The organism is Natrinema limicola JCM 13563, from assembly GCF_000337475.1.
In the GTDB taxonomy this organism is placed as follows: Archaea; Halobacteriota; Halobacteria; order Halobacteriales; family Natrialbaceae; genus Natrinema; species Natrinema limicola.
In genome coordinates this window covers 111,227-168,006 of sequence record NZ_AOIT01000029.1, presented here as the reverse complement: position 1 = coordinate 168,006, position 56,780 = coordinate 111,227, and the positions used below count along the sequence as shown (strand labels likewise).

Genomic DNA, 56,780 nt, shown 5'->3' with positions numbered 1-56,780 from the left:
CGTCAAAGGCGGGATACTCGGGGTCGCGGTCGCCGGAGGCGATCCCGAGGACGAGCCGCCCGTCCGAGAGCTGGTCGACCGTCGCCGCGGATTTGGCAACGTGGAGCGGATGGCGAAGCGTGAGGACGACACTCGAGGTGCCGAGCGCGATCTCATCAGTGTGGGCCGCGACGTGTGAGAGCCACGGCCAGGTGTCGAACGTCTGGCCGGCGTCGCCGAACTTCGGCCAGTAGGTCGGGACGTCCCGCGCCCAGAGGCCGTCGAAGCCGACCGCTTCGGCGTGTTCGGCGAGTCGCAGTTCGGCGTCGATGTTCGGTTGCGAGCGGTTCGTGCCCGTCAGCGGGAAGCCGGCACCGAAGGTCAACCCATCGTGGTCGAATAGGCGTCGGTAGCCAGCGTTTGCGTGTCCTCCGGGGTGCATTCGCTCGTGCTATCGGGCGAAGCGGTATGACGATGGCGTTGTCCGGCGGCCGTTGCTGGACGGCGACGGTCACAGCTATAGTAACACCTGAAACGATTCACACACCGATCGCACAGTCATCGTGCGATCGGGTGTGCAGTGACTTTCAGTGGCTACTATAGTCCACCACTCACGCGCTACTGACCGCGTTGCCACTCGAGCGACGCGAAAAAGGTGAAAATTCGAGTCGACAGCCGAGTTGTCAGTCGAGTCGATCAGTCGTCGGCGGGTGCAGCGCCGGAGCCGTCCTGAGCCTGCTCTTTGGTCCAGGAGAGCTTGCCGCCGGCTGCGAGGATTGCGCGCTCGCGCTCGGAGGCGTCGAGCGTCGCCGTGTACTCCTCGTCGTTGACGCGGACGGTGAACTCTTCCTGACCGGAGGTGACGGCGTCGTAGACGTCGTCGACGATTTCGACGTCGTCGCCCTGCTCGATGTTCTCGTAGGTGTCCTCGTCGATCGTCAGCGGGACGATCCCGAAGTTGAAGAGGTTCGCACGGTGGATGCGTGCGAAGCTCTGTGCAAGGACGCCCTCGATACCGAGGTACATCGGGCACATGGCGGCGTGCTCACGCGAGGAGCCCTGACCGTAGTTTTCGCCGGCGACGAGGAAGCCGCCGTCGGCGTCAGCGGCGCGCTGGGCGAAGGTCTCGTCGACACGCGAGAGAGTGAACTCCGAGAGCTTGTCGATGTTCGACCGGTACATCAGGATGTCCTGCGTTGCAGGGATGATGTGGTCGGTCGTGATGTTGTCCTCCATCTTGAGGAGGGCTTCGCCCTCGATGTCCGACCCCAGCTGGTCTTTCAGCGGGACGTCGCCGATGTTCGGGCCCTTGACGAGCTCGTCGTCGGGAGCCTCGTCGGGTGTGATGAGGTCGGTCTTCGAGCCGTCGTACTCGTCGGGCAGCTCGATACCGGGTGCCTCGAGGTCGCCGAGTTCGTCGGCGAGGTCGCGCGGGTCGATGATCTCGCCTTTGATCGCCGCGGCGGCAGCGACCTCCGGCGAACAGAGGAAAACGTTGTCGTCTTCGATCCCCGAGCGGCCCTCGAAGTTGCGGTTGAACGTCCGCAGCGAGACCGAATCGGAGGCGGGGACGTGGCCGATGCCGATACAGGCACCACACGTCGCTTCCGAGAAGTTGACGCCGGCGGCCATCATCTCCGCGACCCAGCCCTCACGGGCGAGCATCTCGGAGGCCTGCTTGGAACCGGGCGCGACGATCATCTCGGTCGTCGGGTTGACCTCGCGGTCCTCGAGCATCTTCGCGGCCGGGAGAACGTCCTCGTAGCCGCCGTTCGTACAGGAGCCGACGATGACCTGCTCGACGGACTCGCCAGCGACCTCGCTGACGGGGACGACCTTGTCCGGCATCGAGGGCTGGGCGATCAGCGGCTCGAGGTCGGAGAGGTCGACGACGATCTCGTCGTCGTACTCGGCGTCGTCGTCGGGCTGGAGTTCGACGTACTCGTCGCCGCGGTTGAGACGCTCGAGGTAGTCTTTGGTCTGCTCGTCGGTCGGGAAGATCGACGTGGTCGCACCGAGCTCGGTGCCCATGTTGGTGATGGTCATCCGCTCGGGTGCGGTGAGCGACTCGACACCGGGGCCGGTGTACTCGAGAATCTTGCCGACGCCGCCCTTGACGGTCAGCCGTCGCAGGAGCTCGAGGATGACGTCTTTCGCGGTGGCCCACTCGGGGAGTTCGCCCTCGAGGCGGACGTTGACGACTTCGGGCATCTCGATGTAGTAGGGAGCGCCACCCATGGCGACGGTGACGTCGATCCCGCCAGCACCGATGGCGAGTTCGCCGAGACCACCGGGCGTTGGCGTGTGGCTGTCCGAGCCCAGCAGGGTCTTGCCGGGGGCCGCGAAGTTTTCGCGGTGGACGTTGTGACAGATGCCGTTACCGGGGCGAGAGAAATACGCGCCGTAGGTACCGGCTGCAGAGCGGAGGAAACGGTGGTCGTCAGTGTTCTTAAAGTCGAACTGATAGGTCTGGTGGTCACAATACTGTGCGGCGATTTCGGTCTGGACCTCGTCCAGCCCCATTGCTTCGAACTGGAGCCAGACCATGGTCCCGGTCGTGTCCTGTGTGAGAACCTGGTCGATCTCGATACCGATCTCCTCGCCGGTCTCGAGTTCGCCCTCGACGAGGTGGTCGTCGAGAATCTTCTCGGTGAGCGTCTGTCCCATAGCACACCGAAATGGGCCGTCTATCATGATAAAACCAGCGTGTTTCTACGAAGCGTAACCGTCATGAGAGTATCTCAATTGGTAGTCTGAACGTATCTCGTGTGCTACGTGTACGTCCACCAGCGGTTTGGTCAGCCTCGGGACTAGTGGGTCGTCACGCCTGCCGTTGCGGGTCGAACCGATCGCGGTTCTCTGGTTCGACTCGCACGTCGACGCGTGACGGAGTACTAGCGTGTCAGGTGGTACCGACTCCTCGAGAGGTCGCGAACGGACATGCTTTTCTCGTCGCCGCGGCGTTAGCACAGGTATGTTCCGTTCCGGTGCCTTCGTCGCTGACCACGTCTCGCCGACGACCGACGCGCAGATTCAGCCCAACGGCGTGGACCTCACTGCCGATGTCGTCTTCGAGCAGCTGGAACCGGGTCGCATCGGCACGGACGATAAAGAGATCGGCGACCGCGTTGCCCGCCCCCTTGAGGAACTCAAGGAGGCCGACCCCGACACCTACTACCTGCCGAAAGGAGCCTACGTGGTCCGCTACGGCGAGCGGATCGCGATCCCCGAGGGCCACGTCGGCTTCGTCTACCCACGGTCGTCGCTCATGCGCAACTCCTGTATGCTCAACACGGCGGTGTGGGACGCCGGCTACGAGGGCCGCGGCGAAGGGCTATTGCAGGTCCACCACGACATCGAACTCGAGCGCGGTGCCAGAATTGCCCAACTCGTCTTCGCCGAGGCCGGCCACGAAGACGTCTACAACGGCAGTTACCAGGGCGAGAACCTCGAGTGACCGGCGACTGGCGCTGACCGACGTCATCCCCTGGCCTACCGGTTCGCATACCGTTTTGGCGGTTCCCGACCTACGAGCGAGCGAGCCCCGATGATGGCGACCACCCACGCGTTTACCGGCCTCGTGATCGTCGCGCCGCTCGCTTACGCCCTCCCCGAGTTCGCGACCGCGCTCGCCGTCGGCGCGATCCTCGGCGGTATCGCTCCCGATTTCGATCTCGTCTTCGCTCATCGACGAACGCTGCACTTTCCCGTGACCGGGCTCGCCGTCGCCGTTCCCGCGGTTGCTGTCGCAGCGAGTACCCCCTCGAGCCTGACCGTCGCGGTCGCCGCGTTTGCCGTTACGGCCTGGCTCCACGCCGCAAGCGACGCGATCGGTGGCGGCCTAGAGATGGACCCCTGGAACGACCGTACCGAGCGAGCCGTCTACGATCACGTCCGCAGCCGGTGGATTCGTCCGCGGCGCTGGATCCGCTACGACGGCGCACCGGAAGACGCCGCGGTCGCCGTCGCGCTCGCGATCCCAGCGCTGGTCGTCTTCGACGGCTGGCTCACACCCGTCATCGCCGGCGGCGTGGCCATCTCGCTGTGCTATGCGCTGGTTCGGCGGCGACTCGTCGCGTGGACGCCCGACTGGCTCGAGTGACCGGCCGCGGAAGGATCGATCAGGTGCGACGACTGTCTCGCGAGCCGAAGTCGGAACGCTGATACGCGCGCTCGCCGAGCGGCCCAATATGGTCGACGAGCTTGCCGCCAGAACGACACACTTGGTTTTTGCCGCCCTCTGGGCCGGCAGCGTCTGTTTCGTCGCCGCCGTCGTCTTGCCGCTGGCACGCGACGGCGCGTTCAACACGACCCGCCCGCTCGAGGTCATCTCGAGCCGGCTCACCACCGTCTCGCGAGTGAGTTCGCTTGTCCTGTTTCTCTCTGGAAGCCACCTGGCAGGGACCACCTACAACGTCGAGAGTCTCTTCGGCTCGGTCAACGGGTGGCTGGTGCTCGCGATGGTCGCACTTTGGCTGGTCCTGACGGCACTCGTCGAGATCGCAGCGAAGCGATTCGAGGCCGGCCTCACCGGAAAGAAGATCCGCGAACCGGCACGCGAGGCGCTGCCGATGTTCTGGGCTGCTGCCGTCGCCGCCGTCGGACTACTGGTCGTCGCGGGGCTGCTCTCGGCTAACGTCGCACGGCTGCTGTAGTATTCGCGGCACTGACACTTGTATACGGACGTTCTTACGAAAGATACTTAGTCAGTTACTGTAAGATACTGGCTAATGATCAGGGGTAAAGAGATGGTCTTCTCGCTTCTCGCGGTGGGAACGGCCGCCGTGGCCGGCTACGTCCTCCGTTCCGAGCGCTCACGGACCGCCGCGTCGCGATCGAAGGCCGACCTCGGTGCCCGTCTCGTCAGCCCGGCTGACGTGCCAACCGACGCGACGGTCGTCGACGCGTCCGCACGACGGCTCGGCGAAATCCCCGGTGCGCGACGCGCACTGGATCGGGCAGTCCGCAACGGCGCGCGCGACGAATGGGAACACATCACGCTCGAGCGCGACGGTGCCTGGTCGGTCGTCGACCGGATTCGCGAGTCGCTACCCTACTACGAGTCCGAGACCGACTCCTACAACGGCGTCTACGTCAGGTACAACGACCGCATCGTCGTCCTCGATGCGATCGGCTGGGCCCGGCTCGAGGAACCGCTTCAGTAACCGACGCCGACACGCTTAGGGTATCTTTTCCGACAGTCGTCGATCGTCACGCACCGATACACCGTTTCTGAAACCGCCGACCCCTACCCCGGCGGCCGCCACCGAATCGCAACCACTACCACCGCGGCCACCCGACGCCTATCCATGCAACTGGGCCTGATCGGACTCGGACGGATGGGACAGATCGTTGTCGACCGAACCCTTGCGGCGGGCCACGAAGTCGTCGCCTTCGACCTCGATGACGACGCCGTCGCGACGGCGGCCGACGCCGGTGCCGACCCCGCTAACTCGCTTACAGACTTCGTCGATCAGCTCGGGTCGGACAAACGGATCTGGCTGATGGTTCCCGCCGGCGAGGCAGTCGACGTCACGCTCGAGGAGCTCGAATCCCATCTCGACGCGGACGACGTCGTCGTCGACGGTGGGAACTCCTACTTCGAGGATTCGGTGCGCCGCGCCGAGTCCTGTCCTGCAGCGTATCTCGACTGTGGCACCTCCGGTGGCCCCGCCGGTGCCGAACTCGGCTTCTCGCTGATGGTCGGCGGTCCCCAGTGGGCTTACGACGAACTCGAGCCGATCTTTGACGCCGTCGCGACCGGCCCTGACGGCCACGAGCGAATGGGCCCCTCGGGATCGGGTCACTACGTCAAGATGGTCCACAACGGCGTCGAATACGCCCTGATGCAGGCCTACGGCGAGGGTTTCGAGTTGCTCCACGAGGGCCGGTTCGATCTCGACCTCGAGAACGTCGCCTCCGTCTGGAACAACGGCGCGGTGATCCGGTCGTGGCTGCTCGAACTCTGTGAGGAGGCCTTCCGCGAGGAGGGTACCGATCTCGGAACGGTGGCCGACCGCGTCGAGGGTGGCTCGACCGGCACTTGGACCGTCCAGGAAGGCCTCGAGCAGGAAGTGCCCCTGCCGCTGATCTACACGGCGCTGTCCGAACGGTTCGGGTCTCGGGCCGACGACGGCCGGTTCTCGCGACGGCTCGCGAACCGCCTCCGCTATGGCTTCGGCCGTCACGAGGTTCCACGCCGAGAGTAATCGCAACGGGCCCGCCATGCATTGGCTGGTGTGTCTCGATTCAGGTGGATACTGTCGGCCGACGGGTTGACGATTACGCTCGTCGACGGAGTACTCGAGGCCGGAACTGTCGCAGAAAGGGGAACCGTTATGTCTCCGCTGTGGCTAGAGCCGCTCGAGGGCGCGTAGCTCAGTGGACAGAGTCCTTGGTTCCGGACCAAGATGTCGGGGGTTCAAATCCCTCCGCGCCCGTGCAGCGAGGAACGCAGTGACGAGCGAACCGGCACGGGGGGATTTGAACCAGAGAACGGCGACGAATGAGCCGTTCGCGTGGTTCAAATCCCTCTCGCGTCAGTCGGTTGAGAGTTCTTTTCCAACGCTCTCGAGAGTGACACCACGTACGTCGAAGCTGCAGGGATACTACTGGTTTCCCCGAACGCTTATTTTCACATAATCAGACATATTCACACCATGGCCGAATGTGCACGGTGTAGTGCGTTCACCGACAATCCTGCAGAGGGGGACTATCCATACTGCAATGACTGTCATAGTTATTTTGAAAACATTCGAGAAAGCGGCATAATCGTACAACAAATGCCCGACTCTGAAGGGTACCGAATCTACGTGACTGCCAATAAGGGACGAAATCAGGGTGGAACGGAGAAAACACAAGTCGATGCACTTGCGCGCGGGAAGCACTTAGCCGACAAATATGGCCTCGAGGCACTGTTCGAGTACCAGCGAAGCGGCTCACGATGGGTTCTCGAAGAATATCTGCAAGAACATCCCGAGATTAGACAGGACGTCCGAGAGCGACTGCGTCGCACGCCGGAGAAGACAGACGGTGGATTCGTGAAACGACTTCGAAACCTGTTCTGAAATCCGCCTCGACGACCGGCAGTGACCGATCGCGAGCGACGGTCAGGGCCGACATCGACAGAGACACACCACCGTTGCAAGTGAAGCTGCCGAACATGGGAAGGGGGTGGCCGCCGGTCGTCGCTGCCTCGAGCCGACAGCCCCAACGAAACGCCGTGAGCGGCCGACGACTGGAACAAACGCGGGTACGCCCAACCGAGCCGTGTAATCGATCTGCCACAATATGTCAGCGCTTTAGACGAAACCGTGGACTGTTCACTCTAGCACTCCCACTAGACTAGTCTTCACATGAAATAGTGGTGTGTGTGAGTTCACTTGCATCAGATGAACAAGTGGCTTTAAGTAGTGTATGTTGCTTGGTACGGATATGCCTCGGTTCGAGCGGAAGCAGAATATCTTCCGGAACAAGGACGCCCTCGGGGAGTCGTACCAGCCCGAACGGATCGAAGAGCGCGACGACGAGATCGAGGCGTATATGGACGCGCTCCAGCCGATTATCGACGGCTGGGAGCCGAACAATATCTTTCTCTATGGGAATACGGGGGTCGGCAAGACCGCCGTCACGGACTACCTCCTCGATGTCCTCCAAGAAGACGTCACCAGATACGATGACGTCGACCTCTCCGTGCTCAGCGTCAACTGCAAGACGCTCAACTCGTCGTATCAGGTCGCTGTCGAACTGGTCAACACGCTCCGACCCGCAGGTGCCGAGATCAGCACGACTGGCTACCCCCAACAGACCGTGTTCAAGAAACTCTACAGCGAACTCGAGGCACTCGGCGGCACGGTCGTCATCGTCCTCGACGAAATCGACTCGATCGGCGACCGCGACGAACTGCTGTACGAACTCCCGCGGGCGCGCTCGAACGGTTATCTCGAGGCGACGAAGGTCGGGCTCATCGGCATCAGTAACGACTTCAAGTTCCGCGAACAGCTCGATCCCCGCGTCCAGGACACGCTCTGTGAGCGCGAACTCCAGTTTCCACCCTACGAGGCGTCCGAACTCACGAACATCCTCGAGTCACGAGCCGAGGTCGCGATCGCAGACGACAGCTGTGACGACGGCGTCTTGAATCTCTGTGCAGCGCTCGCCGCCCGCGACAGCGGGAGCGCCCGACAGGCACTGGATCTTCTCCGGCTGGCCGGGGAAGTCGCGGAGAACAACGACGACGAGGAGATTCAGGAGCGCCACGTCGATCAGGCACGCTCGAAACTCGAGCAGGAACGCGTCGAAGAGGGAATGCGGGAACTGACGACCCACGGTCGGCTCGCCCTGCTGGCGGTGGTCTCGAAAGCCGCCAAAGAGTCGACGCCCTGCCGGACGCGAGAGCTCTATCAAGAGTACGAGGCGCTGTGTGAGTCAGCAGGCACCGACTCGCTTGCCCAGCGGTCGGTCCACAATCACCTCTCCGATCTCCGGATGCTCGGGATCCTCTCGGCGAAGGAAAACCGCAGCGGCTCTCGCGGCAACTACTACAGTTACGAACTCGACGTGCCCTTTACGAGTGCCGTCGACGCGATGGCTGACGTGCTCTATCTCGATGCGGAAATCGAGACGATCCGTGACATCGCCCGGATGAACGACATCGTTTGAGGTCGCCGAGTCGGTGGTGGACAGATTGTGCCTCCCCCACCACCCTTGCGAGTGAACGGCGGTCGGTCCGACGCGAGTCGTGATGAGACGACGCTGGCGCTCCGTTTCACTTGCACCGGCGGTGTCTCACGGACTTCGTTGATAGCGATTCCGTCGGCGGGCCGGTCGATCCCGCCCCGAGTCGGCACGTGTTCACGTGCAAGAGTGGTGTCCGTGGGGTTAGATCCGGATCGATAGACCGGAAGTGTCGTTTGTTCACATGAAACGGTGGTGTCTGTCTGGCCAGTTCACTTGGAGCGATAGTGTACTGATGGACGCATCGGCGACGAGAGACCGAGGGCGGTCGGATCAGGCATGCCGTCTCGGACCGAACGCGGTTCCCACTCGCTTTATACTTCGTCGACTCAATGACAGCAGTATTGACTGTCAAGATGTGTGGGGGAAAACGTAACATCGCAATGCGGTTTTTTGGCGGCGCAGGGAACTACACGGCCGTCCTCGAGCAACTCTGCAAATTCGTCCTCACCGAGACCCCGACCGAAGCGGCGGTTCTCGAGTGGTGTCAATCGAACACGCGAGCGACGAGTGAAAACGGCATTCGACGTCGCCTGACCTTTCTCGATGGGATTGATCTCCTCGACATCGAGGCAGGTCAGGTTCGGCTCACACAGCGTGGCATGGCATGGCTTTCGGAGACGGATCCGGCAGTGTTCTACGACCTGCTTTCGAGCAACGTCCGCGGCTTCGAGACGATACTCGAGGCACTGCTCGATGGCCCGAAAACGGACGCCGAGTTGGGAGACGCGATCGCAACCGCCCACCCCGAAGTCGACTGGACCGACGCCACCGGCCCCGCCCAACACCGAGGCTGGTTGCAGAGTCTCGGCTACGTTGAGCGATCCGACGGCGTGAACTCGTTGACGGACAGCGGCCGGAAACTGGCTCGGCAGCAGACATCGACGTATCCGGGCCTCGAGCGCGGCGAGTCGTATACACAGACCGATCTCGAGGACGCCTTCGGCACCAGCTTTGGCTCGTACATCAAGGGGATCAACCCGCGAACGACCGACGAAGGTGAGTTGTCGTACATCATTATCAAAGCTCGCGAAGACGGTCCGTACAGCGACGAACTCGACGGCGAGCGGTTCACATATATCGGCGAGGGCGTGCCTGAGAAGGGCGACCAGCAGGCGACCGGTGCCAACAAGGCGCTCCTCGAGCAAACCGAGCGCTCGACCGTTCCGGTGTACTTCTTTTATCAACCGGCGGACAGCGACGAACTCCGGTACGAAGGACTAGTCGATGTCATCGCCGCGGAGTACGTTTCCCAGGACGGACGGATGGTCTATCAGTTCACGATGGAACGCCTCGAGATCGACCCGGCACAGTTCGAGGCGCTTTCGGAGTCAGTCGCTGCGGACATCGAAGACGACGAGCCCGATTTGACTGCCGACGAAGACGAGTTCACTGAAGTCCAGCGTCGGGTTCGCTCGAGTGCGTTCCCGAAAACGGTCACGGCTGCCTACGACGCCCGGTGTGCCATCTGTGGGAACTCGCGCGAATCGCCGGACGGGACGATCGATATTGAGGCCGCACACATCTACCCGAAGCATGAGAACGGCCGCGACACAGTTCGAAACGGTCTCGCCCTCTGTCGACTCCACCACTGGGCGTTCGACACCGGCTGGCTCGCGGTGTCCGACGACTACCGGATCCTGGTCGCCGACCGGCCCGACCTCGAGGGCTACGAGGAGTTCGCGCCGCTCGAGAACGAGCCGCTTACGCTGCCGGCGGATGAAGAGCAGCGGCCGCACGCAAAATTCTTCGCCGCACATCGGGACCGCCACGGGTTCGAATCGCCGTAACTGGCCGAACGCGCTTGCAGCCAGCGAGCCTCAGACGGGCTCTCGAAGCGCCCAGACGTCCTCGAGTGGCTCGAGCCGGTGTGGCTCCGCTCCGCGGTCGGTCAAAATCCCGGTATGGTACAGCATCGCCTTCAGCTGGAACACCGTCGGTGAGTGGTAGACAGTGCCATCCTCGAGCGCCGAGCGCCGAAGGTCGCCGCCGTCGGTCAGCACTCGGCTTCGAACCGCGTCGTCGCCCTTCATGAACAGTTCGACCGTAAAGGTCGGATGCAGTGCGTGCAAATACTCGACCGTGTCGACCAGCGACGGCTCCGTGATTCCGTCCTCGAGCATCGTCTGCAACTCAGAGACCAGCAGTTCAGTTGCGGGATAGGCAAAGACAACCCGTCGAGCCAGCCGTCCCCACGCCGGCGCGAGGTCGACGAATCGTTTGGATGACCGGTACCAGCCTTCGAACTCCGCAAGTGCTGCTTCGACGGTCCCAGAGCGTGCTTTCGCAAAGCGGACGACCTCTTCGCCGAGCGAGGTCAGCTCGACGCCCTCCACACCGACGCGGTCCTCGATCAACCCCAGAAACGCGGCCCCGCGTCGGGCTGCCGTGACGGCACTCACGACCTTGTACTCCGAAAGCAGGGTCTCGGTTTCCCCGGCCGCGTAGTGTGCCAGCGGATAGCCGAGGTAGTTTTTCGGATGGTTCAACCCGAACGACGCGTCCGCGACCCCCTGGACGCTGGCCTGAAATCGCAGCGCCGTTGCCTCGCTCGTCGTTCGATTGCCGACGACGCGGGGCACCTCAAGTGCCTCGACTGTCCCCGCTGTATCCACACCGAGCACGCCGACGTTCAACTCCCGTGCGAGCGTCCGATCGGTCTCGGAGATCGCAGCCGCTGGCGCGGCGAGGTAGGCCGCGTTCGCCTCGTGGAGTCGGTCGTACGCTTGGACGATCCCGCGTTGGGTGTCGACGCCGCCGCTCGCGTGGCCTTTCGCCTCGATGGCGATCAATGGTGGGTCGTCGCCGAGCCGGTCGACGGCCAGCAGGTCGGACTCGAGGGTTCGCACGCCGACGAGATCCGGGTAGCCGCCGCCGATCCGGACGTGATTGAACGGAGCCAGCCGCTCTCGGATGGCGGGATCGACCGGCTGCCCGGGCAGCCACTCTGCCGTCGCAAACTGGGTGTCGGCCACCGCGTACGCGGTCGACTCGTCCTCGTTCGGGAAGAGTCGCCGTTTCGTGTGGGCCAACACCTGTGGTTCCGTCAGCGGCCCAGCCGCGCTACTCATGGGTCGTCATTGGCCAGCGCGTTCATTATTGTTCTGACACCGCCTCGAGAAGACTGACACGCGGCCCGTGTTCGATCTGGGATGTCCCTGCTCGGTCCGTATCGGAGTAGCCTTTGTGTCTCGAGTGCGTCCCGGCAGCTATGAGCGAGGCGATCCTCGTCTACGACGACGACTGTGGCTTCTGTACGTGGTGGGCCGAGTTCTTCGCGGCGCGGTCGAACCTCCGTCTCGTCGGCTTTCGCGACCTCACAGACGAGTTGCGCGAGCGCCTGCCCGACGACTACGAGGAGTGTGCACATCTGGTAACCGACGACGAAGTCTCCTCCTGTGGGGCCGCGGTCGACGAAGCGCTCCTCCGCGCTGACATCGGCGGACCCGTCGACGACGTCGTCACGTTCCTCCAGCAGTTCGACGACTACGAGCAGTACCGCGAGCGCGCCTATCGGTGGATCGCGAACAACCGCGATCGGTTGGGGACGTATCTCTCGACGACGCCACCGACACGTCGAGAATCCAGCGACAGTTAAGCGCGTCGCTCGGCGACGCTGCGCGGTGACTCGTCCCGAAACTGTGCCGCTCGAGTGACTGTCGTCGAACAGCCGCTCGGTGTGTTAGTCGTCGATCAACGACCGCTCCGCGTTGGCGGCGATGAGTGACGCACCGACGACGACGGCAACGGTCGTGACGAGCGGGTTCACGAGGCCGAGGACGGCTGGCGGGATGGCGATCGCGTTGTAGACGAACGCGAGGCCGAGGTTCTGCCGAAGGCGATCCTGCGCGGCCTGCGCCAGCGCGAACGCCCGGTCGACCGCCGCGAGGTCGTTGTCGACGATCGCGACGTCGGCCGCGTCGGCGGCAAGTGCCGTGCCACTGCCCAGTGAGATCCCGAGATCGGCCGCGGCGAGTGCCGGCGCGTCGTTCGTCCCGTCGCCAACCATCGCTACTCGATCATCGATTTTCATCCGCTCGACAGCCGCCGTCTTCCCCTCCGGCGAGACGCCGGCAAAGACGTGGTCGACGGCCGGATGGCGGTCGAAAACGTCGGCTGCCGGTCCGTCGTCGCCGGTCAGGACCACGACGTCCATCCCCGCGTCGTCCAGTGCTGTGACCGTCTCGTCCCACGTCTCGCGGGGTTCGTCACCGACGACGACGACACCTTCCGCGGCCCCGTCTCGCCCGACGACGACCGGGAGGCGGCCTGCGTCCCGCGTGCGCTCGAGTCGTGCCGCGAGGTCGTCGTCGATCGTCCACCCGCGCTCGCGGAAGAGATCGGGATGGCCGACGAGCACCGTTCGCCCGTCGACGGTTCCCTCGACGCCGGTGGCGTGGGTGTGGAAGTCTTGTACCTCTCGCTCACCGGCCGCAGCCGTCCCGCCGTCCGTGCGAGCCACGCCGTCGCCGGTTCCGCTCCCGTCGAACGCCTCGGCGATCGCCGTCGCTGCCGGGTGGGCCGCACGCTGCTCGAGCGCGGCAGCGGCCGTCAGGAGATCGGCGGGCGCATCGGCTTCGAGGACGGACATCTCGCCGGTCGTCAGCGTTCCGGTCTTGTCGAAGACGACGATGTCGACCGCGCGCAGGCGCTCGAAGATCGTCTCATCGAAGACGACGATACCACGCTCGAGGGCTTCCTCGAGGGTCGTTGCGACGGAGTACGGCGTTGCAAAACCGAGCGCCCACGGGCTGGCGACCATGAGGGTCATGAGGACAGCCAGCGCGGTCGTCAGGGTGCTTGCGCCGGCGAAGGCAGTTCCGACGCCGACGACAACCGGGGCCGCGAGGACGATCGGTGCGAGTCGCGCTGCGAGTTCGTCGGCCCGGCGCGTGACGCCGTGATCCGCGCTCTGGACGTTCCAGACGACTCGCATAAGCCGGTCGATGCTGCTGGTCGTCCGCTCGCCGACGTCGACGATCGCCGCGTCAGTCGTGACGATCGAACCGCCGACCACCGCGTCACCCTCGCGTTTCGTGACCGGCAGTGACTCGCCGGTGACCACGGCCTCGTCGACCGCACACTCGCCCTCGGCCAGCCGACCGTCGACGGGGATCCGTTCGCCCTCACGGACGAGGACCTGATCGCCCGACTCGAGGTCGGCGACAGGGATCTCCGTCGTCGAACCGTCGTCGGCGTAGTAGCGAGCCGTATCGACCTGTGAGACGGTGAGATCGGTCAGTCGGTCGGTTGCGCGGCGCTTGACCGTCGCCTCGTAGTAGGTCGCGCCCATCACGACCGACGCGACGACGATCGTCAGGTCGAAGTAAATAGCGCTCCGCCCGAGTCCGGAGACGATGATGCTGAAGACGTACGCGCTGACGATCGTCAACGACGCGAGTAAGTCCGTCGTCGGTCGCCGGAGTTTGAGACTGACGTATGCGCCCCGGAGCAGCGGGCCGCCGGTCAGATAGAGGATCGCCCCGGTCATGATCAGAAACAGCGGTAGATACAGCGGGCCGGTGAACCCCGTAAACGCACCCTCGAAGTGCGAGATCGCGCCCCAGTCGGTGAACTCGGTGAGATACATCGGGTAGAAGACGGCCACGAACGGCAACAGCAGGAACGAGCCGAAGACGATTCCCACGATGTAGCGCATCTCGAGCATGTCCTCCGAGCGGCGCTTCCGGATGCCAGTCATCTCCCGCGAGCGCCGTGTGCCGCCGGTTTCGTCGTCGGCAGTCGCCTCCTCGCGCAGATAGGCCGTGTAGCCGACCGTGCTCAGCGCGTCCTCGAGGGCGGCCGCCGAAACCCGATCCGGATCGTGGTCGACCCGGACCGTCTCGGTGACGTAACTGGCTTCGGCGTCGGTGACGCCCTCGCGGTCCTCGGCGACAGCCTCGAGGAACGCCTCGCAGGTCGCCGAGTGCATGCCGTCGACTCGGAGGAACGTGCTGACAGTGTCGGTGCCGGTGTCGGTGCCGGGATCGGCTGCGGTCGCTCGTTCGGTAGCTGTGCGCTCCCTGTCGGTTCCAGACTCGGCTTGGGCGTCGGCTCCGCGTCCGACCGGTGCGTCGTCATCGCTCGCGTCGAACTCGGCGGCGATATCGCGACAGCCCGTCGAACAGAAGCCACTCGAGACGGGCTCGCCGGCAGTCCGCGAGAGCGGTGACCCACACAGCCGACAGCGGTCGAACTGGTCGTCGCCCGCGCGTCGATCGCTCACGGTAGTAGCTGCACGTTCAACGGCAATAACAGTGGCCGATTTCGACGGCCACCGGCGACAGTCGGCAGTCGCCCCGTTGGCTCATACGGTCTGCTGTACCGATGTCCCGGTGGGCCCGCAGGACGGTCGCAGTTGCGCCGGCACTGACTGACAGGAGTCCGTATCAGGTGGTATCCAGCTCGAGACGCGAGAACGTCCACGACGTGACCGAAGTCGACTCGATGTTGATCCCGTCCGTGAGGTTTCGCGCGAATAGCGTTCGGGACGTCGGTCGGAGCAGCGTCGACAGGGGCGCTCGCGTATCCGGATAGAACCGGAAGCGCAACGGTGTGGGGAGCGTCTCGCCGAACGCCTCGACGTAGCTCCGGTCCGCGAAGTCCTCGAGTGCTGCCACGAGAAGCGCCTCGAGCGCTGCCGCCTCAGTCTCGAGCGTCCGCGGAAGCGTCTCGACGAGTCGCACGTGATCGGCAGCGCTCGAGACGACCAGCGCAGCCACCGGCTCGCCGGCACGACGCGCGACGTAGCTGGTGTACGTCTGGGAAGGGTTGTCGAACCGCCAGCGGTAGAACGCCGCGGTTCGGTTCGCGTGGATCGCATCGGGAATCGAGCGCCGATAGATCGCAGCGAGGGTGTCGGCCGGTGGCGGCGTCGTCCGCTCGATCTCGAGGGTGGACTCGTCGTCGACGAGCAGCCGGTCACAGACTCGATGCGTTGCCGTGACGACATCCCGAAGCGTGTTTGTGACCGCGGCGGCCACGCCCGTCTCGCTCGCTCGCGATCGACGCTGCGCTGTGTGCTGTGTGTCAGTTGCCACTCGCTCGAGGACGCCCGCGGGGTTTTGCGGGCGGTAGTAGGCCGGGACCGTCCCGATCTCGCGCCAGCCGTGCTTGCGATTCCCGCGTTTCGAGTGCTCATTTGGGAAGTTGAAGAAACACGACGGGCGGCCGTCGGTGTAGCGCTCGATGGCCCGTTCGTTCATGCGGTCGAACAGGCCGCGCTTGCGGTGATCCGGGTGGACCATCGTATCGCAGGGCTGGAACGCGGGTAGGATGGTGTCACCGGCACGCAGTTCCTGGGCGAAAAACGAGCGGAAGCCGACGGGGTCGCCATCGTCGCTGGCCACGATGATCGGGACGTGATCGGCAAACGGGTTCTCGCTGAACTTCCAGCGAAACCAGTCGGCGCTTCGCTCGTGTCCGAACACTGTTTCGTACATGGACAGGAACGTCGCTCGATCGGCCAGGTCGAACGCGCGGACGGTGTATTGCGTCGCCGTTCGTGTGGGTGTGCTCATGATCGAGAGCGTCTCACGCCCGAGTACAGGGGACAGCCTGCTGTGTGGACGCGAGCATTCGGTCTCCACCAACCGGCAGAATACTGGTTGGCCCTGAATACGCCGATTCGGCCAGTCGACGAACGTCGTCGGAAGCTGACTATCCGCCAGCGATGGCCCACGGCAGCGGCCACCCTTGACGTTCACACAGCGGTGTCCCATCACCGCCGTTCGATAACGGTCCCGTTCTCACCCACTGCGACCGCTCGATCGCCGGTGGCATCGACTGAGACGGCGAGCAGTGGCTCGGGTGCGACCGTATCAGCTCGTTCCCACTCGGCCATCGGGGTCCGCTCGTGGATCGCGCCGACCGAATCGCAGGCGATCGTCTCTCCTTCACGCCGAGTGAGTCCACAGATCGCCTCGTCACCGACTCGTTCGGGCGTCCACATCAGCCCGTCGTAGCGGTGGACGACGCCGTCGTCAGTACTGACGAAACAGTCGCCTCGCCCCAGCGTCGCGAGGTTCTCGAGCGTCCCACTGGCGCCCACCGGCCCGACGCGAGAAAACGAGTGGCCGCCGTCGGTCGTCTCGAAAACGCCGTCGTTCGTATCACAGCAGTAGCCGACCGACGCGTCAGCCAGCGCAACGCCGCTCAGACTCGAGCCGCTGCCGGGCGTGACGGGGTCGTCCCACGAGAGATCGCCATCGCGATAGCGCCCTCTGAGAACGGCACCGGAGCCGTTGATCAACAAGACCGTCTCGTCGCTGTTTGATCCGCCGACAGCGACCCCGAGCCAGTTGTCGGTGATTCCCGCAGGTGCCGTGTAGTCCGTGTGGCGACCGGTCGCGGCCTCGAGCCGACCGACTGCGCCGCTGTCGCCGGCGACCCAGACGGCCTCGCCATCGACTGTAGCGTCGACCCCATGCAGGTCCTCGCCCGCGGCGGCTGGTCCGTCCTCGAGGGCGATCGACCACTCATGATCTGTGCCGTCGAGGGCCGCTCCGGCGAGAGCCAGCCCGTCTTCACCTACCGCATAGACCGCGTCGGCCGCGGTGACACAGACGTCCCTGAGCGTCGCTTCGGTCGGGGCATCGACGAGAGTCCAGGTGCCGGCGCGCTCGGGTTCGAGGCTCGTCTCGTCGGCTGGCCGCTCGAGCGGCGCCGTCTCCGTGTCCGTCGAACCGTCGCCGGTCACCGCCGTCTCCGCGCTGTCGGCAGTGACGTCGCTCTCGGCCCGGTCGGTCGACGTCCGCCGGAGGTACAGCACGATCGGCGGCACGACGTAGGCGGCGAGCGCGAGAACGGCGAACCCACGGTGGACGATCGTCAGCGTCCCGAAGGCAGTCATACCGGCCGCCGCGACCGCGTGTACCCACGTCTGCGCGTAGTGGCGAAAGAACGGGACGAACCCCTCGACGGACGGCGCGTCGTGTGTAGCCATGGGTCGGCCTCGCAGCGTGTACTTACTATCCGACTGCCGAGCAAAAGCGTGCTGCAAGCACGCTGTGACGGCGTGTGACGGCCGGAGTACACTTCCAGAACCCGTGTAACTCGTCGATCAACACGAGCTGCGTCCGGCCGTCGGCCCGCTCGTACTCGAGGGAGACGAGCTTGCCGACGACGCTTCCCTGACCGTCCACTTCCTCGGCGCGGGCGTCCTCGAGCGGGGAGGCGAACTCGCGAACGCGTTCGACCAGTCGGCGACGATCTTGTTCGCGCTCCCGACAAGCAGCAGGGTTTCCGCGCTGAACGGCCAGACATCGACGGCGTTACCGAGCGCGTTGGCCCCGACGAGTTCGCCGCTTTCGGCGATCGCAGTGACGCTGTCGACGAAGACGTCCGCGGTGACCGCCTCGCATCGCGCTCGTGCTCCTGCATTCTGCGTGACCAACGGAGAGCAGGCGAATACCGGCGATTACCGCTCGGCCCCTGTGCCCGATGGCGCGTGGGTCTCGAGCGAGACGGTGAGGACGCCGTTGTTATAGACGGCTTCACGATCGTCGCCGAAAACGAAGCCGGGCGGAAGGGGCGTGACGGTTCGTTTGACGACACCGCCGTCGCGATCGACCGCGATCCGGAGGCGACGCGCACCGGCCCTGACCGTCACGTCGTCGGCGGGAGTCGGATCGACGTCGACGGTGACGCGAAGCCTGTCAGCGGAGCCGTGGTAAACGATCTGTGTCGGGAACGGAAACGCCGTTTCTGGTGGCGAAGCGGAAGACACACTGCCACGTTCCGACGACGGTCGGAAACGTCCCCGCGTGTACAGATGGCCGCTTCATATCTGGCCGTGGTCACCACTGGCCGGCGTCACGTCGTTCTGTCCGGCAGTATCAGAGATAACCCAGATCCGCGAGCCGCTCTTTCGTCCCCGCGCGCATCTCGACATCCGCATCCGCCGACGCACTCGCCGCCGACGCGCCGGCCGCCTCGAGCGGCTCGAAGCGCTCCGCGAGTCGCCGCCGAAGTGCCTGCATTCGCTGGGACTCGTCGTCGCTGATATCCGTCCGCTCAAGTGGGTCGGTCCGAACGTGGTGGAGCCGCTCGAAGCCGTCGTCGCCGCAGACGTACTTGTACTCGGCCGTACGGACCGCCCGCAAGCGCCGATCGAACGTCTGGACGCGCTTGGGAACCTCGCCAAAGCGGGTCTCGAGGCGATCGATCGAGGGCTGGGGGGCAACGTACTCCGCGAAGACCGCGTCGCGGGCGTCGTCGCTCGAGGCAGGGTGGAACGATCGGCTCGACCACTGCTCACGCAGATCGGGATCGTCGACGCCGGCCGTCTCGAGCAGCGTCGCGGGGAGATCGAGTAGTTGAACGAGGTCGTGGCGTCGCCCGCCGTCGGTGAAGGGACCACCACAGAACACCAGCGGGACGTTGAGTACCGTGTCGTAGAGGTTGTACTGGTGACCGAAAAAGCCGTGCTCGCCGATATGCTCGCCGTGGTCGCCACAGACGACGAACAGGGTGTCCTCCCACTCGCCGACGTCCTCGAGGGTAGTCCGAAGTCGGCCGAGTTGGTGGTCGACGTAGGCCAGTTCCGCGCGATAGAGGCCCCGGAGCATGGCGAATTCGTGATCCGAGAGGTCGTACTCCTCGCAGTCGTAGGCACGGGGGTCCTGTTTGATCGCGGTCGCGTCCTCGTAGCTGGCGCCGTCGGGGAGGAACCGCTCGGCGTACTCCTTTGGGGGGTCGTACTCGACGTGGGGCTCGATGAAGTTACAGAACAGGAAAAACGGCCGGTCGCCGTCTCGACTGCCGAGCCAGTCGGCGATCCAGTCGCTTGCCCGGTCAGCGCCGTCGTCGCCCGACGGCTGTACGAACTCGCTGTAGAGGACGTTGGCGGCGTTGACCAGCGGATTGCCGTCGAAAAGTCGGTTTCGCGTCGCCGTGAGCTTCTCCCGGAGGTTCTCACCGCGAACCACGGCCCCCATGTCGGCGTCGGACTGGATGTACTGCCAGCCCTTGCGAAGGTCGTCGAACCCGCGGTCGAAGCCGAACTCCCCGGTGATCCAGGTATTGTTCGAGACGCCGACCGTCTCGAATCCTGTATCGGCGAACGCCTCGGGCAGTGTTCGCAGGTCGCCGTCGAGATAGGTGTGTCCGCCGTGGGTGCCGTGCTCTGAGGGGTACGTCCCGGTGAAGATCGATGCGTGAGAGGGCAGGGTCCAGGGCGCGGTCGCAAAGGCGTTCTCGAAGGCAGTTCCCGCCTCGGCCAGATCCGCCAGCGTCGGCATCGGTTTCGAATCGACGCTTTTCGCTCGAGCCGTATCGAGAACGACGAGAACGACGTTCCGCACAGTGCTATGTGACTCGTCGTCACGTCCGTTGTACTCCGGCATAGGAGAGTACTCCACGACAGACAGGGAAGGTCGTCATCCCGGAACATGCAGGGTGCAAATCGAAGAAATCATCCGTTACCGGAACGGAAACCGACGATATCGGCAGTGTATGATATCGAGTAGCTCTGCCCGCAGTCGCCATCGGATCGCGTGCTCTGGTATTCGCCACCGTCGGCACAGCAGGTAGTCACCTGCCAGTCAAATATTCATCCCGCTGTGGCGCGTACGCCCGGCAGCATTCCAATGACTCCACACACCGATCACGATGCGACGACGGACGTCCCGACGAGCGAGGGCGACGACCTCGAGCGCCAGTGAGCCGAGCTACTGCGAACGAGTGGGCGATTCCCGGACGAGTTCACCGACGTGGTCCGAGCGATACAGGACCGGTGCCGTGACGAACGCGGCGGCGGCCAGTCCGAGGAGGCCGCTCCCGGCGATCACTGGCACGGCCCAGTATGAGAGCGTGACGGCAGCGAGCCCGACGACGACGAGGGTCGCGACGGTTGCTCTGGCGATCAGCGGCCGGCTGGTTCGGATCGGCCCGTTACCGGCCTCGAGATCGCGAACGAGGACGGCGAGTTGCCAGCCGGCAAACGCGCCCAGTGACGTCCCGAACAACAGGACGGCATCGGGATCCGTCCGGGCCGGTACGAGCGAGAGCACAGCGACGCCGAGCGCGAGCGCGAATCCGACCGTGCCACGGCGGTCCGGATACCGATCGAAGAGTCCGGCCGCGAGCAACAGGAACACCAGCGCGACGACGACGCCGGCCACCACGTCGACGAGGTAGTGGACGCCGAGCGCGACGCGGGAGAAACTGACGGCCGTGACGATCCCCGCCGCGCCGAGGTATCGCTGCCGGCGCGTCCCGATCGAGAGGTACTCGGCCAGACTCAGATAGACGACCGTCGACATGAGGGCGTGGCCACTCGGGAAGCCGTAGCCGGTCGCCGTCGCAGTGGCCCGATACAGCGGGTGGACCGTCTCCGGCAGCGTCTCGACGGCCACGAGTACCCGGTCGGGCCGCGAGAGCGCGAAGACCTCTTTCAGGCCCGTGATCAGCGAGAGCCCGGCCAGCGTCACCCCGAGGACGGTCGCGGCTTCGTCACGGCGGTCCGGCACCGCCGCCCAGTAGACGACCCCGACGAGGAATCCGAGAAACCACACGTCGCCGAGCTGGGTCACCAGCCCGAGCAGCACGACACTCCAGTCGGGGGCGACCGCACGAAACGAGTCGAACCAGCCGATCCCGCGAGTCATGTCCTACGCTACGGACGACGTGATACATAAACGGTTTCCGTGGCCGCGATGGCTGCAACACCGATCTGGTAGCCAACGAAGAGAGTCACCGGAACGCGGGAAAACCCTCATCTCCGCGTCACCTGTAGCCTTCTGGGACGCCGGCCGTCGGCGTGGTGTCCGGCCCAATGAGCGAAACAACCGAGCCCGAACCCGAGCACGAGCGCATCGATCCGGAGTACGACCACCGTCGCGAGGAGGGCGTCGACGAGGCCGCACTCGAGGCCCTGCTTTCCGAGTACGCGATCGGGCGCGACGACCACGAGAACGCACCCGCCTTCGTAATCCGCCCGGACGAGGTCCAGGAAGTGGTACGCCTGTTGCGCGACGAGGCGGGGTTTGACCACCTCACATGTCTCACGTCCCAGCAGTATGAGGACCGGTATGAGTCGCTCATCCACATGACGAAGTACGACCAGCGCACTCACGAGGTGACGCTGGTCGTCCCACTGCCGACGGATGACCCGGTCTGTGAGTCGGCCGAACCAGTCTTTCGCACCGCCGACTGGCACGAACGCGAGGCCTTCGACCTCGTCGGCATCGAATACGACGGCCATCCCGACCTCCGGCGGATCCTCCTCCCCGAATCGTGGCAGGGTCATCCGCTGGCACTGGACTACGATCAGAACAAGCCACAGGTCGTCCGGTATGCCGAACACGCGAACCCGCTGCAGGACGACCGACATCTCCACGAGTCGGACACGATGTTGCTCAATATCGGGCCCCACCACCCCGCGACCCACGGCGTGCTCCACCTCGAGACGGTGTTAGACGGCGAGTCGGTCGCGAACGTCGTGCCCGACATCGGCTATCTCCACCGCTGTGAGGAACAGATGTGCCAGCAGGGAACCTACCGACATCAGATCATCCCCTACTCGAACCGCTGGGACTACACGGCGAACCTCCCAAACGAGTGGGCGGTCGCCCGCGCGATCGAGGACCTCGCCGACATCGAGGTGCCAGCCTACGCGCAGGTCCTGCGGACGATGGCGACCGAGTTCGGGCGCATGCTCGGGCACTTCCTCGCCGTCTCGACGTTCGCACTGGACGTCTACGGCGACTTCACCGCCATCTTCCAGTACGGCATGCGCGACCGCGAGGTCGTCCAGGACATCTTGGAGGATCTGACCGGCCAGCGAATGATGTTCTACTACTTCCGGCTGGGTGGTGTCTGCTGGGACCTGCCCGAACCCCGCGAGGAGTTCGTCGAGAAGTGCCGAGACTTCTTGGACGAACTCCCCGCGAAGGTCGACGAGTACCACGACCTACTGACCGGCAACGAGATCTTCCAGATTCGGACGCTCGACACCGGGGTTCTCGAGCCCGAAGTCGCCAAGGACTACGGCTGTACCGGCCCGGTCGCTCGCGGGTCGGGGATCGACTACGACCTCCGGCGGGACGATCCCTACGGCTACTACGACAATCTGGAGTGGAACGTCGTCACCGAAGACAGTTGTGACAACCACGCGCGGGTGCTCGTCCGGCTGCGCGAGGTCGAGGAGTCCGCAAAGATCATCGAGCAGTGTCTCGACTTGCTCGAGGACTGGCCCGAAGACGAGCGGACGGTCCAGAGCAACGTCCCGCGAACGCTGAAACCTGACGCGGGGACCGAGACCTACCGCGCCGTCGAGAGCGCGAAAGGAGAACTCGGGATCTACATCCGCACGGACGGCTCGAACTCGCCGGCCCGGTTCAAGATTCGGAGTCCGTGTTTCCACAACCTCGCGGCGCTGCCCGAGATGGCCGAAGGCGAGTACGTTGCGGACCTGGTCGCCTCGCTTGGCAGTCTCGACATCGTACTGGGAAGCGTCGACCGCTGAACGTGTGTGGTCGGCCGACTCGGTGTTCGCCGGCGGGTTCGTCACCAGTAGCGGAAATAATCTCTCGAATCTGCGACGGATTCGATAACCGTTAACTGTGGCGACGTTCGGAACCAGCATATATGTCGATCGATGGATGGCGGCCGACCGCCGAGACCGTGACCGGTCGCTGGTCGGCGCTGGAACGCGACTGGAAGAGCGTTATCGTCGGCGGAGCGATCGTCGCACTGGTCAGCGCACTCGAGTTGCAGATCCCCTGGTGACGAGATGGCCATCCGTCGTCTCCTGCCGGGCGTGTTCGCTCTCTGTCTCGGCGCACTGCTAGCGCGGGGACTCGCACTGTCACTTGGCGTCAACAACCTGCTGCTCGCTATCGCACTCGGCGTCGTCGCGACCAACGTCGTCGGCATGCCAGCGCGACTCGAGCCCGGGATTGGGACACACAAGCTGTGGCTCGGTGCCGGAATCGTCCTCATGGGCGCGTCGATCTCGGTCGAGACTGTCCTCGAGGTTGGCGGCCGCGTCTTCCTCGTCGTGATCGCGGTTGCGACGCTTACACTCATCGTCGTGGAACTGCTCGCGCGAAACGTCTTCGGGCTGGCCGAACGGCTGGGCTCGCTGCTCGCAGCCGGAGCGAGTATCTGTGGCGTCTCGGCAGTCGTCGCGGTCGCCGGTGCCGTCAGCGCGCGCGAAGAACAGGTCGCCTATGCGGCGGCGACAGTGCTGTTGTTCGATGCGATCACGATCGCCGTCTATCCGATCGTCGGTGATCTGCTCGCCCTGCCGAGTACTGTCTTTGGGATCTGGGCCGGCGTCAGTATGTTCTCGACGGGGCCAGTCGTCGCGGTCGGCTTTGCCCACTCGGAGGTTGCCGGCCAGTGGGCGACGATGACGAAGCTCTCGCGCAACGCCCTGATCGGCGTCGTCGTCCTCGCGTACGCGAGCTACTACGCCCGAGCCGGTGACGGCGATACGCCCTCCGTGCGGACCCTCTGGGCGGAGTTTCCGAAGTTCGTCGTCGGCTTTCTCGCACTCGCCGCGGTCTCGAGTCTCGGCGTCTTCTCGACGGCCCAGCAGGCCTCGCTCGAGCATGCGTACAACTGGCTGTTCCTGCTGGCGTTCGTCGGCCTCGGCACGGAGATCCAACTCGGTGAACTCCGCCAGACCGGGGTCATGCCTGCGTTCGTCGTCTTGCTATCGTTGCTCATCGCCAGCAGCCTCTCGCTTTTGATCCTGCTCGTGCTCTTCTAGGCCAGTCTGACTCTCCAGTGCACCTGTGCGGTCGATTCCTGTCGAAGGCCGAGGAAATATTTGCGACAGGGTGTAAGACGGATCGAGACCCCCGTTCGAACCACGAGCGCCGCCATCGACGCCACGGAACTTACTTGACGGTGAGCGCGCAATGGACCGGCATATGTCCAACGGAGAGTTCGAAGGATACGGTGGACGATACGTCCCCGAGCCGCTTCAGGAGCCGCTCGAGCAACTGGCGACGGCCTACGACGACGTTGCCGCAAGCGAGGCGTTCCAGTCGGAACTGCGTGGTCTCCTCGAGGAGTTCGCCGGCCGTCCGAGTCCGCTGTACTACGCACGCAATCTCAGCGAGCGCTACGGTGCCGAGATCTATCTCAAGCGCGAGGATCTGCTGCATGGCGGCGCACACAAGGTCAACAACGCGCTCGGACAGGCTCTGCTCGCGAAAAAGGCAGGCCGCGAGCGACTGATCGCCGAGACCGGGGCTGGCCAGCACGGCACCGCGACGGCGATGGTCGGCGCTTTACTCAACCTCGAGACGGAGATCTACATGGGGAAAAAGGACATCGAGCGCCAGGAGATGAACGTCTTCCGGATGCGCCTGATGGGTGCAGAGGTCAACGAGGTCACCCGCGGCGACGAAGGGCTCGCTGAGGCTGTCGACGCCGCGCTCGAGGACTTCGCCGAAAACGTCGACGACACCCACTATCTGGTCGGCAGCGTCGTCGGCCCCGATCCGTTCCCGCGGATGGTCCGGGACTTCCAGTCGGTCATTGGCGAGGAAGCCCGCGAGCAGATCCTCGATCGAACCGGCGAGTTGCCCGACGCTGCGGTCGCCTGCGTCGGCGGCGGCTCGAACGCGATCGGGCTCTTTCATGCCTTCCGCGATGACGACGAGGTCGCGTTCTACGGCGCCGAGGGCGGCGGGAAAGGGACCGATTCGACACAACACGCTGCGCCGCTCGCGGACGGGAAAGACGAGGTCCTCCACGGGATGAAAACGCGAGTCATCGACGACGACGTCGAGGTCCACTCCGTCTCGGCGGGACTGGACTACCCCGGTGCTGGCCCCGAACACGCCATGTATCGGGCCGTCGGCCGCTGTGAGTACACGGGCGTCACCGACGACGAGGCGCTGGCTGCGTTCCGCGAACTGAGCGAAACCGAGGGCATTATCCCAGCGCTCGAGTCGAGCCATGCGATCGCTCGCGCGATCGAGTTGGCCGAAGCAGGCGAACACGACACGATCCTCGTGAATCTCTCGGGGCGTGGTGACAAGGACATGGAGACGGCGGCCGCGAAGTTCGATCTCTAGATCGCTTTCGTCACCCAGCCAACGAGATCGGTCCACATTCGAGGATCGTGTCCTGTCTCAAAGCAGCGTTCGAACCTGCGCCGTCAGTGCTGCCGCCTCGTCGGGATCGAGTTCGCGTCGCGCCAGCGAGAGCGAAACGTTGTCGTCCGCAAACCGGGGCACGAGATGGACGTGTGCGTGATCGACGGTACCGACCAGCGGCCCGGTCGTATGGAAGGTGCTGAACCCATCGGGTTCGAGGACGGCCTCGAGCGCGCTGGCGACGGTCCGAACGGTCTCGAAGACGGCTGCCGCGCCTGGGTCGTCACTCGTCAAGACGTCCGCTACGTGGGCACGCGGCGCGACGAGCGTGTGGCCCCTCGTGGCCGGATTGCGATAGAGAAAGGCAATCGTCCACTCGTCCTCGTAGAGGACGTGTGCCGACCGGCCGCCGCCAGCGAGTCGGCAGAACTCACAGCGATCATCCATAGCCGTATTCTCTCTCACGTCGACATATAGGTACCTCTACACAGCGGCTTTGCTACCGAACGCCACTGATGGTGACGCTACTGCCCGTGAATGTCCAATGTACGTGTTGTATCCGGGAGTATTACAGAAGTCCGTGGTCGTCCTGCAGCATCCGGTACTGCTCGAGATACTGCTCGGCCACTGCCGACCGATCGTAGTCGGCGAACCGATCCTCATACGTGCGGTCCTCGAGATCGCCCGCCGCAAGGATGGCTTCGGCCAGTTCGTCCTCGCTGGTGGTCCGAAAGCCCCGCTCCCAGCCCTCGACGAGTTCGTGGGCGCTCGAGTTCGCGTGGTACTCGACGATCCCGACACAGCCCGATGCAAGTGCCCACAGCATCTCCGTCGGGAAGACACAGCGTTCGGCCGTCTGGGCGAAGACGTGTGCGCCGCGGTAGGCCGCGATCCGCTCGTCGAGGTCGAGGTCGCCGACGAACTGCACCCGATCGTCGATACGGAGGTCGCTCGCGAGGTCTTCGTAGGCGTCACGTTCGGGCCCGTCGCCGATAACGGTCGTCTGCCAGTCGCGATCCCGGAGCTCGGCCAGCCCCAACAGCAGGCTCTCGAGGTTGGCCCCGTCATCGAGGCGACGCGCGTAGATCACATCGACGTCCTCGCCCGGGTCGACATCCTGAATCCGATCGTAGTCGATCGGGTTCGGAATGCTATCGACGACGTTACCGTCGGCACCGATCTCTTGGGTCCACGTCGAGACGAGTTCCGACGGGGTGATGATCCCATCCGGTCGACCAGCCGCAAGCCGCGTCCAGCGCGTCTCTGGAACGCCGTCGTCGCCGTACCACTCGAGGACCAGTGGCGTCCGCGCAAGCGCCGCTCCCGCGCGAGCTGCGAGCACCTGACGTGGTGGCTGTGCGCTGGCGTGGATCACGTCCGGCTTCGCAGCCGCAAGCACGAACGGCAAGCGAGCGAGAAACGAGCTGTGGGCGTCCGACCCGTCGACGACCGCGTGGTAGGTAATCCCCTCGCGCTCGAGAGTTGCTCCCTCATCGGCCCAGAAATCGGCACAGTAACAGTGGACGTCGTGGCCTCGCTGTGCGAGTAACTCGAGAATCGTCCGGAACCGCTGGTTCGTCTCGCTATCGCGGTGATGGACCGTTTCGAACGAGACGAACGCGAGTCGCATATTCGGCCGCCACGTAGTCCCGGGCTATAAAGTCACTTTTTTCATTCTATCCGACGGCCGTTTTCGGGGCCACACACTGTCTCCCTCGAGCGGCCGACCGGTGACACTGGCCGGGTCCAGGGCTGCCGCGACCGAAATGACTACCGACTCGAGTCCGTACGCCTCTGGCATGGGAAGCTACGACATCGAGCGCTATCTCAACGTCCGCAGCGCCTACGGCGCATCGTTCGGTCCCGACGGCGAACGGCTCTCTTTCCTGATGGACACGACCGGCACCGCGCAGGTCTGGACGCTCGAGACCCCCCGCGGCTGGCCCGAACAGCGGACCTTCTACGACGAGCGGGTGACCTTCGCCTCGTGGTCGCCCGAACGACCGGAACTGATCTTCGGGATGGACGAAGGCGGCAACGAGCGCGCCCAACTCTTTAGACTCGACGCCGAGACCGGCGAAATACAGAATCTGACCGCGATGCCCGACGCGAAACACCGGTGGGGCGGCTGGAGCCACGACGGCGACCGCTTTGCCTTCACCTCGAATCGCCGCGACGAGTCCGTCTTCGACATCTACGTGCAGGGCCGCGACGAAACCGGCGAGGACGCAACGCTCGTCTACGAGGGCGACGGCTGGCTCTCGCTTGCCGGCTGGAGCCCCGACGATTCCCGCCTGCTCGTCTCGCAGGCCTATTCCAACTTCGATCAGGACCTGTACGTCCTCGATCTCGAGGACGACGCCGACGAGCGCGAACTCGAGCACTTGACGCCCCACGACGGCGATGTCCGCTATCAGAGCGCGAGCTGGGCTCCCGACGGCGAGGGGATCTATCTCGTCACCGACAAGGGTGATGCCGACACCCTGTATCTGGCCTATCTCGATCTTGAGACGCGCGACCTCGAGACTGTCATCGACGGGGAGGGATGGAACGTCGACGGGATCGCGCTGGACGACGAAACCGGTCGCTTCGTCTGCTCGCGAAACGTCGAGGGCTACACCAAGCTGACAGTCGGCGAGTTCGACATCGACAATCCCACCGACTACGAGGCGTTCCCTGAACCCGACCTACCGGGTGGCATCTCTGGCGGCGTGAGTTTCGACCCCGATGCAGAGCGGTTTGCCCTGTCGACTACTGGCGATACGGTCAACACGAACGTCTTCGTTGTCGACATCGAGGAACTCCGTTCCTCGGGCAGTGCGACGGAGTCGCACGATCTCGAGACCAGTGCGACCGAGCGCTGGACCGACGCGCCGACCGCGGGTATTCCCCGCGAGACGTTCGACGAGTCCGACCTTGTCCACGTCGAGAGCTTTGATGGGCTCGAGGTTCCCGGCTTTTTGACCTTGCCGGACGACCACGAGGAGGGACAGACGCCGGTCATCGTCGACATCCACGGCGGCCCCGAGAGCCAGCGCCGGCCCTCTTTCTCGAGTGTCAAACAGTACTTCCTCGACCGCGGGTACGCCTACTTCGAGCCGAACGTGCGCGGCTCGTCGGGCTACGGAGCCGACTACGCGGCGCTCGACGACGTCGAGAAACGAATGGACTCGGTCGCAGACATCGAGGCCTGCGTCGAGTGGCTGCAGGACCATCCTGCGATCGATCCCGACCGAATCGCCGCCAAGGGTGGGTCCTACGGCGGGTTCATGGTGCTGGCGGCGCTGACCGAGTACCCCGACCTCTGGGCTGCCGGAATCGACGTCGTCGGCATCGCTAACTTCGTCACGTTCCTCGAGAACACCGGCGACTGGCGGCGCGCGCTTCGCGAGGCCGAGTACGGCTCGCTCGCCGAGGATCGCGACTTTCTCGAGGAAATCTCGCCGATCAACAACGTCGAGCAGATCGAAGCGCCGCTGTTCGTTCTTCACGGCGAAAACGACCCTCGCGTGCCGGTCGGCGAAGCCGAACAGATCGTCGAGGAAGTCCGTGACCACGGCGTGCCCGTCCGGAAACTGATCTTCGACGACGAAGGCCACGGCTTCTCGAAGCTCGCGAATCGCATCGAAGCCTATTCGGAAATCGCCGACTTCCTCGACGAACACGTCTGAATCGACGCCCAGCAGCGTCGGTCGACGTTAGTCGATGACGCCCGTTTTGTGTGCTACGTCTCGAGCCGCCCGCTCGTTCATCCCGTTGCCAAGAATCGTATACCGATCACGGATCTCGTGGCAGGTTGTCAGCGCCTCGACGATCACCTCGTCGTCGATCCCGAGTTCGGCGGCGGTCGTCGGTGCATCGATGCTCGCGAGCGCGTTGCGAATGTCCCGCCAGAGCCCGTCTTCGCCCTGATGGAGGTAGGCCGTCATGATCGAGCCGACGCCGACCTGGTGGCCGTGTAAGGCCGCGCCGGGTGCCAGCCGGTCGAGCTGATGTGAAAAGAGGTGTTCGGCCCCGCTTGCTGGCCGTGAGGAGCCAGCGATGCTCATCGCGACACCCGACGACATCAGCGCCTTGGTGACGACCCAAGCCGACTCCTCGAGTCCCGGTCGGATGAGATCCGCGTTGCCCACGAGGATTTCGGCGGTCATCTCGGAGAGCGCGGCGGCGTACTCCGAGAACTCGACGTCTTGCAGTCGCTTGGCGAGTCGCCAGTCCATCACCGCGGTGTAGTTCGAGATGATGTCTGCACAGCCGGCGGTCGTCAACTCCCACGGCGCGTCCGCGAGAATGCCGGTGTCGGCGACGACCGCCAGCGGTGGCTCGGCGGCGACACTGTGGCGGGAATCGCCGTTCGGGACCGACCCGCGATTGCTGACGATCCCGTCGTGGCTCGCCGCGGTCGGCACGGATAGAAACCCCATGTTCAGGTGGTGGCTGGCCAGTTTTGCGATGTCGATAGCCTTGCCGCCGCCGATCCCGACGAGATAGGCAACGTCTTCGGCCTCGGCGACGTCGATCACCCGCTCGACAGCGTCGAACGTCGCTTCCTCGATCGTCACCATCGCTGGCTCGATCCCGGCAGCCTCGAAGTCGGCCGCGATGGGGTCGGCAGCGACCGCCCGCGGCGTTGGACTCGTGACGAACAGCGGCCGTCCCTGTAGGTGAAGGTCGTCGACTACGTCGCGGACCTCGTTGCGAACGCCGTGGCCGACGACGACGTTTCGCGGGAGGCGGATCCACGTCGACTTCTCGAACATACCAGTCTTGACACACCCCCGGGACATGTGTTTTTCCTCGTCGCACTGCCCGGTGGCTGGGAAGCGGCATGCAGCGACGAGCCGCCTGCATGTCAATCGGCACCTGGATTCGCATCAAGTGCGTGTATTTATCAACTGATTAGCTATAATTAAAAAATATGATTACGACACTCACGCTCTGGCTCGGCCTGCTCGTCGCCAGCTACGGTGCTGGGCGCGTGTACGGGTGGTACACGATCCGGCGGGGCGGGAACGATGATCGGCGATCGCGTGGGACGTACCGACTCCTCGGCGTCGTCGGTATCACAACGCTCCTCGTCCTCGCGTTTTCCGGCTTCATCGGTGCGACCGAGGCAGCCCTCTCGTCGCTCCATCCAGCAGTGGTCGGCGGCCTCGCGACGCCGCTAGCCTGGGCCCCAATGGCAGCAGGAACGATCGTTGCGGTTCTGATCGCGTACCTCGGCGTCTTTCCATCCGTTCGCAAACGGCGCGACCTCGAGATCAGCGCCGCGGTGGCAGTTGCCCGGCTCGGGAAGTATCTCGTCGCGCTCACGCTCATCTGTCTGATTTCGATTGCACCCCTCGCAGTGCTTCTCGGTACCTCGGAGCCGTCGCCATGGTTGATCCCGGTCCTGTTCGTCGGCTTCGTCATCAGCACCTACGGCTGGTCGCTGTATCGCGTTCGGCTCTCGCAGACGGTCTCCGAGCCGACGGCCGAGCAACGTCGGCGGCTCGAGGCCGCAGCCGACCGTGTTGGGCTGACCGCGACGGTCGCCGGCGTCATTCCGGGTAAGGGAATGGAACTGGCCAGACTCTATCTCGATGGGGCACCCGGGAACCGGCGGCTGTACGCAACCGACTACGCGTTCGACGTCTGTGATACTGCCGAACTGACAGCACTGTGTGCGCGCGTCGACGCTGCCGATGAGTTTCGGCTCCTCGAGCGACGGTCCTTCGTCGGGGCGTTTCTCACGGCACTCGTCGTGACGCTGACAGTCTGGATGTCGCTGCTCGTCGCGCTTGCCGGCCTGCTCATCACGTGGCCGCTGCTCACGTGGCACCTCCAGCGGTGTGAGTTCGCTGCCGACCGTCGTGCAGCTCGAGCGGTCGGGGCAGATACACTCGCGAGCGTCTACGAAGCGTCTTCGGACGTGACTGACGAGCGAAGTCGGCTCCACGAACGGCTCGCGGCGCGACCGGCGACGGCGCGACGAGTCGAGCGACTCCGGCAACTGCAGTCCTAACACGCATTCGAATCGTCTGCTGATACTGCCGGACAGAACGACGTGACGATCGGTCGCGCTGCTGCGGCCGTCACCGGTGGAGACGGCCGCGAATCCGCGACCGACTTCGTATNCCGGACAGAACGACGTGACGATCGGTCGCGCTGCTGCGGCCGTCACCGGTGGAGACGGCCGCGAATCCGCGACCGACTTCGTATTGACTGCTGTCCGACAGTATGACTGTCGATCGGTTAGTGTAGTGACCAACGGGGAAGGGTTCTTTTGACCCCACTGTGGTAGAGCGCGTCGACATGTCTGATCAGCATTGGCCGGAGCGCACAGCGGAGTATCCACTCGAATGCGACCACTGTCACTATCCGATCCCCGGCGATCCCGTCGCTAGCGACGACGGCCGCTACTGTTCGGTTGCCTGCCGTGAGGCCGACGACAACACGACACTACCCGACCCACAGGCCTACAAACGGGTCGTAACGGGGGTCGAGCCGATCGACTCGCTCGTCCCCAACGGCATCCCCGCCGACTCGTTTCTCCTGCTCTCGGGTGACGAAGGGACCAGCCGGGCCGAACTCGGGATCGAACTCGTCTGGCGTGCCTTAGAGCGCGGCGAACCCGCCGTTGTCGTCTCACTCGCGAATCCGCCGACGGCGACGCTCGAGCGCTTTTATCAGAACGGCTGGAACGTTCTGCCGGCCCTCGAGAACGATCGGCTGCGGATCATCGACTGCTATACCCACCGGCTCGACGACCGAGACGGGTTCAGGGCCCAGCGCACCGAGTGGCCGACGTTCCTCGGCGAGGCGGCCGCGGACGCGATCGTCGAGGTGCGCGATCCGAGCGACCGCAGCGAGGTGACCCACAGTCTTACCGGCGCGCTCGACGACCTCGAGATGAGCGAGACCGGACTCGTCACGATCGACTCACTGGATGAACTCGAGCGGGTCTTTCAGGACCGGCAGGTCCACGAGTTCGTCGAAGAGATCCGAGCGACGGTCTGTAAGGCACGGTTCGTCCCGATCGTCGCCGCTGCGTCGACGGCAGACGAAGACGACATTCCCGAGGCCGAGTACGTATTCGACGGCATCGTCGATCTGCGGCTGACAGAGCAGCGAGCACCGAACACCCGGCACAAACAGCTCGCCATTCGGAAGCTGATCGGTGCCCAGTTTCTCCCCCAGTGGATCCAGTACGATCACGAACCGGCTCGTGGACTGTTCGCAGCCAGTCCGAACACAGGACGGAGCACACAGCAGGGGTACGAAGTCGGGACCGAGCTGTCACAGCCGGACCGGCCCTGATGGCTCGAGGTGGGCCAGCCCCCGTCACGTTCACGAGTACGGTGCGATCACCGACGACGATCAGGTCCACGACGAGCCGTGTCAGTCTCGGTAGCGTCCCCTGTCACCGTGGCCGCTGCCAGTGCGAGTCGAAATCGCGCCCGTTTTTCCGTCGCTTACCCGACCGTTCCATATGAGCGGCACGTACGTTCTCGTGATCGACGTTCCCCGAACGACGCGTTTTGCTGTCGGCGCACTCGGCGAGTACACGTTCGATGCCGGCACATACGCCTACGTCGGCAGCGCGTTCGGTCCAGGCGGCTTCAGTCGCGTCGAGCGCCACCGCGAACTCGCTGCTGGCGAGCGCGACACCCGCCACTGGCACATCGACTACCTGCTCGGCCGGCCGGAAACGACCCTCGAGACCGCGATCGTCTTCCCGGACGCCGATCGGGAGTGCGAACTGGCAGCGCAGTTGCCGGGCACACCGGTCGACGGCTTCGGCGCTTCAGACTGTGAGTGCGCAGGGCATCTACTCGCCGTGCCAGATGCCGACACCGTCCGCGAGGCGGCACTCGAAGCCGGCGGCGTCGTCGACGGGAAGCGGTGAGAATCGGACCCGCGAGTTATTACCGATGCGTGTGAACTGGTGCCTATGACCGATGTAGATTCCGAGACGGGCACCGATCCGCAACTCAACGACGACGCGATGGACCGGTTCCCGGTTCCGTCGTTCGAGGACCTCCCCGAAGACCTTCAGGAGCGGATCGCCGAGGAAACCGAGCGCGCCGGCTTTACCCCGAACGTGTTCTCGGCGTTCGCGTACAAACCCTCCCACTTCCGAGCCTTTTTCCAATATCACGACGCGCTCGTCGAGGACACTGCCTTAGCGCGCGAGGAGATCGAGATGATCGTCGTCGCCGTCTCCGGCGTCAACCACTGTTACTACTGTAACGTTGCCCACGGCGCGCTCGTGCGCATCTACGCCGAAGACCCGACGCTTGCAGATCAATTGGTCGCGAACTACCGGACCGCGGACATCAGCGAAGCCCACCGAACGATGCTCGACGTCGCGGTGAAACTCACCGAGCGCCCGGCCGAGGTCGAACCCGCGGATCTCGAGGCGCTACGCGAGGCCGGGTTCAGCGAGGAAGCGATCTGGGACATCGCTGCGGTGACGGCCTTCTACAACCTCAGCAATCGGATGGCGATGTTCGCAGAGATGCAACCCAACGACGAGTTCCACACGCTCGGCAGGGAGTAACTGACTGCTATCGTCGGTTGGGACGAGCGCACGAACTCCCATCCATTGGTACCGTTTCTCGAGGGAATCACTCGATAATGGAGGTTTGCTGCTCGAGACAGTAATCCGACCCAGACAAAGATATTAGATAGGGCTAAATATTAAGTTAGTATAGAGAAAAGACGTGGGCGAGGTGATCAGACAACGAAACCGAACCAACGACGTTGACGGTTACTGTTACCGGGTCAGATCGTGCCAGGAAAGCCCCGGTAAACAGCGGAAGCCGGTCTGTGGTTACGGTTCTTCGCCGTGTTTGCGTGGTCAGTCACCGGAACTGTCAGCCGGCAATTGAGCTCCTGTATCCGCGTATCTCTCCGCTGTTTTCGGACGGAAGCTATCTGTTTTGCGTTGCGTTCAATACCGTTGTTGGATAGTGCCAAGAGAGAAAAGTTCGAACACGTCCCGTTATCTCTACCGTCAAGCACTGATTTAGATGCGGCTAATCTATTAGATAGACAGAAACAACTATGTGTATTGCCATGTCAACTCCCTCTATGACGAACGATTCCCCTTCCAGCAACGATTGCTGGTCGCGTCGACGCGTCGTATCGGCAGTGGGTGGTACCGCAGTCGCTGGACTGGCTGGCTGTCTCGGCGACTCGGACGACAGTGACGACGGACCCGTCGCTGTTGCATCCTTCTTTACGTTCTATGATTTCGCGAGACAGATCGCTGCGGAGACGCCCGTTTCGATCGAGAACCTCGTCCCCACGGGAATGCACGGCCACGGCTGGGACCCTGATCCATCGATCCAACGGGATATCACCGACGCGGATGCGCTCCTCCACGTCGGCCCCGACTTCCAGCCGTGGGCCGATCGAGCGATCGACACCCTCCAAGACGAAACTCAGGAAACACATCTGATCAACGTCCGCGAGGGGATGGACGACGAACTAATCGACCTCGCTGACAGCCTTGATGACGACGAGGCAGTCGGGGACGCGAAGGACCCTCACTTCTGGCTCGACCCCGAACTGGCCATGACGTCGGTCGACAACATCGCCCACGGACTGGCCGAAATCGCGCCGGACCACGAGGACACGTTTACCGAACACGCCGCCGAAGTCAAGTCGGAACTCGAGACACTCGACGAGGAGTGGCAGGCGATTTTCGATGCGGCCGAGCGTGACGTCCTCTTTTTGGCCGCACACAACGCGTTCGCGTACGTGGCTGAGCGCTATGACGTAACGATCGAACCGCTCGTCATCAACCTTGCGGCCAACGACGACGTGCGCCCTGCGGATATGCAACGCGCACAGGGGACAATCGCGGACAACGACATCCAGTATATCGGTGCCGCTGTCTTCGAACCGATTCGACCTGCTCAACAGCTGCTCGAGCAGACGGACGTCGAGGCGTACTATCCGGTGACGCCGTATGCCGGGACGGCCGAGTCGTGGGTCGAGCGCGGCTGGGGCTACTTCGACATCGCACGCAACGTCAATATGCCGACGTTCCGTCTGCTCGCAGGCGCCGCCTCGCCTGACGACGTAACCTTCGAAGACTACGGGCGGAACTTCGAGCCGTGAGACACTCATGACACAACCCCAATCCAACGTCCGTAGGGATCGTGCCGACCACATCGTCGACGTTAAGGACGTCTCGTTCGGCTACACGGCGAGTCCAGTCGTCGAGGACATCTCGTTCACCGTCGAGCGCGGCGAGTACGTCGGAATGATCGGTCCCAACGGCTCCGGAAAGAGTACGTTGTTGCGACTGATACTCGGGCTGCACGAGCCCGACGAGGGCCAGGTCGAACTGCTCGGCCACCCCGCACGTGCGTTCGCCGAGCGCGAGAAGGTCGGCTACGTCGCTCAGGACGTCACCGAAAACACCAAGCGAATGCCGATCACCGTCGCGGAGGTCGTCCTGATGGGCCGATTCCCCCACGCGGGCTTCGGCCGCGTCACCAGCGACGACCGCGACCGGGCCCGGCAGGCGCTTCGAACCGTCGGCATCGACCACCTCGCCGATCGGAAGATCACGCAACTGTCCGGCGGCCAGCGCCAGCGCGCGTACATCGCTCGTGCGCTCGCCAGCGAAGCCGAACTGCTCGTGCTCGACGAACCGACGGTCGGCGTCGACGCGGAGTCCGTCGACGCCTTCTTCGACCTGCTCACGGACCTCAACGACGACGGGATGACTATCCTGCTGGTCGAACACGATATCGGGGCCGTCCTCGAGCACACCTCGCGCGTGATCTGTCTCAATCGGGAACTCTACTTCGACGGAGACCCGGTGGCGTTCGCCGACAGCGACGCACTCGACCGCGCCTACGGGACGAACGTGCGCCGCGATGACGGGGTGGTGGTATCGTGACTGCTTCAGCCGCCGTGGTTGCAATCACGAGCGTACCCTACAACGCACTCGAGTGGTTGATCGAGCACTGGAGCGACGAACTCAGAGAGATCGGTGCGGAACTCGGCATCGAGATGCTCGAGTACACGTTCATGCACCACGCGTTTCTCGTCGGTGCGCTCATCGCCGTCATGGCCCCGCTGATCGGGACCTTCCTGGTGCACAGACAGCTGGCACTCATCGGCGACGCCCTCGCTCACACCGCCTTCGCCGGCGTCGCGGTCGGCCTATTCGTCAACGCGACGTTCGGGACTGGCATCTCGCCGTATATTACGGCCGTCGTCGTGGCGATGATCGCTGCACTCGCAATCGAGCTGATCTCGGAGGTGACGGACGCGTACAACGACGTCTCGATGGCGATCGTCCTCTCGACCGGGTTCGCACTCGGAGCCGTGCTGATCAGCTTCAACACCGGTGGCCTCGCGGTCGGGATCAACCAGTATCTGTTCGGAAATCTCGCGACGGTCTCGCGGGAGAACGTAATCATCCTGGTCGTCCTGTTCGTGGTCGTCACGCTGGTCGTCTTGCTTACGTACAAACAGCTCCTGTACGTGACGTTCGACGAGACGGCTGCTCGAGTCGCCGGGCTCCGCGTCCCCTGGTACAATCGAGTGATGGCGATGCTCACCGCAATGGTCGTCGTCGGGGCGATGCAAATAATGGGCGTGATTCTCGTCGCTGCGATGCTCGTCGTCCCGGTCGCCGGCGCTGCGCAGTTTGCCCGGAGCTTCAGAGAGGCGCTGCTGGCGTCCGTTATCTTGGCACAGATCGCGGTGCTCGTCGGGATCACGCTGTCGTACCAGTACGAGACGACGGCCGGCGGGACGATCGTGCTCGTCGCCGTCGCGATCTACATCGGGGCCGTACTGGTCGGGAAGGTTCAGTCGCATCAGGTGACCGCCGAGGAGACCCGATCCATTCCGGACGAAGAACCCGCGGACTGATCCAAACCGATCGACCGCACGAAAACAGCTGTTCTCACGCGATTCACTGCAGGGCAGGTCCGAAGTTACGGGCCGTCGACCCGATCAGTCGTCGCTCGCCGCGAAACTGGCCGACTCGATCGCGATATCGGCCTCGGGCGTGCCGGGCAGTTCGTTGCGGACGTCGTCCGATCCCTGCTCGGAGATCGCCTCCGCGTAGGCTTCGGGCATGACTTTCACGAACGCCTCGAGCACGCGCTCCCAGTTTGCGAGCAGCTCTTGCCCGCGCTCGGAGCCGGTGTAGGCGACGTGGTTCTCGACGAGCCGCCGAAGCATCTGCTCGTCTTTCTCCTCGAGGTCGTCGTGGAGCGAGACCATCCCGGTGTTGGCCTTCGCCGCGAACTCGTCGTCGGGGTCGTAGACGTAGGCGACGCCCCCGGACATGCCGGCCGCGAAGTTCGTCCCGGTGTCGCCGAGGACGGCGACGACCCCGCCGGTCATGTACTCACAGCCGTGGTCGCCGACGCCCTCGACGACGGCCTTCGCGCCGGAGTTGCGCACTGCGAAGCGCTCGCCGGCAACGCCGTTGACGTACAGTTGGCCGTCGGTCGCGCCGTAGAGCGCGACGTTGCCGATCGCGACGTTCTCGGTCGGATCGTAGGCGGCGGTCTCGGGCGTGCGGATCGTCAGTTTGCCACCCGAGAGGCCCTTGCCGACGTAGTCGTTGGCGCTGCCGTCGAGGTGCATCGAGACGCCGCTTGCCAGGAACGCGCCGAAGCTCTGGCCGGCCGTCCCCTCGAGGTCGACGGTGATCGTGTCCTCGGGGAGGCCGGGCTCGCCGTAGCGGTCGGTGATCCGGTTCGAGAGCATCGCGCCGACGGTGCGGTCGACGTTGGTGACCTCGGTCTCGAGGGCGACCGGCTCCTGGCCCTCGATGGCGTCGGCCGCTGCCTCGATGAAGTCGCGATCGAGTTGGTCCTCGAGTTCGTGGTCCTGCTCGCGGAGCTTCCGACGGACCTCGCTGCCGGGGTCAGCAAGCACCGCCGAGAGGTCGACGTTGCGGGCCTTCGGGTGGTCGACGTCGTCGCGCTGTGCGAGCACGTCGACGTGCCCGATCATCTCGTCGAGCGTTTCGAATCCTAACTCGGCCATGAGTTCGCGCAGTTCCTGCGCGATGAAGGTCATGTAGTTGATGACGTGTTCGGGCTCGCCGGGGAAGCGCTTGCGCAGGTCTTCGCGCTGGGTGGCGACGCCGACCGGGCAGGTGTTGTTGTGACACTGCCGGGCCATCACACAGCCCGAGGTCACGAGGCTGGCAGTGCCGAAGACGTACTCCTCGGCACCCAGCAGGGCAGCGACAGCCACGTCGCGGCCGGTTTTCATCCCGCCGTCGGCCGAGACGCGGATGCGGTCGCGCAGTCCGGTCTGACAGAGCATCTGGTTGGCTTCCGCCAGACCCAGTTCCCACGGGAGGCCAGCGTTTTTGATCGAAGTACGCGGCGAGGCACCCGTCCCGCCGGAGTGACCCGAGATGTGGACCACGTCGGCGTTGGCCTTCGCGACGCCGGCGGCGACCGTGCCGATGCCGGCCTCGGAGACGAGTTTGACGTTGATGTCGGCTTCCTCGTTCGCTGCTTTCAGGTCGAAGATCAGCTGTTTGAGGTCCTCGATCGAGTAGATGTCGTGCAGCGGCGGCGGCGAGATGAGGCCGACGCCCGGCGTCGACTTGCGGACATGGGCGATCATCTCGTTGACCTTCTCGCCGGGGAGGTGGCCGCCCTCACCGGGCTTGGAGCCCTGAGCCATCTTGATCTGGAGTTCGTCAGCACTCGAGAGGTACGTCGACGTAACCCCGAAGCGGCCCGAGGCCACCTGCTTGACGTTGCACTCCTTCTCAGTGCCGAAGCGCTCCGGTGGCTCGCCACCTTCACCGGAATTGCTCTTGCCGCCGATGCGGTTCATCGCGATCGAGTTGTTCTCGTGGGCCTCCGGCGAGAGGCTCCCGAGACTCATCGCCGCAGTCGAGAACCGCTGGACGATGTCCTTGATCGGCTCGACGTCCTCGAGCGGGACCGGATCGCGGTCGGAGTCGAACTCGAGGAGGCCGCGCAGGGTCTGGAGGTTCTGTTGTTGGTCGTTGATCTGGTCGGCGAAGTCCTGGTAGCGCTCGTAGTCGTTCGAGCGGACGGCCTGCTGGAGCGCGCCGACGGTCTGGGGGTTCCACTGGTGGTGGATGCCCTCCGAGCGGTGTTCGAACTCGCCGTGGCGGTCGAGGTCGGGTTCGTCGCCGTCGCCGAACGCGGTCGCGTGGCGCTCCCGGAGGTCTTCCTCGATCTCGGCGAGGCCGATCCCCTCGGTGCGGTTCTCGGTGCCCTCGAAGTACTCCGCGACGAGGTCGGAGTCGAGGCCGACTGCCTCGAAGATCTGGGCGCCCTGGTAGCTCTCGACCGTCGAGATGCCCATCTTGGCCATGATCTTCAGGAGGCCGTCCTCGATCGCGCCAACGTAGGCGTCGATCGCCGTTTCGGTATCAGCGCCGTCGGGACCGGCGGTGATGTCCTCGATCGTCTGGTAGGCCAGGTACGGGTTGACCGCGCCCGCGCCGTAGCCGACCAGCGTCGCGAAGTGGTGGACGGTGCGCGGATCGGCGGACTCGACGACGAGCCCGACGTGGTTTCGCAGGCCGTTGCGCACGAGATGGTGGTGGACGGCACCCGTCGCCAGCAGACTCGGGATCGCGACCCGATCCGCGTCGACGCCGCGGTCCGAGAGGACGATCACGTCGTGGCCATCTTCGATCGCTGCGACGGTGTCCGCGCGGACGCGTTCAATCGCCGCCTCGAGGTCGTCGCCGAGGTCCTCGCTCGCGGGCTCGTAGGTGATGTCGATCGTCGCGGCCGTAATGCCGTTAGCCGAACAGTCGCGGATCGACGCGAGCTCGACGTCGGTCAGGATCGGCGAGTCGAGCACGAGCTGACGGGCGTGTTCGGGCGATTCGTCGAGCAGATTACGCTGGAAGCCCAGCCGCGACTCCATCGAGGTGACCAGTTCCTCACGAATGTAGTCAAGCGGCGGGTTGGTGACCTGTGCGAACAGCTGTTTGAAATACGAGAACAGCGGCCGGTTGAACTCCGTTAGGACGGACAGCGGCGTGTCGTCACCCATCGAGCCGACGGGGTCTTTCCCTTTCTCGGTCATCGGCTCGATCAGGTTCTCGAGTTCGTCGTGGGTGTAGCCAAAGGCTGCCTGGTAGTCGCGCAGGCCGTCGACAGCGTCCCGGGGCGTGCGGTCGTCCGTGGTCCGGATGTCGTCGAGGTGAACCTGCTCTTGGGCGACCCACTCGCCGTAGCGGTCGTCGGTCAGGTCCTCGAAGACCTCCTCGTCAGGGATGACCCGTCCCTCGTCGGGGTCGGCGAGAAACAGCTGGCCGGGCTTGAGGCGGCCCCGCTCTTCGATCTCCGACGGCTCGGTCTCGAGCGCGCCGGCTTCGCTGGCCATGATCAGGCGATTGTCAGTGGTGATGTCGTACCGGCAGGGCCGCAGCCCGTTGCGGTCGAGCACTGCGCCGACGCGTTCGCCGTCGGTCGCCGCGACGAGGGCGGGACCGTCCCACGGCTCGACCAGCGAGGCGTGGAAGTCGTACCAGTCCTTGCGATCGGCGGCCATCGCGTCGTCGCCGCGCCAGGCCTCGGGGACGAGCATCCGCAGTGCGTGTGCGAGGTCTCGGCCGTCTTGCATCAGCAGCTCGAGTGCGTTGTCGACGCTCGCGGTGTCCGATTGGTCGGGATCGTCGATGATCGGCTTGACCGCCTCGAGATCCTCTAAGACCTCGCTCTCGAGATCGGTCTCGCGGGCGCGCATCCAGTTGATGTTGCCCTGGATGGTGTTGAATTCGCCGTTGTGGATGATGTTCCGGTAGGGATGGGCGAGATGCCACGCCCCGAGCGTGTTCGTCGAGAACCGTTCGTGGACCATGGCGAACGTCGAGTCCATCCGTTCGTCGGTCAGGTCGGAGTAGTAGGAGGGGACCTGTTCGCCTTTCAACAGTCCCTTGTAGACGATCGTATCCGAGTCTAGCGAGACGACGTAGAATCGCTCTTTGTTCTCGATGTCAGCGTCCTCGACGGCGTTCTCGAGGGCCCGTCGGGCGACGTAGAGCCGGCGGTCGAAGTCGTCACCGGAGATGTCATCGTCGGGCGTGACAACGACCTGCCAGACATCCGGTTCGGAGTCGACGGCCGTCTTTCCGAGATCGTCGTTGTTTGTCGGAACCGACCGCCACTCGAGGACCGAGAGATCGTAGGTATCGAAAGTGTCCTCGACGAGCGAGATGAGTCTCTCGCGTGCTACGTCGTCCTGTGGGAGAAAGAGCGAACCGACGGCGTAGGTATCCGGCAGGTCAGACTCGAGGACGTCCTGGAAGAACGAATCGGGCGTCTGGAGCATGATGCCGGCCCCGTCGCCGGTGTCTTTCTCCGCACCGGTCGTGCCGCGATGTTCGAGGTTTCGAAGCAACTCGAGGCCGTCGGCGACGACGTCGTGGCCCCCGTCTCCGTCGAGATCCATGACGACGCCGACGCCGCAGTTCGACCGCGCGTCCATGGGGTCGGCGAGCCCCTGTGAACGCCCAGTCGATGGCGCGAGATGTGGCTGTGACATACACACCCATAGCGGGATCAGCTATAAGAGACTAATCCATTATGACTAAGTGTATTATATACACATATAAATAAATATAAGGCGATTGTAGCCACCTTATAGATATGACGTGCGTGTAAGAGCCACGTCCACTGAACGTGACCACGACTGTTGATACGCCGATTTCTCCGTCGAACCTATCGAGCGAGAACTGTCAGTTCGAACCCCCTCCGGAAAAACGATATTTCCGGTAGCGGGGTCACTGTGTCAGAGGCACGTAGTGTTCACCCACCAAAGTGAACACCACACGAATCTAGTCATGCGCCCCCGATAAGCAATATGGGGCTAAAGACTTAGGTCCGGATGACAACGAGACACACGATCGATCGGGGCCGCCGCTCAGTGATTTCGACCGGAGTTGTCACTAATAGATCTATTTGACTGGCGACTCGAGTCCCGGCGGCGGACGCTGATTCTGCTGTCGTCCCTGTGTCTCAATTTCGGAGAACAACGAGTTGCCACACAGACGAACGACTGTCAGTCAGTGCCGATGGGACCACAACCCACACTGCGGTTACACTGGGTCATCGGGACAGCAAGACCGTATCAAAACCCCACAGTCGCGACAACCGAACGTGGAGAACGGTTAGTACGACTTCGCGAAGTATGCGATCTCGTCGGCGGGGTCGCCACAGACGCCACACTCGTCGACCTCGGGTTCGGGGACCGCACCGGCCGTCGTCCCGCCCTCGTCGGTCAGCGGCTGCATGACGATTTCGGCGGCGATTTTCTCTTTGATGACCTCTTCGCAGGCCTCGTCGCCACACCACGGCGTCTTCACGTAGCCGCCGTGCTGGCCGATCGTTCCGAGGATCTCTTCGGGGCTGTGGGCCTCGCGGACGTTTTCTTCAAGATTCTCCGCAGCTGTCTCGTAGAGTTTGTCGTAGATCTCCTCGAGATGCGTGTCGACGGCGTCGACGATCTCGGCGCGATCCTCGACGGCTTCCGCGTTGTCCGGCCGGTGAACCAGCGTGACCTCCTCGTCTTCGACCTCGTAGGGCCCGATCTCGAGTCGCAGGGGAACCCCGTTGAGTTCGTGTTCGTTGAACTTGAAGCCGGGATTGCGCTCGTCGCGGTCGTCGAGTTCGACGCGGAAGCCGGCCTCCTCGAGGTCGGCGGCGATGTTCTCGGAGTACTCGAGGACGTCGTCTTTGGTGTCTTCCTGCCAGATGGGGACGATAACGACCTGGGTGGGTGCGACCGTCGGCGGGAGCACGAGGCCCTGATCGTCGGAATGGGTCATGATGAGTGCGCCCAGCGCACGCCAGGAGAGTCCCCACGAGGTTGTGTACGCGGTCTGCTCCTCCTCGTTTTCGTCGGCGAACGTGATGTCGAACGCCTCGGCAAAGCTCTGGCCGAGGTTGTGGCTGGTCGCGCCCTGGACGGACTTGCCGTCGGGCATCAGCGCCTCGACGGTCGTCGTGGTGTCCGCACCGGGGAACTTGTCGTGTTCGGGCTTCTTACCCCGGAGGACCGGAATCGCGAGCACCTCCTCGTAGACCTTCTCGTACTGGCTCAGTCGGGTCCAGACCTCCTCCCACGCGCCCTCGTCGCTCGCGTGGGCGGTGTGGCCCTCCTGCCACATGAACTCCTTCGTCCGGAAGAAGGGCTTGGTCTCGGTGGCCTCCCACCGGACGACCGAACACCACTGGTTGAGCCGCATCGGCAGATCGCGGTGGCTGCGGGTCCAGTCGGCCATAAACGGCGCGATGATCGACTCACTGGTGGGCCGGACGGCCAGCCGTTCCTCGAGTTCGTCGTGGCCGCCCTGGGTCACCCACGCGACCTCGGGGTCGAACCCTTCGACAATGTCCTTTTCACGCTCGAGAAAGCTCTCGGGGATGAACATCGGGAAGTAGACGTTATCGACGCCGGTCTCTTTGAACCAGCCGTCCAGCGCATCCTGAATGGCCTCCCAGAGGGCGTAACCGCGAGGTTTCGTAACGATAAAGCCGCCCATCGGCGCGTAGTCCGCGAGGCCTGCCTTCTGGACGACCTCGGCGTACCACTCGCCGGGCTTGTGCGATTTCGACTCGGTGATCCCGAGTTCCTGACTCTCGTCGCTCATTGTGTCGACATGCAGGCAGCGCAGGCTTAAACCATGCGAAGGGCACCTGCGATACCACGTTCATACCGTCGGTTGTAACTATATTCCAGTAGGTGCCATAGAACGGACCACACACCACTTGTTCGACCGTTTGACAAGTGGTGAGTAGAGGCTGCAGACTGCATAGTGGCACATTGATCGATAAGGAATTATCAACTATAAGTGATTACTATCCACTATGAACAGGCGTGCTGTCCTCCGATTAGGTGGCTGTAGTGTCCCTATTATCGGTAGCGGGTGTCTTGAATTGGGCAAGGAGACAGTTCGCCTGTGCGAGATCGTCGCTTGGACCTCCATCGGAACAACGTACGAAACAAGTCACGAAATTCGAGTCCGCCTCACGGAAGCGGGTGAAAGCGTGTACGAAGACGCATACGAAATCGGGCCGAGCAGAACTGGCTTCTACGTCGATGACTCTACGCTTCCGGCACGCAACGGCCAGTTCACCCTTCAGGCGAAATTAGACGACCAATCGTGGCAACAGTGGTTCCTGCCAGAATACGCTGACAGTACCCTCGCTGTAGAACTCCGTCTACGGGGAAGCCCACCCGCTGTCGGGTTTGGGTATCTTCCAGAGTATGACTGTTGAGCAGAGATGGATAACCCACTTTCTGACACCTCGTGTGTCGACACACCCATACGACGGTCACGACACATCGGAGGTAACTGCTGACCAACGGTATCAGACTACGAGTTGCTCGCCTAGTTCCGGCGCTGTCGCGTCGTAGCCGTCCGCGCGTAGTTCGTCGGCGAACGCCTCGCAGCGATCACCGTGATTGACCAGGATCGGCGTGTCGGTGTAGGATGCGAGAAACGACAGAACCCCGTCTCGGTCTGCGTGCGCGGAGAAGTCGTACTGTTCGACCTGTGCGCTGACCCGCATCACGCGGCCGTCGAGTTCGGCGCTGCCGGTCTCGAGCAGGTCGCGACCGGGTGTCCCCTCGACCTGATAGCCGGTCATGGCGATCTTGTTCGTCGGGTGCGAGCGGACGGCGGGGACATAGGTCATCGCGGGCCCGCCGTGGAGCATCCCGCTGGTGGTGACGATCACGGTGTTCTGTTCTGCGATCCGCCGGCGCTGGCCGTCCCGACCGTCCACGAATCGGGCGTTGCCTTTCGCCCGGCGCAGGAGGTCGGGGTCGCGCAGGAACTCCCGGTTTGCATCTCGAAGAAAGAGTTCCGTGACGCGTTTGCCCATGCCGTCGACGTAACACTCGAGGTCGTGTTCCTCACAGATACATAGTATTTCTTGCGTGCGGCCGATACCGAAGGCGGGGACGACGACGGTGCCACCCTCCCAGATCGTGGTCCGCAGGCTCTCGGCGAACTCGCGTTCGATCCGTTCGCGCGGCGGGCGCGTCACGTCCGAGTAGGTACTCTCACAGAGGACGGCGTCGGCCTCGGGCCGGGCGGTGGTTCCGGCGAGCAATCGCTGTTCGTCGGTATGGAAGTCGCCGGTATAGAGCAAGCGGGTGTCGCCATCGTCGACGAGGACGTGGGCGCTGCCGGGCACATGGCCGGCGTCGAAAAAGGTGATCTCGTAGCCTGCGGCCTTGAAGGGCTCGCGGTAGCCGTGGGTCTCCGAGACCTCCGCGACGCGTGCGAGTTCTGCCTCGGTAAACGGACAGTCGTAGCTTCCGCCGTGGAGTTTCAGCGTGTCGCGGGCCAGCACCATCGTGAGGTCGTACGTCGGCGGCGTCCAGTGGATCGACGGCCGCGCGTCGCCCGACAGCAGCGTCGGGATGGAGCCGGCGTGATCGAGATGGCCGTGGCTGACGACGACCGCGTCCGGATCAACGTCGCCGACCGGAAACGCCGGCGGGTTTCCCGAATCCATCCCGAAATCAAGCACGAGCGTGTCGTCGATGCAGATCGCGCTCCGACCGATCTCTCGTGCGCCACCCAGCAACTGGACGTCCATGACGACCGAGTTGGGCCTCGATCGGTTTGCCTCCACTGATTTCAGAGCGGAGACGCTGTCAGGAACTGTTCGAGCGAGGGTCGTCCGCACTGGCTGTCAGGGCGGCGGTTCGCTCAGTCAACCCGATGAGATAGACATCAAGCAGACAGACGAGTAAGATGGCAAGCGGCACGGCCACGTCGGCATAGCTCACTGCGTTGAACTGCAGTGCCGTCACGACGAACGGTTCGCCCGGAGCAAGCGCCCCCGACAGCGACCGGGCGCTCAGAAACGCGAGCGCGAGCGCGTACAGGACGAACCAGATCCCGCCGCGTTTCCACCGTCCGAGATAACAGTGGCCGAGGCCGGCGACGAGCGCCGAGAGCGGATATGCCGGCCAGACCGGTCGCGACAGCTCACTCATTGTGCAGCCCTACGTCGTGGAAGACAATCGGTGTTGCCCTATTTCCGATACTTCCGAATGCCAAACCGCTCGTAGTCGCCATATGCGAGCTCGAGCGAGCCGAGCCACCAGTTCCATCGCTCTGCCGGCGTGCCCTCGGGGGCGTCCGATAGCTCGTCGATGATGAACTCAGTCGTCAGCGTCGTGCCCATGTCGGCCTCGTACTGCCCGGAGTCGGCGAGATCGACAGCCTGACGAACGACAACCCGTGACTGGCTTGCCGTGCCGCCGAACTCCTCGCGGAGTCGCTCCTCGAGCCGCTCGGGATCGATGAACACACGTCGACGTAGGGAGCCCACGTACTTGACTGTTCGAGCGGCATCGCTGTCAAAACAGCGTAGCGCACGTATTCGTGGCCGGGAGGACGGCTCGAGCGTTGCGAGAGTCGTCCGACTCGGGGAAGGGCAGGCACTTACAGTGTTACGACCGCGAGCGACCGCAGGGAGCGAGCGGGCTGACGACTGATGTGAGTGACTGGAAGGAACGAACGGAAGGAGGAACGCTTTTGATCGACCCTAAGCGGGAGCGAAGCTCCCGCGAGGTCCAAAAGAGCGAAGCTCTCTCGAGATTTTGCCGAGGGACGGTGCGCTGTGCGGCAGCTATGCTGCCGTCAGCGCGACAGACTGCAGCGCAAAAGGTCGGGATCGATGTTCTTTTGAGCGACGGCCGTCTTCCGTCGTGCATGGCAAGTTTCACTGTCGTTGTCGGCGATCCCGACTCGGGGATGGCCTATCAGCTCGAGGCAGAGGACCAGGATGCAAACCGGTTTATCGGCAAGTCGATCGGCGACGAAGTCGACGGCGGTTCGGTCGGCCTCGACGGCTACACGCTCGAGATCACCGGCGGCTCCGACGAGGCGGGGCGCCCGCTCAACGGCGAGGTCGCCGGGCCGAACCTGCAGGAAGTGCTGATGACCGGTCGACAGACGGGCTACCACCCAGAGCGTGACGGCGAGCGACGCCGCATCACGGTTCGTGGTCGCGAAGTCTCCGATGCCGTTGCCCAGATCAACGCCTCGATCACCGAGCGCGGCAGCGCCGACGTCGACGACCTCCTCGGCGAGGGCGAAGACGACGAGTAACTCGCGTCGATTCACTCGATTCATTTTCAATGGCTGACCGAATTGCGAGCGATCATCCATCGGTAGAGACGATCCGGTCGACGTGTACGGAGACGGCAACCGGCGTCAAACTCACGGTGCCGGCCGACGACCGCGATGCGTTTCCGACCGACGAGGTCGTCCGGATCGTCCTCGACGGCGAGGAACTGTTCGCACACGTCGAGCGAGCGTTGACCGGCGACGACCTGGCCATTCCGGGCGTCTACGAGACCCCGGACAGCGCCCGCGACCCGAGCGGCGCGACCGACCGACTCACTGCATGGACCGACGACCACGACGTTCCCGCAGGCGGCTCGGTGCTGATCGACGTCGTCGAACCCGAGTTCCTCTATGGCCTTCGCGCACCCGGCGAGACGGCCTATTACGACGCTCGAGAGCCACCAAGCGATAGTTTGAGCGAGATCGCGAAGGATCTCGAGGACCAGTAGCGACGAGCGGCCCTGTCGTCGCGTGGCGCTTGCGTCGCGAGAGACGAGAGGAGACGAATACCGCCCTTTTTCCACCTCGAGTGCCAACCGACGCCCATGAGTGACCAACGCGAGGAGTTTCTGGCCGGCAAGCGGCCCGACGACGTCGCACTCTTTCTGGCAGAGTCGTACGTGTCCGACGACCGACTCGAGCAGTTCGGCGAGCGCGTCGACGACGGGACCCTGATCGTCGTCGACGGCGAGCGGGGGCGCAACGCCTTCAAAGCGGCGACCGGTACCGGTGCGATGGAGTTCGCCAAGTCCGCAATGAGTACCGAAGGCGAGATCGACGACGATCTCGCGGGTGGGCAGTGTCCGGACGCCGATGCCGACGCCGACGGCGAGCACGCAATCCAGTACGTCTTCGCGTTCGCCGAGGAGCAAAACGAGTCGGTCGGCGGCATCTACGCCGACGGCGACGTGGTACACGCCTACGCACAGTGTACGTGCGGGACGGCGTTTTCCGATCGGTGGAACGCGACCGACGCTGAAGCGTAAGCAATCGATTGCCATCGTCGATCGCTTCGTGATCGACACGCCGGTGGTGAGACCGGCAGCTGTCGGGCAGCACCTTTTGTCACACGATCGCATAGGTAACGAACGATGAGTTCGACCGAAACCCCGTACGAGACCGGCCGCGGGTTCGGTCTCTCGAGCCGCGAGGCGCGTGTAATCGGCGGCGCGAGCGCCCTGATGGCGCTCAACGTGGTGTTGATGTACGTCCTCGTGGCGACGCCGCTCGCAGCGGTCAACGACGTTTTGTTTTCGATTCCGATCGTCGGCGCGCTCGTCTACGGTGTGGCCATCGTCGCCGGCCAATGGATCGCTGAACGGGGTGTCGAAGGCGGTGAGACGGGACTCGCAGTCGTCGGAATGGGAGTGTTACAACTAGCCTTCGGGATCTTCGGAGCCGGCGTGCTTCGCTTTGCGCCTCGAGAGTCTCAGCTGACGATCCTCGTCGTGACGGCGATTATCGTGGCCGTGATCACTGCCGTCATCGCGGCCTACGTCTACGCCCGATCGAAGACGTTCGAGCGTTGGGGATCGTACGCCAACTACGCGTTCATCGGCGGTCTCGTCGCGGTCCTGATCGGGACGTTCGTCGCGCCGGTGTTGCTCGTCGGCTTCGTCCTCATATTCCTCGGGTTCTTCCTTCGACTGGGGTGGGAAATCTGGAAGGTTCGGGATCGACGGGACGCGTCTGTGACGCTGCAGACGATCGGCGTCTACATCGCCGTCGCTGGCGTCTTCGTCCACGTCCTGCAGTTGGTGATGCGGTATCTCGCCTCGCGACAGTAACAGAGAGAGAGACGATTACGCGTCGGCGTCCGTGTCTTCGGCTGCGTCCGCTTCTGCGACGACCTGCCGGAACGCATCGAGGATGACCTGTTTCGTCACGGCCCCGCGGGTCGTCCAGTGGTTCGCGTAGTCGAGCATGTCGTCGTAGATGTCGGGCTTACAGCCCGCAGCCTTGGGGTGGCCGCCACCGTTTACTTTCCCCGCGACCTCGTGGCACCGATCGAACTCGTCGGTGCCCCGGATCGAGGCCGAGCCGGCAGGTTTGACGATCACGGAGGCGTCGGCACCCTGCTCGCGCATCGCTTCGGCGACTTCGTTCTGTGAACAGCGGCCGTAGGTGATCCCGACCGTGTAGCCGCCAATCTCGCGGAGTTCTGCCCGGCCGACTGCCTGTTCGATCAGCGCCTCCTTCTCGACGCGGCGCTCTGCGATGTACTCCTCGACCCACGCGGGCAGGTCGACGCCGTACTCGCGGACGACCTCGACGTACTCGGCGGGATCGGTCCAGTAGGCGTAGTCCGCCAGATCGTCGCTGCGCGGGTCCTCGCGCAGCCAGAGGTCGTGATCTCGAGTGACTGCTGCCAGCTCCTCGTACATCGGCTCGAAGTCGTACTCGAGCGAGCGATAGACCACGTCGGCGCTACATTCCTCGTCGGAGTCGCCGACGACGAGATCGACACCGGCGTCTCGAACCGCCTGTGCGACGTCGTCGCCCCACTGGTGGTGGTCGTACCACGCGACGCTGTCGGCGGTTTCGAGGGCCGCCGCGAGTTCGTCTTCGACGTACTCGTAGCGATCCGGTGCGAGGTCACAGACGAAGATGTCGATCCCGTCGTCGCCGTACTCGGCGACGCGAGCCAGCGCGTCCTCGACGTCGTGGGGGCTCGCGGGGATGAGCGCGACGGCGTGGGGCGTCGGCTCGGGCTCGTCGAGCGGCTCGTCGGCCACGTCATCGTCATCCTCGTCATCAGCCGGTTCCGGGACGTTCTGGATGTCGTCATAGGCTTCGCGAAGCAGGGCGACACAGGCCAGTCCGTCGGCGTCCGGGTCTGCGATGACCGCGACCTCGGCCCCCTCGAGGGCGGCTTCGGTCTGCTGGGCTTCTAAGTCCTCCTCGAGCGTGTCAGGCAGGAAGAAACCAGTCCCCGGCAGCACGGATTTGCGCGCGAGCGGCAGATCGCCGCTCTCGATGAGTTCGTCGTACATGCTACGTGCTGGGTGTCCTGTCGGGAAGTAACCGCCGGTCTCGGGTGCTAGAGGCGAGTGTCGGAGCGTCGACCCGCCGCTTGCCGGTGCCGATCAGGAGTCGGCGACCGTCTCGTCACCGTCGGTCGCAGAATCGAGTTGCCGGACGGTCAACACGGGGACGGGTGATGTCCGGACGATGCGCTCGGCGACGCTGCCCAGCAGCAGGCGGTTCTCGCCGTGGCGGCCGCGGGTGCCAGTCGCGATCACATCTGCGTCGACCTCGCGGGCGTACGCACAGATCTCGGCGGCGGGCCGTCCCTCGCGGATCTCAGTTGTCACCGCCTGATCGGCGCGCTCCTCGACGGTCCCGAGGGCAGCGTCGGCAGTCGTCTCGAGAGCAGTACGGAACTCGTCTTGGAGTTGCTCCGGGGAGGCGTCGACCTCGCTGGCGTCGATGACCGACAGGGCGTGGATGTCGGCATCGAAGCGGTCTGCAAGATCGAGTGCAACGTCGATGGCCCGTTTGACGCTATCGGAGCCATCAGTGGCGACCACGACCGTATCGAACATATCGACGACTTACGCTCGCGGTCGCTTAAACGTCCCCGTTCGGACAGGGGACACGGGCGACGACCGTGTGAATGCACAGCGAGCGGGCACAGCGTGTGGTGGGTTTTTTGCCACGGAACACTCACTGCCGTGTATGGATGCCAGCGAGCCGTTTACCGTCGACACCGTTCTCGCGCCGGTCGACGGCAGCGACGAGTCAGCCACCGCCGTCGAGTACGCTATCGCCGTCGCCGACCGCTACGATGCGGCCGTCCACGCGCTTTTCGTCCTCGGACGTGGCGTCGTCTACGGTCTCGATAACGGCACCGTCGACGAGGCCGATATCGTCGAGACGACACAGGAGTTTTTCGACGATGCCCGTGCGCTCGCCGCCGAGGCTGACGTCTCGCTGTCGACCTCCGTCGACGAGGGCTTCTCGAAGATGCGGAAGATGCGCCATCCTGGCAACGTCGTCCTCGACACCGCCGATTCGATCGACGCCGACTTCATCGTCCTCCCTCGAGAGCCCGTGACCGGTGCTGAGGTGGAGGTCCTCGAGGATGCCGCAGAATACGTCCTCTCGTATGCGAGCCAGCCAGTCCTCTCGGTGTAGCCGCCGTCGTTAGTTGTCGAGCAGGATCGCCATCTCCTGTTCGAAGCTCTCGGTCCCGGTCGACTCGAAGCCGACCCGTTCGTAGAGGGCGATCGCCGGGTTGTTCCAGCGTTCGACGGTCAACCACACGCGTCTGATACCGAGATCGGTGGCGTGGCCCAGCAGGTTCTCGAGCAGGACCGTCCCGATACCGGCCTGCTGGTAGGCCTGCAGGACGAAAATCGCCAGTTCCCACTCGATGTCGCTTTTCTCTGCGATCGCGTCCGGATCGTCGCTATCGGGGACGAGCATCGCGTGGCCAATAGCGTCGCCGTCGTGGAAGGCGACGACGGTGACGCTGTCCTCGGCGATCGTCTCGAGCCAGTTGCGGATGCGATCCTCACCGGTCGGCGGAATCCCCTGTGCCCGATCGGTGGGATCGAACTCGACGTACATCTCGACGACGTCGTCGAGTGCGTCGTCGGCGAACGCCGCCGGCGCGCGGATCTCGATCGACCGTCCCTCCCGGTCCTCGAACGTCGTCGGCGGCGAGGGGAACGGACCGGACGGCTCGTCCGGATACTGACGCGATCCGACCATCGTTATCGCACCAGCTTGACCGTTGTTGGGGCATTCAACAGGACGAACTCCGTGATCGGCCCGAGCTGAATTTTCCCCATCGGGCTCAGGGTGCCACCGCCGATGACCAACTCGTCGAACTCTCCTTGCTCGGCATAATCGACGAGCGCACTTCCGGGGTCACCCTCGAGCGTCTCGACGGTGGCGTCGTCGAGGCCCGCCTCATCGAGGTGCTCGACTGCCAGATCGTGCGTTTCGTCCTGTGAGCGTTTCGACTCGGGTTTGTCGACGATAACGACTGTCAGGTCGTCGCCGACCTCTTTCGTGCGGTCGATGGTCCGTCGAAGCGTCTTCACCGACTCATCGCTTCCGCCGAGACCCAGCAACACATTCATACAGGGCACTGTGAGCCCATGGACGAAAACGGTTATGCCGCTTGTCCGCTCGATGCAGCATCACAACCGGGGCTGTGAGTGAAACGCCGTCGCAGACGCGACGCATGACGACGCTGTTAAGAATGAGTAGTGAGTACGATGACCGAATGAGTAATGCGGCGCTCGACGTCGTGGAGTTCCTGCTCACGACGAGCGTGTATTCGGACGACCGGACGCTAGACGAGAACGATCTCCCGCCGTCGTTCCGCCGCGTATACTGGACCGGCGGCGTCGACGACGACAGCGGAGACGGGGATAACAGCGGTACCAACCGCAAACCCGCTGGGATCAGTCGTCCGCTCTCAGTAACGACCACCACAGCGCGCGAAGCGACCGATATCGACCGCCCGTGGGAGGCCATCGCCGAGTTGATGTTTACCGAACGCGATGAGTTCTCCGGGACGATCACCCTCGCCCAACAGGAGATGGCCGAAGAGTGGTTCGCCGAGCGCGTCGACGAAGACCGATTGCTCGAGAACCCGACGCTCGCGAAATACTTCGAACGCCACGACGACTACGACTTCGATGTCACGCACGAGGAGGCCCGCGAGCGCAACCGGCCGATTCAGGCCGACCGCGTCTGGATCGACGGGTTGCTCAACCAGTACTTCGACGAGGATGACGACGAGGAGATGCTCGATCTCGTCGAAGTGCGCGCCCCAGAGGAGGTCGAGACCTCGCTCGACGATCTCGTGCTCACCGACGACCAAGAGAACGAACTCGACAAGATCTCGAAGGCGATCGAACACCGCGAGTACCTCGCGAACATCGGCCTGCGCGAGATTGGGAAGCTGCTGTTCGTCGGGCCGCCGGGGACGGGGAAGACCTCGACCGCACAGGCGCTGGCCCAGGACATGGACCTGCCGTTCGTCGAGGTCAAGCTCTCGATGATCACCTCGCAGTATCTCGGCGAGACGGCGAAAAATGTCGACAAGACGTTCGAAGTCGCCAAACGACTTTCGCCGTGTATTCTGTTCATCGACGAGTTCGACTTCGTCGCCAAGACCCGGCGCAGCGACGAACACGCCGCACTCAAACGTGCGGTCAACACCCTGCTCAAAAGCATCGACAACATCTCGCTGATCGAGGACGACGTCCTGCTCATCGGCGCGACGAACCATCCGGACCAACTCGACGACGCCGCCTGGCGGCGCTTCGACGAGATCATCAACTTCCCAAAGCCCGACCGCGGCATGCGGGCGGACATCCTCGACGTTATCACCCGCACGATGGATATCGAGGAGTTCGATCCGCAACTTATCGCTGAAGTCACGCAGGGACTGACCGGCAGCGACCTCCGGATGGTCCTTCGGGAAGCCGTCCTCGAGGCACTGACCGAAGACCGGACGACGCTGACCCAGGAAGATCTCCTCGACGCCGTCGAGGAGTTCGAGGAGCGCGACACCTTAAAGAACATGGACATGATGGGCGGCGACCACGACGCGCTCGTCGCCGGCGGCGACCTCGGCGATGCGGCCAGCGACGGTGGCCACTCACACGACCACGACCATAGTCACGATCACTGACGGACGGTCGGCTCAGACGTCGCTTGCGGGGTCTGTCTTTTCCGACGCGGATTAACTGCACTGACCGACCCAATCGATAGAAGATCCGCTGTCCGACAGCAGCTGCCGTCTTACTCGCCGTTCGATTCTGCGTCCTCGAGCAACGCCCAGAACCGTTCGGTATCGCCCTCGAAGCGCTCGAGCAGGTCGCGCATCTCGTCTCGGAGGTCGTCGGTCACTGTGACGTGGACCATCCCCTCGTCGGGCTGGCCGTAGACGACGCTCGCGTCCTCGGGTGCGGCGACGATGGCGGGCAGCGCAACCAGATCCTCCTCGCCGTCGACCAGGATCGTCGTCGGATCGTCCGCCGCGAGCGCACGCCGAAGCGCCCGCACGACCGGCGCGGCGAGTTCGGCCGGTGGGTTGGTCACCTCGAGACTTGCGCCTTCCGTGACCGCCTCGCGGATTTCCTCGTCGACGGCCTCGCGTTTCGTCCGGCCGTCGACCAGCGCTACGTCGGGCTGGCGGCCCGCTTCCAGAAGGTGGTAGGTGACGACGTCGCCGACAGCGATGATGGGACCGTCGACGGCCTCGAGCAGCCGCTCGGCGTCGGTTTCGATCGGGCCAAGCGGCGCTTTGAGTTCGTGGCGGAGGTCGTCAGGCAGGACAAGCAACTGTTCGTCGGCGGGCGTCTCGTCGGCTGGCTCGTCGCGAGTCACGGCTGTCAGCGGACTTTCAGCGCGTACGCACCCGGTTCGGTAATCTGCATCTCCGACGCGATCTCGCTTTCCTCGGGGTGGGCAATGATGACATAGCCCGCCCAGTCTTCGGTCAGCGACGAGGAGTTGCAGGCCTCACAGGTCTCGGCGTCCGGTTCGTTGACCCGGTGGCACTCGCGACAGACGAGGCGGTTCGATGCCATGGTTATTCACCTGCGGTCGCTTCGCGTTTCTCGCGTTCCTCTTCGAGCCACTGGTGTTTGCCGAGACCGGGCTGTTTCGCGGTGAGGCCGATCTTCGAGTCACGCGGGTTGCGCTCGTCGATGCTCTTGGTGACGATGCGGGTCCGGACGGCGTCGTCGACGCCGAGAGTCCGATCGGACTCGTTCGAGGAGAGCTGCTGGTTTTCGCCGTCGAAGGCCAGATACTCGTCGCTGATCTGGGAGACGTGGAGCAGCCCGTCGACGGGACCGATGCCGACGAAGGCACCGAACTCGACGACCTCGACGACGGTGCCGTCGACGACTTCCTGCATCTGCGGATCGAACGTCACCGCGTCGAACTCGGCCTCGTAGTAGACGCCCGGCCGGTTCGGGAGCACTGCTCCCTCGCCGATATCGTGGACTTCGGTGACGGAGACGACGCTCCCGACTTCTTCGTCCATCCGCCCCTCGAGTTTATCCTGGAGCAGTCGCTTGACCAACCCCGGCGACACGTCGCCGAGCTCTTCCGGCGGTACTTCTACCGTATCCTTCAATCTAACCCGTTTGTACATCTATGGTTGAGTGATCGCTAACTTGTTTCTCCCGCGTAATGCAATTACCGGTCTGCTCGCTTCGAGCACCCGATCGCGCAGCGGGCGGTCGTTCGTGACGACGTAGTCGACGCCGCCCTCGCGGGCGAGTTCGACCAAGGCGTCGTCTGCGTACGATGCGTCCGTGTCGACGACGAGACACCGTTCGGTCGCCAGATCGTGGCCCACGGTTGCGGCCGTTCCCTCCTGGCCGCCCTTCTCGGAAAGCCGACGGAGTTCCTCGAGGACGGCCTGTGGGAGTATCGGCTCGTAGGCGTCAAGCAGTCGCTCGAGCTCGTCGAACAGTCGGACATCGAGTTCGACCGGCATCATGAGCGCGCTCGTATCGAGGGCGACCCGCGGCGTCTGCATCGATTTCAGTCCGTCAGTGTTCCCAGTCCGATCAGCCGCCAGCGGGCACCGATGCGGCGGTTGATCGCGATCTTCGTTCCCGGTTCGGCGGCGACAGGCCGTTTGAGATTGACCTCACACTCGCCTTCGCGGGCGCTGGTGACGGCACCAACGGTCGTTGCCGTGCCGACGGTCATCATCAGCGGTTCGCCGGTACTGATTTCGTCGACGGTCTCGCCGTGTTCGGCCCCGACGACCCGTTCGAGCAAGTCGACTTCCATCGTAAACTCCTCCCACGTCGGCGGGAGCGAGCCCGGCGGGCCAGCTATCCGGCCGGCTAACGCGTCGCCTTTCGTCAGCGAGGGGTCGAGCCCGGTGCCGA

54 protein-coding genes and 1 tRNA gene (2 of these 55 running past the window's edge) are annotated in these 56,780 nt (G+C 64.0%); 28 read left to right on the top strand and 27 right to left on the bottom strand.

From position 1 onward, the window contains the following. Both C476_RS06900 and C476_RS06895 read right to left on the bottom strand, forming a co-directional pair. A protein-coding gene (locus C476_RS06900) for an LLM class oxidoreductase (RefSeq protein ID WP_008011270.1) crosses the window boundary here: on the bottom strand, nt 1-421 show its 5' portion. It extends 503 nt beyond the left edge of the window; the window shows 421 of its 924 coding nt (coding positions 1-421); it begins with the start codon at nt 419-421; the stop codon falls past the left edge of the window. A 254-nt stretch (nt 422-675) separates the two neighbouring features. Beyond that, nucleotides 676-2,646 (bottom strand): aconitate hydratase, encoded by a 1,971-nt coding sequence (locus tag C476_RS06895; protein WP_008011268.1) that lies wholly within the window; start codon nt 2,644-2,646, stop codon nt 676-678. A gap of 307 nt (nt 2,647-2,953) precedes the next feature. Here C476_RS06895 and C476_RS06890 point away from each other — a divergent pair, with 307 nt between their 5' ends. From C476_RS06890 to C476_RS06850, 9 genes are all read left to right on the top strand, one after another. Next, a complete protein-coding gene (locus C476_RS06890) occupies nt 2,954-3,436 on the top strand; it encodes a deoxyuridine 5'-triphosphate nucleotidohydrolase (RefSeq protein ID WP_008011265.1) in 483 nt (160 codons plus the stop codon). A 90-nt stretch (nt 3,437-3,526) separates the two neighbouring features. Next, nucleotides 3,527-4,081 carry a hypothetical protein gene (locus C476_RS06885; RefSeq protein WP_049911632.1) on the top strand — a complete coding sequence of 185 codons (555 nt, stop codon included), beginning with the start codon at nt 3,527-3,529 and terminating at the stop codon, nt 4,079-4,081. Nucleotides 4,082-4,169: 88 nt separating this feature from the next. After that, nucleotides 4,170-4,634 carry a hypothetical protein gene (locus C476_RS06880; protein ID WP_049911642.1) on the top strand — a complete coding sequence of 155 codons (465 nt, stop codon included), beginning with the start codon at nt 4,170-4,172 and terminating at the stop codon, nt 4,632-4,634. 75 nt (nt 4,635-4,709) lie between these two features. Then, the gene (locus C476_RS06875; RefSeq protein ID WP_049911631.1) at nt 4,710-5,144 is read left to right on the top strand and encodes a hypothetical protein; all 435 of its coding nucleotides are present in this window, start codon (nt 4,710-4,712) and stop codon (nt 5,142-5,144) included. A 144-nt stretch (nt 5,145-5,288) separates the two neighbouring features. Continuing rightward, nucleotides 5,289-6,188: a phosphogluconate dehydrogenase (NAD(+)-dependent, decarboxylating) gene (gnd, locus tag C476_RS06870; protein ID WP_008011261.1), complete on the top strand. Its 900-nt coding sequence runs from the start codon at nt 5,289-5,291 to the stop codon at nt 6,186-6,188. 158 nt (nt 6,189-6,346) lie between these two features. Continuing rightward, nucleotides 6,347-6,419 (top strand) — tRNA-Arg (locus tag C476_RS06865). Between the two features lie 342 nt (nt 6,420-6,761). Further along, a complete protein-coding gene (locus tag C476_RS06860) occupies nt 6,762-7,046 on the top strand; it encodes a hypothetical protein (protein WP_008011260.1) in 285 nt (94 codons plus the stop codon). 367 nt (nt 7,047-7,413) lie between these two features. Further along, nucleotides 7,414-8,640: an orc1/cdc6 family replication initiation protein gene (locus C476_RS06855; protein WP_008011258.1), complete on the top strand. Its 1,227-nt coding sequence runs from the start codon at nt 7,414-7,416 to the stop codon at nt 8,638-8,640. A 431-nt stretch (nt 8,641-9,071) separates the two neighbouring features. Next, complete coding sequence (locus C476_RS06850) at nt 9,072-10,505, top strand: HNH endonuclease (RefSeq protein WP_049911630.1); 1,434 nt, start codon at nt 9,072-9,074, stop codon at nt 10,503-10,505. Nucleotides 10,506-10,535: 30 nt separating this feature from the next. Here the strand turns inward: C476_RS06850 and C476_RS06845 are convergent, their stop codons facing one another. Continuing rightward, complete coding sequence (locus tag C476_RS06845) at nt 10,536-11,786, bottom strand: hypothetical protein (protein WP_008011253.1); 1,251 nt, start codon at nt 11,784-11,786, stop codon at nt 10,536-10,538. A gap of 140 nt (nt 11,787-11,926) precedes the next feature. On the opposite strand from C476_RS06845, the gene C476_RS06840 reads away from it, so the two are divergent. Continuing rightward, nucleotides 11,927-12,313 (top strand): DCC1-like thiol-disulfide oxidoreductase family protein, encoded by a 387-nt coding sequence (locus tag C476_RS06840; RefSeq protein WP_008011251.1) that lies wholly within the window; start codon nt 11,927-11,929, stop codon nt 12,311-12,313. A gap of 84 nt (nt 12,314-12,397) precedes the next feature. On the opposite strand, the gene C476_RS06835 is transcribed toward C476_RS06840, so the two are convergent. The 7 genes from C476_RS06835 to C476_RS06805 form a co-directional block, all read right to left on the bottom strand. Next, nucleotides 12,398-14,941 carry a heavy metal translocating P-type ATPase gene (locus tag C476_RS06835; protein ID WP_008011250.1) on the bottom strand — a complete coding sequence of 848 codons (2,544 nt, stop codon included), beginning with the start codon at nt 14,939-14,941 and terminating at the stop codon, nt 12,398-12,400. Nucleotides 14,942-15,104: 163 nt separating this feature from the next. After that, entirely contained in the window at nt 15,105-16,235 is a 1,131-nt protein-coding gene (locus C476_RS06830) for a GNAT family N-acetyltransferase (protein WP_008011248.1), read from the bottom strand. A gap of 200 nt (nt 16,236-16,435) precedes the next feature. Further along, nucleotides 16,436-17,659, bottom strand: a complete 1,224-nt coding sequence (locus C476_RS06825; protein ID WP_008011246.1) for a WD40/YVTN/BNR-like repeat-containing protein — start codon at nt 17,657-17,659, stop codon at nt 16,436-16,438. A gap of 117 nt (nt 17,660-17,776) precedes the next feature. Continuing rightward, entirely contained in the window at nt 17,777-18,109 is a 333-nt protein-coding gene (locus C476_RS06820; protein ID WP_241430478.1) for an LUD domain-containing protein, read from the bottom strand. 24 nt (nt 18,110-18,133) lie between these two features. Further along, nucleotides 18,134-18,442, bottom strand: coding sequence for an Hsp20/alpha crystallin family protein (locus C476_RS06815; protein WP_008011244.1), 309 nt, complete (start codon nt 18,440-18,442; stop codon nt 18,134-18,136). 109 nt (nt 18,443-18,551) lie between these two features. Further along, nucleotides 18,552-20,060: a sulfatase gene (locus tag C476_RS06810; protein WP_008011242.1), complete on the bottom strand. Its 1,509-nt coding sequence runs from the start codon at nt 20,058-20,060 to the stop codon at nt 18,552-18,554. 324 nt (nt 20,061-20,384) lie between these two features. Next, nucleotides 20,385-21,323, bottom strand: coding sequence for a phosphatase PAP2 family protein (locus tag C476_RS06805; RefSeq protein ID WP_008011240.1), 939 nt, complete (start codon nt 21,321-21,323; stop codon nt 20,385-20,387). 167 nt (nt 21,324-21,490) lie between these two features. On the opposite strand from C476_RS06805, the gene C476_RS06800 reads away from it, so the two are divergent. The 4 genes from C476_RS06800 to trpB all read left to right on the top strand — a co-directional run bounded on the left by C476_RS06800 (nt 21,491) and on the right by trpB (nt 25,751). Next, nucleotides 21,491-23,182, top strand: coding sequence for an NADH-quinone oxidoreductase subunit D (locus C476_RS06800; RefSeq protein WP_008011238.1), 1,692 nt, complete (start codon nt 21,491-21,493; stop codon nt 23,180-23,182). 122 nt (nt 23,183-23,304) lie between these two features. Continuing rightward, nucleotides 23,305-23,445 (top strand): hypothetical protein, encoded by a 141-nt coding sequence (locus C476_RS18905; RefSeq protein ID WP_008011236.1) that lies wholly within the window; start codon nt 23,305-23,307, stop codon nt 23,443-23,445. Nucleotides 23,446-23,449: 4 nt separating this feature from the next. After that, complete coding sequence (locus C476_RS06795; protein ID WP_008011235.1) at nt 23,450-24,433, top strand: YeiH family protein; 984 nt, start codon at nt 23,450-23,452, stop codon at nt 24,431-24,433. Nucleotides 24,434-24,596: 163 nt separating this feature from the next. After that, on the top strand, nt 24,597-25,751 hold the full coding sequence (gene trpB, locus C476_RS06790; protein ID WP_008011233.1) for a tryptophan synthase subunit beta: 1,155 nt from the start codon (nt 24,597-24,599) through the stop codon (nt 25,749-25,751). Between the two features lie 57 nt (nt 25,752-25,808). Here trpB and C476_RS06785 read toward each other — a convergent pair whose 3' ends face one another. Together C476_RS06785 and C476_RS06780 are read right to left on the bottom strand one after the other, a co-directional pair. Next, entirely contained in the window at nt 25,809-26,219 is a 411-nt protein-coding gene (locus C476_RS06785; protein WP_008011231.1) for an HIT family protein, read from the bottom strand. A gap of 121 nt (nt 26,220-26,340) precedes the next feature. Beyond that, entirely contained in the window at nt 26,341-27,402 is a 1,062-nt protein-coding gene (locus C476_RS06780; RefSeq protein ID WP_008011228.1) for a glycosyltransferase family 4 protein, read from the bottom strand. Between the two features lie 169 nt (nt 27,403-27,571). Between C476_RS06780 and C476_RS06775 the strand changes: the two genes are divergently transcribed. Beyond that, a complete protein-coding gene (locus C476_RS06775) occupies nt 27,572-29,443 on the top strand; it encodes a S9 family peptidase (RefSeq protein ID WP_008011227.1) in 1,872 nt (623 codons plus the stop codon). Nucleotides 29,444-29,470: 27 nt separating this feature from the next. On the opposite strand, the gene C476_RS06770 is transcribed toward C476_RS06775, so the two are convergent. After that, nucleotides 29,471-30,532: an NAD(P)-dependent glycerol-1-phosphate dehydrogenase gene (locus C476_RS06770; RefSeq protein WP_008011224.1), complete on the bottom strand. Its 1,062-nt coding sequence runs from the start codon at nt 30,530-30,532 to the stop codon at nt 29,471-29,473. A gap of 158 nt (nt 30,533-30,690) precedes the next feature. On the opposite strand from C476_RS06770, the gene C476_RS06765 reads away from it, so the two are divergent. The 7 genes from C476_RS06765 (at nt 30,691) to C476_RS06730 (ending at nt 37,655) form a co-directional block, all read left to right on the top strand. Continuing rightward, nucleotides 30,691-31,776 carry a hypothetical protein gene (locus C476_RS06765; RefSeq protein WP_008011222.1) on the top strand — a complete coding sequence of 362 codons (1,086 nt, stop codon included), beginning with the start codon at nt 30,691-30,693 and terminating at the stop codon, nt 31,774-31,776. Between the two features lie 290 nt (nt 31,777-32,066). Next, nucleotides 32,067-33,071: an RAD55 family ATPase gene (locus C476_RS06755; RefSeq protein WP_008011218.1), complete on the top strand. Its 1,005-nt coding sequence runs from the start codon at nt 32,067-32,069 to the stop codon at nt 33,069-33,071. 172 nt (nt 33,072-33,243) lie between these two features. Continuing rightward, nucleotides 33,244-33,660, top strand: coding sequence for a GIY-YIG nuclease family protein (locus tag C476_RS06750; protein ID WP_008011215.1), 417 nt, complete (start codon nt 33,244-33,246; stop codon nt 33,658-33,660). Between the two features lie 45 nt (nt 33,661-33,705). Next, on the top strand, nt 33,706-34,314 hold the full coding sequence (locus C476_RS06745) for a peroxidase-related enzyme (protein WP_008011214.1): 609 nt from the start codon (nt 33,706-33,708) through the stop codon (nt 34,312-34,314). A gap of 533 nt (nt 34,315-34,847) precedes the next feature. Further along, nucleotides 34,848-35,882 carry a metal ABC transporter substrate-binding protein gene (locus C476_RS06740; protein ID WP_049911629.1) on the top strand — a complete coding sequence of 345 codons (1,035 nt, stop codon included), beginning with the start codon at nt 34,848-34,850 and terminating at the stop codon, nt 35,880-35,882. 7 nt (nt 35,883-35,889) lie between these two features. Next, complete coding sequence (locus C476_RS06735) at nt 35,890-36,672, top strand: metal ABC transporter ATP-binding protein (RefSeq protein WP_008011210.1); 783 nt, start codon at nt 35,890-35,892, stop codon at nt 36,670-36,672. Beyond that, complete coding sequence (locus C476_RS06730; protein WP_049911628.1) at nt 36,669-37,655, top strand: metal ABC transporter permease; 987 nt, start codon at nt 36,669-36,671, stop codon at nt 37,653-37,655. Before C476_RS06735 ends, C476_RS06730 begins: the two co-directional genes overlap by 4 nt. Nucleotides 37,656-37,739: 84 nt before the next feature. Here the strand turns inward: C476_RS06730 and gltB are convergent, their stop codons facing one another. From gltB to C476_RS06700, 5 genes are all read right to left on the bottom strand, one after another. Then, nucleotides 37,740-42,293: a glutamate synthase large subunit gene (gene gltB / locus C476_RS06725; RefSeq protein WP_083857033.1), complete on the bottom strand. Its 4,554-nt coding sequence runs from the start codon at nt 42,291-42,293 to the stop codon at nt 37,740-37,742. A gap of 625 nt (nt 42,294-42,918) precedes the next feature. After that, the gene (gene proS, locus C476_RS06720) at nt 42,919-44,400 is read right to left on the bottom strand and encodes a proline--tRNA ligase (protein ID WP_008011203.1); all 1,482 of its coding nucleotides are present in this window, start codon (nt 44,398-44,400) and stop codon (nt 42,919-42,921) included. Between the two features lie 721 nt (nt 44,401-45,121). Next, on the bottom strand, nt 45,122-46,360 hold the full coding sequence (locus tag C476_RS06710) for an MBL fold metallo-hydrolase (RefSeq protein WP_008011199.1): 1,239 nt from the start codon (nt 46,358-46,360) through the stop codon (nt 45,122-45,124). Between the two features lie 58 nt (nt 46,361-46,418). Continuing rightward, complete coding sequence (locus C476_RS06705) at nt 46,419-46,763, bottom strand: hypothetical protein (protein ID WP_008011196.1); 345 nt, start codon at nt 46,761-46,763, stop codon at nt 46,419-46,421. 38 nt (nt 46,764-46,801) lie between these two features. After that, the gene (locus C476_RS06700) at nt 46,802-47,080 is read right to left on the bottom strand and encodes a hypothetical protein (protein WP_008011194.1); all 279 of its coding nucleotides are present in this window, start codon (nt 47,078-47,080) and stop codon (nt 46,802-46,804) included. A gap of 404 nt (nt 47,081-47,484) precedes the next feature. Here C476_RS06700 and C476_RS06695 point away from each other — a divergent pair, with 404 nt between their 5' ends. The 4 genes from C476_RS06695 to C476_RS06680 all read left to right on the top strand — a co-directional run bounded on the left by C476_RS06695 (nt 47,485) and on the right by C476_RS06680 (nt 49,688). Continuing rightward, complete coding sequence (locus C476_RS06695) at nt 47,485-47,883, top strand: 30S ribosomal protein S6e (RefSeq protein ID WP_008011193.1); 399 nt, start codon at nt 47,485-47,487, stop codon at nt 47,881-47,883. Between the two features lie 29 nt (nt 47,884-47,912). After that, nucleotides 47,913-48,350 carry a DUF7112 family protein gene (locus C476_RS06690; RefSeq protein WP_008011191.1) on the top strand — a complete coding sequence of 146 codons (438 nt, stop codon included), beginning with the start codon at nt 47,913-47,915 and terminating at the stop codon, nt 48,348-48,350. A gap of 96 nt (nt 48,351-48,446) precedes the next feature. Beyond that, nucleotides 48,447-48,887, top strand: a complete 441-nt coding sequence (locus C476_RS06685) for a DUF5807 family protein (protein WP_008011190.1) — start codon at nt 48,447-48,449, stop codon at nt 48,885-48,887. A gap of 105 nt (nt 48,888-48,992) precedes the next feature. Continuing rightward, nucleotides 48,993-49,688 (top strand): hypothetical protein, encoded by a 696-nt coding sequence (locus tag C476_RS06680; RefSeq protein ID WP_008011188.1) that lies wholly within the window; start codon nt 48,993-48,995, stop codon nt 49,686-49,688. 15 nt (nt 49,689-49,703) lie between these two features. Here C476_RS06680 and C476_RS06675 read toward each other — a convergent pair whose 3' ends face one another. After that, on the bottom strand, nt 49,704-50,894 hold the full coding sequence (locus C476_RS06675; protein ID WP_008011185.1) for a DHH family phosphoesterase: 1,191 nt from the start codon (nt 50,892-50,894) through the stop codon (nt 49,704-49,706). Between the two features lie 93 nt (nt 50,895-50,987). Further along, nucleotides 50,988-51,446 (bottom strand): universal stress protein, encoded by a 459-nt coding sequence (locus C476_RS06670; RefSeq protein ID WP_008011183.1) that lies wholly within the window; start codon nt 51,444-51,446, stop codon nt 50,988-50,990. A gap of 133 nt (nt 51,447-51,579) precedes the next feature. On the opposite strand from C476_RS06670, the gene C476_RS06665 reads away from it, so the two are divergent. Next, a complete protein-coding gene (locus C476_RS06665; RefSeq protein ID WP_008011181.1) occupies nt 51,580-52,038 on the top strand; it encodes a universal stress protein in 459 nt (152 codons plus the stop codon). Between the two features lie 9 nt (nt 52,039-52,047). Here the strand turns inward: C476_RS06665 and C476_RS06660 are convergent, their stop codons facing one another. Beyond that, on the bottom strand, nt 52,048-52,617 hold the full coding sequence (locus C476_RS06660) for a GNAT family N-acetyltransferase (protein WP_008011179.1): 570 nt from the start codon (nt 52,615-52,617) through the stop codon (nt 52,048-52,050). A 2-nt stretch (nt 52,618-52,619) separates the two neighbouring features. Beyond that, nucleotides 52,620-52,991, bottom strand: a complete 372-nt coding sequence (locus tag C476_RS06655; protein ID WP_008011178.1) for a universal stress protein — start codon at nt 52,989-52,991, stop codon at nt 52,620-52,622. 146 nt (nt 52,992-53,137) lie between these two features. On the opposite strand from C476_RS06655, the gene C476_RS06650 reads away from it, so the two are divergent. Further along, nucleotides 53,138-54,556, top strand: a complete 1,419-nt coding sequence (locus C476_RS06650) for an ATP-binding protein (RefSeq protein ID WP_008011175.1) — start codon at nt 53,138-53,140, stop codon at nt 54,554-54,556. Nucleotides 54,557-54,666: 110 nt separating this feature from the next. On the opposite strand, the gene C476_RS06645 is transcribed toward C476_RS06650, so the two are convergent. The 5 genes in view from C476_RS06645 to C476_RS06625 are tightly spaced (at most 5 nt apart) and all read right to left on the bottom strand, a layout consistent with a single transcriptional unit that may run on beyond the window. After that, nucleotides 54,667-55,254, bottom strand: a complete 588-nt coding sequence (locus C476_RS06645) for a GTP-dependent dephospho-CoA kinase family protein (protein WP_008011172.1) — start codon at nt 55,252-55,254, stop codon at nt 54,667-54,669. Between the two features lie 5 nt (nt 55,255-55,259). Further along, nucleotides 55,260-55,457: a transcription elongation factor subunit Spt4 gene (spt4, locus tag C476_RS06640; RefSeq protein ID WP_008011169.1), complete on the bottom strand. Its 198-nt coding sequence runs from the start codon at nt 55,455-55,457 to the stop codon at nt 55,260-55,262. A gap of 2 nt (nt 55,458-55,459) precedes the next feature. Then, nucleotides 55,460-56,029 carry a DNA-directed RNA polymerase gene (locus C476_RS06635; RefSeq protein ID WP_008011167.1) on the bottom strand — a complete coding sequence of 190 codons (570 nt, stop codon included), beginning with the start codon at nt 56,027-56,029 and terminating at the stop codon, nt 55,460-55,462. Then, nucleotides 56,030-56,419, bottom strand: coding sequence for a PIN domain-containing protein (locus C476_RS06630; RefSeq protein WP_008011166.1), 390 nt, complete (start codon nt 56,417-56,419; stop codon nt 56,030-56,032). A 5-nt stretch (nt 56,420-56,424) separates the two neighbouring features. Next, a protein-coding gene (locus C476_RS06625) for a translation initiation factor IF-2 subunit gamma (protein ID WP_008011164.1) crosses the window boundary here: on the bottom strand, nt 56,425-56,780 show its end. The gene runs 877 nt beyond the window's last position; only the last 356 of its 1,233 coding nucleotides appear in the window; its start codon lies beyond the right edge, outside the window; the stop codon is at nt 56,425-56,427.

Bases quoted from the DNA above. Each gene is read 5' to 3' on its own strand.
- C476_RS06895 (WP_008011268.1), bottom strand. From the start codon at position 2,646: ATGGGACAGACGCTCACCGAGAAGATTCTCGACGACCACCTCGTCGAG.
- C476_RS06890 (WP_008011265.1), top strand. From the start codon at position 2,954: ATGTTCCGTTCCGGTGCCTTCGTCGCTGACCACGTCTCGCCGACGACC.
- C476_RS06885 (WP_049911632.1), top strand. From the start codon at position 3,527: ATGATGGCGACCACCCACGCGTTTACCGGCCTCGTGATCGTCGCGCCG.
- C476_RS06880 (WP_049911642.1), top strand. From the start codon at position 4,170: ATGGTCGACGAGCTTGCCGCCAGAACGACACACTTGGTTTTTGCCGCC.
- C476_RS06875 (WP_049911631.1), top strand. From the start codon at position 4,710: ATGATCAGGGGTAAAGAGATGGTCTTCTCGCTTCTCGCGGTGGGAACG.
- gnd (WP_008011261.1), top strand. From the start codon at position 5,289: ATGCAACTGGGCCTGATCGGACTCGGACGGATGGGACAGATCGTTGTC.
- C476_RS06860 (WP_008011260.1), top strand. From the start codon at position 6,762: ATGCCCGACTCTGAAGGGTACCGAATCTACGTGACTGCCAATAAGGGA.
- C476_RS06855 (WP_008011258.1), top strand. From the start codon at position 7,414: ATGCCTCGGTTCGAGCGGAAGCAGAATATCTTCCGGAACAAGGACGCC.
- C476_RS06850 (WP_049911630.1), top strand. From the start codon at position 9,072: ATGTGTGGGGGAAAACGTAACATCGCAATGCGGTTTTTTGGCGGCGCA.
- C476_RS06845 (WP_008011253.1), bottom strand. From the start codon at position 11,786: ATGAGTAGCGCGGCTGGGCCGCTGACGGAACCACAGGTGTTGGCCCAC.
- C476_RS06840 (WP_008011251.1), top strand. From the start codon at position 11,927: ATGAGCGAGGCGATCCTCGTCTACGACGACGACTGTGGCTTCTGTACG.
- C476_RS06830 (WP_008011248.1), bottom strand. From the start codon at position 16,235: ATGAGCACACCCACACGAACGGCGACGCAATACACCGTCCGCGCGTTC.
- C476_RS06825 (WP_008011246.1), bottom strand. From the start codon at position 17,659: ATGGCTACACACGACGCGCCGTCCGTCGAGGGGTTCGTCCCGTTCTTT.
- C476_RS06810 (WP_008011242.1), bottom strand. From the start codon at position 20,060: ATGCCGGAGTACAACGGACGTGACGACGAGTCACATAGCACTGTGCGG.
- C476_RS06805 (WP_008011240.1), bottom strand. From the start codon at position 21,323: ATGACTCGCGGGATCGGCTGGTTCGACTCGTTTCGTGCGGTCGCCCCC.
- C476_RS06800 (WP_008011238.1), top strand. From the start codon at position 21,491: ATGAGCGAAACAACCGAGCCCGAACCCGAGCACGAGCGCATCGATCCG.
- C476_RS18905 (WP_008011236.1), top strand. From the start codon at position 23,305: ATGTCGATCGATGGATGGCGGCCGACCGCCGAGACCGTGACCGGTCGC.
- C476_RS06795 (WP_008011235.1), top strand. From the start codon at position 23,450: ATGGCCATCCGTCGTCTCCTGCCGGGCGTGTTCGCTCTCTGTCTCGGC.
- trpB (WP_008011233.1), top strand. From the start codon at position 24,597: ATGTCCAACGGAGAGTTCGAAGGATACGGTGGACGATACGTCCCCGAG.
- C476_RS06785 (WP_008011231.1), bottom strand. From the start codon at position 26,219: ATGGATGATCGCTGTGAGTTCTGCCGACTCGCTGGCGGCGGCCGGTCG.
- C476_RS06780 (WP_008011228.1), bottom strand. From the start codon at position 27,402: ATGCGACTCGCGTTCGTCTCGTTCGAAACGGTCCATCACCGCGATAGC.
- C476_RS06775 (WP_008011227.1), top strand. From the start codon at position 27,572: ATGGGAAGCTACGACATCGAGCGCTATCTCAACGTCCGCAGCGCCTAC.
- C476_RS06770 (WP_008011224.1), bottom strand. From the start codon at position 30,532: ATGTTCGAGAAGTCGACGTGGATCCGCCTCCCGCGAAACGTCGTCGTC.
- C476_RS06765 (WP_008011222.1), top strand. From the start codon at position 30,691: ATGATTACGACACTCACGCTCTGGCTCGGCCTGCTCGTCGCCAGCTAC.
- C476_RS06755 (WP_008011218.1), top strand. From the start codon at position 32,067: ATGTCTGATCAGCATTGGCCGGAGCGCACAGCGGAGTATCCACTCGAA.
- C476_RS06750 (WP_008011215.1), top strand. From the start codon at position 33,244: ATGAGCGGCACGTACGTTCTCGTGATCGACGTTCCCCGAACGACGCGT.
- C476_RS06745 (WP_008011214.1), top strand. From the start codon at position 33,706: ATGACCGATGTAGATTCCGAGACGGGCACCGATCCGCAACTCAACGAC.
- C476_RS06740 (WP_049911629.1), top strand. From the start codon at position 34,848: ATGACGAACGATTCCCCTTCCAGCAACGATTGCTGGTCGCGTCGACGC.
- C476_RS06735 (WP_008011210.1), top strand. From the start codon at position 35,890: ATGACACAACCCCAATCCAACGTCCGTAGGGATCGTGCCGACCACATC.
- gltB (WP_083857033.1), bottom strand. From the start codon at position 42,293: ATGTCACAGCCACATCTCGCGCCATCGACTGGGCGTTCACAGGGGCTC.
- proS (WP_008011203.1), bottom strand. From the start codon at position 44,400: ATGAGCGACGAGAGTCAGGAACTCGGGATCACCGAGTCGAAATCGCAC.
- C476_RS06710 (WP_008011199.1), bottom strand. From the start codon at position 46,360: ATGGACGTCCAGTTGCTGGGTGGCGCACGAGAGATCGGTCGGAGCGCG.
- C476_RS06705 (WP_008011196.1), bottom strand. From the start codon at position 46,763: ATGAGTGAGCTGTCGCGACCGGTCTGGCCGGCATATCCGCTCTCGGCG.
- C476_RS06695 (WP_008011193.1), top strand. From the start codon at position 47,485: ATGGCAAGTTTCACTGTCGTTGTCGGCGATCCCGACTCGGGGATGGCC.
- C476_RS06690 (WP_008011191.1), top strand. From the start codon at position 47,913: ATGGCTGACCGAATTGCGAGCGATCATCCATCGGTAGAGACGATCCGG.
- C476_RS06685 (WP_008011190.1), top strand. From the start codon at position 48,447: ATGAGTGACCAACGCGAGGAGTTTCTGGCCGGCAAGCGGCCCGACGAC.
- C476_RS06680 (WP_008011188.1), top strand. From the start codon at position 48,993: ATGAGTTCGACCGAAACCCCGTACGAGACCGGCCGCGGGTTCGGTCTC.
- C476_RS06675 (WP_008011185.1), bottom strand. From the start codon at position 50,894: ATGTACGACGAACTCATCGAGAGCGGCGATCTGCCGCTCGCGCGCAAA.
- C476_RS06670 (WP_008011183.1), bottom strand. From the start codon at position 51,446: ATGTTCGATACGGTCGTGGTCGCCACTGATGGCTCCGATAGCGTCAAA.
- C476_RS06665 (WP_008011181.1), top strand. From the start codon at position 51,580: ATGGATGCCAGCGAGCCGTTTACCGTCGACACCGTTCTCGCGCCGGTC.
- C476_RS06660 (WP_008011179.1), bottom strand. From the start codon at position 52,617: ATGGTCGGATCGCGTCAGTATCCGGACGAGCCGTCCGGTCCGTTCCCC.
- C476_RS06655 (WP_008011178.1), bottom strand. From the start codon at position 52,991: ATGAATGTGTTGCTGGGTCTCGGCGGAAGCGATGAGTCGGTGAAGACG.
- C476_RS06650 (WP_008011175.1), top strand. From the start codon at position 53,138: ATGAGTAATGCGGCGCTCGACGTCGTGGAGTTCCTGCTCACGACGAGC.
- spt4 (WP_008011169.1), bottom strand. From the start codon at position 55,457: ATGGCATCGAACCGCCTCGTCTGTCGCGAGTGCCACCGGGTCAACGAA.
- C476_RS06635 (WP_008011167.1), bottom strand. From the start codon at position 56,029: ATGTACAAACGGGTTAGATTGAAGGATACGGTAGAAGTACCGCCGGAA.
- C476_RS06630 (WP_008011166.1), bottom strand. From the start codon at position 56,419: ATGCAGACGCCGCGGGTCGCCCTCGATACGAGCGCGCTCATGATGCCG.